The 55,774-nt window shown below is 64.2% G+C and carries 54 protein-coding genes, 3 tRNA genes and 4 pseudogenes (1 of these 61 only partly in view); 27 read left to right on the top strand and 34 right to left on the bottom strand.

The window, feature by feature from the left end:
- The 3 genes from ppnP to AC07YS_RS06825 form a co-directional block, all read right to left on the bottom strand.
- On the bottom strand, positions 1–192 hold the 5' portion of the coding sequence (gene ppnP, locus AC07YS_RS06835) for a pyrimidine/purine nucleoside phosphorylase (RefSeq protein WP_062469962.1). The gene continues 135 nt to the left of window position 1, outside the view; only the first 192 of its 327 coding nucleotides appear in the window; it begins with the start codon at positions 190–192; its stop codon lies beyond the left edge, outside the window.
- Between the two features lie 126 nt (positions 193–318).
- On the bottom strand, positions 319–966 hold the full coding sequence (locus tag AC07YS_RS06830; protein WP_159275757.1) for a hypothetical protein: 648 nt from the start codon (positions 964–966) through the stop codon (positions 319–321).
- A gap of 58 nt (positions 967–1,024) precedes the next feature.
- Positions 1,025–1,378, bottom strand: a complete 354-nt coding sequence (locus AC07YS_RS06825) for an ArsC family reductase (protein ID WP_495267532.1) — start codon at positions 1,376–1,378, stop codon at positions 1,025–1,027.
- Between the two features lie 36 nt (positions 1,379–1,414).
- Here AC07YS_RS06825 and folC point away from each other — a divergent pair, with 36 nt between their 5' ends.
- The 10 genes from folC to AC07YS_RS06775 all read left to right on the top strand — a co-directional run bounded on the left by folC (position 1,415) and on the right by AC07YS_RS06775 (position 9,644).
- Positions 1,415–2,722 carry a bifunctional tetrahydrofolate synthase/dihydrofolate synthase gene (gene folC / locus AC07YS_RS06820; protein WP_095950847.1) on the top strand — a complete coding sequence of 436 codons (1,308 nt, stop codon included), beginning with the start codon at positions 1,415–1,417 and terminating at the stop codon, positions 2,720–2,722.
- A 72-nt stretch (positions 2,723–2,794) separates the two neighbouring features.
- On the top strand, positions 2,795–3,658 hold the full coding sequence (locus AC07YS_RS06815) for an SPOR domain-containing protein (RefSeq protein ID WP_495267533.1): 864 nt from the start codon (positions 2,795–2,797) through the stop codon (positions 3,656–3,658).
- Positions 3,659–3,693: 35 nt separating this feature from the next.
- Positions 3,694–4,179, top strand: a complete 486-nt coding sequence (locus AC07YS_RS06810) for a CvpA family protein (RefSeq protein ID WP_070062414.1) — start codon at positions 3,694–3,696, stop codon at positions 4,177–4,179.
- Positions 4,180–4,191: 12 nt separating this feature from the next.
- Positions 4,192–5,694 carry an amidophosphoribosyltransferase gene (gene purF, locus AC07YS_RS06805; protein WP_070062415.1) on the top strand — a complete coding sequence of 501 codons (1,503 nt, stop codon included), beginning with the start codon at positions 4,192–4,194 and terminating at the stop codon, positions 5,692–5,694.
- 21 nt (positions 5,695–5,715) lie between these two features.
- Positions 5,716–6,939, top strand: a complete 1,224-nt coding sequence (locus AC07YS_RS06800; protein ID WP_070062416.1) for an O-succinylhomoserine sulfhydrylase — start codon at positions 5,716–5,718, stop codon at positions 6,937–6,939.
- 11 nt (positions 6,940–6,950) lie between these two features.
- Positions 6,951–8,339 (top strand): glutamate--tRNA ligase, encoded by a 1,389-nt coding sequence (gltX, locus tag AC07YS_RS06795; RefSeq protein ID WP_495267534.1) that lies wholly within the window; start codon positions 6,951–6,953, stop codon positions 8,337–8,339.
- A 36-nt stretch (positions 8,340–8,375) separates the two neighbouring features.
- Positions 8,376–8,451, top strand: a tRNA-Ala gene (locus tag AC07YS_RS06790).
- Between the two features lie 51 nt (positions 8,452–8,502).
- Positions 8,503–8,578: transfer RNA gene (locus AC07YS_RS06785), tRNA-Glu, on the top strand.
- Positions 8,579–8,647: 69 nt separating this feature from the next.
- Positions 8,648–8,724: transfer RNA gene (locus tag AC07YS_RS06780), tRNA-Asp, on the top strand.
- A 554-nt stretch (positions 8,725–9,278) separates the two neighbouring features.
- The gene (locus AC07YS_RS06775) at positions 9,279–9,644 is read left to right on the top strand and encodes a type I restriction endonuclease subunit M (RefSeq protein WP_235944339.1); all 366 of its coding nucleotides are present in this window, start codon (positions 9,279–9,281) and stop codon (positions 9,642–9,644) included.
- Positions 9,645–9,663: 19 nt separating this feature from the next.
- On the opposite strand, the gene AC07YS_RS06770 is transcribed toward AC07YS_RS06775, so the two are convergent.
- Positions 9,664–9,909 (bottom strand): helix-turn-helix domain-containing protein, encoded by a 246-nt coding sequence (locus AC07YS_RS06770; RefSeq protein WP_235944340.1) that lies wholly within the window; start codon positions 9,907–9,909, stop codon positions 9,664–9,666.
- Between the two features lie 144 nt (positions 9,910–10,053).
- Here AC07YS_RS06770 and AC07YS_RS06765 point away from each other — a divergent pair, with 144 nt between their 5' ends.
- The 3 genes from AC07YS_RS06765 (at position 10,054) to AC07YS_RS06755 (ending at position 13,614) form a co-directional block, all read left to right on the top strand.
- A complete protein-coding gene (locus AC07YS_RS06765) occupies positions 10,054–11,472 on the top strand; it encodes a hypothetical protein (RefSeq protein WP_492699119.1) in 1,419 nt (472 codons plus the stop codon).
- 144 nt (positions 11,473–11,616) lie between these two features.
- Positions 11,617–12,495: a hypothetical protein gene (locus AC07YS_RS06760; RefSeq protein ID WP_492699121.1), complete on the top strand. Its 879-nt coding sequence runs from the start codon at positions 11,617–11,619 to the stop codon at positions 12,493–12,495.
- Positions 12,496–12,618: 123 nt separating this feature from the next.
- The gene (locus tag AC07YS_RS06755; protein ID WP_492699123.1) at positions 12,619–13,614 is read left to right on the top strand and encodes a site-specific integrase; all 996 of its coding nucleotides are present in this window, start codon (positions 12,619–12,621) and stop codon (positions 13,612–13,614) included.
- A 722-nt stretch (positions 13,615–14,336) separates the two neighbouring features.
- On the opposite strand, the gene AC07YS_RS06750 is transcribed toward AC07YS_RS06755, so the two are convergent.
- The 6 genes and pseudogenes from AC07YS_RS06750 to AC07YS_RS06725 form a co-directional block, all read right to left on the bottom strand.
- On the bottom strand, positions 14,337–14,609 hold the full coding sequence (locus AC07YS_RS06750; RefSeq protein ID WP_492699125.1) for a hypothetical protein: 273 nt from the start codon (positions 14,607–14,609) through the stop codon (positions 14,337–14,339).
- Positions 14,610–14,885: 276 nt separating this feature from the next.
- Positions 14,886–15,968 (bottom strand): alpha/beta hydrolase family protein, encoded by a 1,083-nt coding sequence (locus tag AC07YS_RS06745; RefSeq protein ID WP_492699127.1) that lies wholly within the window; start codon positions 15,966–15,968, stop codon positions 14,886–14,888.
- Positions 15,965–17,647 (bottom strand): bifunctional 3-(3-hydroxy-phenyl)propionate/3-hydroxycinnamic acid hydroxylase MhpA, encoded by a 1,683-nt coding sequence (gene mhpA, locus AC07YS_RS06740; protein ID WP_492736774.1) that lies wholly within the window; start codon positions 17,645–17,647, stop codon positions 15,965–15,967. Before mhpA (AC07YS_RS06740) ends, AC07YS_RS06745 begins: the two co-directional genes overlap by 4 nt.
- A gap of 79 nt (positions 17,648–17,726) precedes the next feature.
- A pseudogene (locus tag AC07YS_RS06735) lies at positions 17,727–18,790 on the bottom strand (maleylacetate reductase).
- Positions 18,791–18,804: 14 nt separating this feature from the next.
- Positions 18,805–19,104 carry a Dabb family protein gene (locus AC07YS_RS06730; protein ID WP_492736770.1) on the bottom strand — a complete coding sequence of 100 codons (300 nt, stop codon included), beginning with the start codon at positions 19,102–19,104 and terminating at the stop codon, positions 18,805–18,807.
- Positions 19,101–19,985, bottom strand: coding sequence for an intradiol ring-cleavage dioxygenase (locus tag AC07YS_RS06725; protein WP_492736768.1), 885 nt, complete (start codon positions 19,983–19,985; stop codon positions 19,101–19,103). The genes AC07YS_RS06730 and AC07YS_RS06725 overlap by 4 nt, the downstream gene beginning before the upstream one ends.
- A gap of 122 nt (positions 19,986–20,107) precedes the next feature.
- Between AC07YS_RS06725 and AC07YS_RS06720 the strand changes: the two genes are divergently transcribed.
- Positions 20,108–21,040, top strand: a complete 933-nt coding sequence (locus AC07YS_RS06720) for a LysR family transcriptional regulator (protein ID WP_492699137.1) — start codon at positions 20,108–20,110, stop codon at positions 21,038–21,040.
- 577 nt (positions 21,041–21,617) lie between these two features.
- Positions 21,618–24,581 carry an NACHT domain-containing protein gene (locus AC07YS_RS06715; protein WP_492699139.1) on the top strand — a complete coding sequence of 988 codons (2,964 nt, stop codon included), beginning with the start codon at positions 21,618–21,620 and terminating at the stop codon, positions 24,579–24,581.
- A 368-nt stretch (positions 24,582–24,949) separates the two neighbouring features.
- On the opposite strand, the gene AC07YS_RS06710 is transcribed toward AC07YS_RS06715, so the two are convergent.
- Genes AC07YS_RS06710 through AC07YS_RS06690 form a run of 5 tightly spaced genes read right to left on the bottom strand, consistent with a single transcriptional unit; the run spans position 24,950 to position 29,031 of the window.
- Positions 24,950–25,324, bottom strand: a complete 375-nt coding sequence (locus AC07YS_RS06710) for a nuclear transport factor 2 family protein (RefSeq protein WP_159275335.1) — start codon at positions 25,322–25,324, stop codon at positions 24,950–24,952.
- A gap of 3 nt (positions 25,325–25,327) precedes the next feature.
- The gene (locus AC07YS_RS06705; protein WP_159275336.1) at positions 25,328–26,176 is read right to left on the bottom strand and encodes a fumarylacetoacetate hydrolase family protein; all 849 of its coding nucleotides are present in this window, start codon (positions 26,174–26,176) and stop codon (positions 25,328–25,330) included.
- A 31-nt stretch (positions 26,177–26,207) separates the two neighbouring features.
- Positions 26,208–26,960: an IclR family transcriptional regulator gene (locus AC07YS_RS06700; RefSeq protein ID WP_235944342.1), complete on the bottom strand. Its 753-nt coding sequence runs from the start codon at positions 26,958–26,960 to the stop codon at positions 26,208–26,210.
- A 21-nt stretch (positions 26,961–26,981) separates the two neighbouring features.
- Positions 26,982–28,481 (bottom strand): bifunctional 3-(3-hydroxy-phenyl)propionate/3-hydroxycinnamic acid hydroxylase MhpA, encoded by a 1,500-nt coding sequence (gene mhpA, locus AC07YS_RS06695; protein ID WP_492699143.1) that lies wholly within the window; start codon positions 28,479–28,481, stop codon positions 26,982–26,984.
- Positions 28,474–29,031 (bottom strand): VOC family protein, encoded by a 558-nt coding sequence (locus AC07YS_RS06690; protein ID WP_159275338.1) that lies wholly within the window; start codon positions 29,029–29,031, stop codon positions 28,474–28,476. The genes mhpA (AC07YS_RS06695) and AC07YS_RS06690 overlap by 8 nt, the downstream gene beginning before the upstream one ends.
- 148 nt (positions 29,032–29,179) lie before the next feature.
- Here AC07YS_RS06690 and AC07YS_RS06685 point away from each other — a divergent pair, with 148 nt between their 5' ends.
- The gene (locus AC07YS_RS06685; protein ID WP_159275339.1) at positions 29,180–30,169 is read left to right on the top strand and encodes a Bug family tripartite tricarboxylate transporter substrate binding protein; all 990 of its coding nucleotides are present in this window, start codon (positions 29,180–29,182) and stop codon (positions 30,167–30,169) included.
- Positions 30,170–30,598: 429 nt separating this feature from the next.
- Here the strand turns inward: AC07YS_RS06685 and AC07YS_RS06680 are convergent, their stop codons facing one another.
- Entirely contained in the window at positions 30,599–32,338 is a 1,740-nt protein-coding gene (locus AC07YS_RS06680; protein ID WP_492699145.1) for an MORN repeat-containing protein, read from the bottom strand.
- Positions 32,339–32,556: 218 nt separating this feature from the next.
- On the opposite strand from AC07YS_RS06680, the gene AC07YS_RS06675 reads away from it, so the two are divergent.
- On the top strand, positions 32,557–32,829 hold the full coding sequence (locus tag AC07YS_RS06675; RefSeq protein ID WP_492699147.1) for a hypothetical protein: 273 nt from the start codon (positions 32,557–32,559) through the stop codon (positions 32,827–32,829).
- Between the two features lie 67 nt (positions 32,830–32,896).
- Here AC07YS_RS06675 and AC07YS_RS06670 read toward each other — a convergent pair whose 3' ends face one another.
- Together AC07YS_RS06670 and AC07YS_RS06665 are read right to left on the bottom strand one after the other, a co-directional pair.
- A complete protein-coding gene (locus tag AC07YS_RS06670) occupies positions 32,897–33,202 on the bottom strand; it encodes a hypothetical protein (RefSeq protein WP_159270756.1) in 306 nt (101 codons plus the stop codon).
- 529 nt (positions 33,203–33,731) lie between these two features.
- Positions 33,732–34,655: a LysR family transcriptional regulator gene (locus AC07YS_RS06665; RefSeq protein ID WP_159270757.1), complete on the bottom strand. Its 924-nt coding sequence runs from the start codon at positions 34,653–34,655 to the stop codon at positions 33,732–33,734.
- Between the two features lie 115 nt (positions 34,656–34,770).
- Here AC07YS_RS06665 and AC07YS_RS06660 point away from each other — a divergent pair, with 115 nt between their 5' ends.
- Together AC07YS_RS06660 and AC07YS_RS06655 are read left to right on the top strand one after the other, a co-directional pair.
- Positions 34,771–35,556: a 3-oxoacyl-ACP reductase family protein gene (locus AC07YS_RS06660; RefSeq protein ID WP_492699149.1), complete on the top strand. Its 786-nt coding sequence runs from the start codon at positions 34,771–34,773 to the stop codon at positions 35,554–35,556.
- 32 nt (positions 35,557–35,588) lie between these two features.
- Positions 35,589–36,188 (top strand): NADPH-dependent F420 reductase, encoded by a 600-nt coding sequence (locus AC07YS_RS06655; protein WP_492699151.1) that lies wholly within the window; start codon positions 35,589–35,591, stop codon positions 36,186–36,188.
- A gap of 64 nt (positions 36,189–36,252) precedes the next feature.
- Here AC07YS_RS06655 and AC07YS_RS06650 read toward each other — a convergent pair.
- The 3 genes and pseudogenes from AC07YS_RS06650 to AC07YS_RS06640 all read right to left on the bottom strand — a co-directional run.
- Positions 36,253–36,447, bottom strand: a pseudogene (locus tag AC07YS_RS06650) (class I SAM-dependent methyltransferase); the annotation flags it as partial.
- Positions 36,448–37,520: 1,073 nt separating this feature from the next.
- Positions 37,521–37,802 (bottom strand): HU family DNA-binding protein, encoded by a 282-nt coding sequence (locus AC07YS_RS06645; protein ID WP_492699153.1) that lies wholly within the window; start codon positions 37,800–37,802, stop codon positions 37,521–37,523.
- A gap of 684 nt (positions 37,803–38,486) precedes the next feature.
- Positions 38,487–38,975 carry a hemerythrin domain-containing protein gene (locus AC07YS_RS06640; RefSeq protein ID WP_139701815.1) on the bottom strand — a complete coding sequence of 163 codons (489 nt, stop codon included), beginning with the start codon at positions 38,973–38,975 and terminating at the stop codon, positions 38,487–38,489.
- A 233-nt stretch (positions 38,976–39,208) separates the two neighbouring features.
- On the opposite strand from AC07YS_RS06640, the gene AC07YS_RS06635 reads away from it, so the two are divergent.
- Positions 39,209–39,427 (top strand): hypothetical protein, encoded by a 219-nt coding sequence (locus AC07YS_RS06635; protein ID WP_062472384.1) that lies wholly within the window; start codon positions 39,209–39,211, stop codon positions 39,425–39,427.
- A gap of 142 nt (positions 39,428–39,569) precedes the next feature.
- On the opposite strand, the gene AC07YS_RS06630 is transcribed toward AC07YS_RS06635, so the two are convergent.
- Genes AC07YS_RS06630 through AC07YS_RS06600 form a run of 7 tightly spaced genes read right to left on the bottom strand, consistent with a single transcriptional unit; the run spans position 39,570 to position 44,844 of the window.
- Entirely contained in the window at positions 39,570–40,007 is a 438-nt protein-coding gene (locus tag AC07YS_RS06630) for an ester cyclase (protein WP_235926634.1), read from the bottom strand.
- Between the two features lie 41 nt (positions 40,008–40,048).
- Entirely contained in the window at positions 40,049–40,603 is a 555-nt protein-coding gene (locus tag AC07YS_RS06625) for a VOC family protein (RefSeq protein WP_062472379.1), read from the bottom strand.
- Between the two features lie 23 nt (positions 40,604–40,626).
- Complete coding sequence (locus AC07YS_RS06620; protein WP_095744403.1) at positions 40,627–41,394, bottom strand: SDR family NAD(P)-dependent oxidoreductase; 768 nt, start codon at positions 41,392–41,394, stop codon at positions 40,627–40,629.
- The gene (locus tag AC07YS_RS06615; RefSeq protein WP_095744404.1) at positions 41,387–42,358 is read right to left on the bottom strand and encodes a Bug family tripartite tricarboxylate transporter substrate binding protein; all 972 of its coding nucleotides are present in this window, start codon (positions 42,356–42,358) and stop codon (positions 41,387–41,389) included. Before AC07YS_RS06615 ends, AC07YS_RS06620 begins: the two co-directional genes overlap by 8 nt.
- A gap of 37 nt (positions 42,359–42,395) precedes the next feature.
- The gene (locus AC07YS_RS06610; protein WP_070059277.1) at positions 42,396–43,178 is read right to left on the bottom strand and encodes an SDR family NAD(P)-dependent oxidoreductase; all 783 of its coding nucleotides are present in this window, start codon (positions 43,176–43,178) and stop codon (positions 42,396–42,398) included.
- Positions 43,175–44,227 (bottom strand): LacI family DNA-binding transcriptional regulator, encoded by a 1,053-nt coding sequence (locus AC07YS_RS06605; protein ID WP_159277296.1) that lies wholly within the window; start codon positions 44,225–44,227, stop codon positions 43,175–43,177. Before AC07YS_RS06605 ends, AC07YS_RS06610 begins: the two co-directional genes overlap by 4 nt.
- Complete coding sequence (locus AC07YS_RS06600; protein WP_062472365.1) at positions 44,224–44,844, bottom strand: carboxymuconolactone decarboxylase family protein; 621 nt, start codon at positions 44,842–44,844, stop codon at positions 44,224–44,226. Before AC07YS_RS06600 ends, AC07YS_RS06605 begins: the two co-directional genes overlap by 4 nt.
- 791 nt (positions 44,845–45,635) lie before the next feature.
- Here AC07YS_RS06600 and AC07YS_RS06595 point away from each other — a divergent pair.
- From AC07YS_RS06595 to AC07YS_RS06585, 3 genes are all read left to right on the top strand, one after another.
- Positions 45,636–45,971, top strand: a complete 336-nt coding sequence (locus AC07YS_RS06595; protein ID WP_095744406.1) for a hypothetical protein — start codon at positions 45,636–45,638, stop codon at positions 45,969–45,971.
- Between the two features lie 50 nt (positions 45,972–46,021).
- Positions 46,022–46,459: an Hsp20/alpha crystallin family protein gene (locus tag AC07YS_RS06590; RefSeq protein ID WP_062472360.1), complete on the top strand. Its 438-nt coding sequence runs from the start codon at positions 46,022–46,024 to the stop codon at positions 46,457–46,459.
- 63 nt (positions 46,460–46,522) lie between these two features.
- The gene (locus AC07YS_RS06585; RefSeq protein ID WP_235944128.1) at positions 46,523–46,885 is read left to right on the top strand and encodes an Hsp20/alpha crystallin family protein; all 363 of its coding nucleotides are present in this window, start codon (positions 46,523–46,525) and stop codon (positions 46,883–46,885) included.
- Between the two features lie 198 nt (positions 46,886–47,083).
- Here the strand turns inward: AC07YS_RS06585 and AC07YS_RS06580 are convergent.
- The 5 genes and pseudogenes from AC07YS_RS06580 to AC07YS_RS06560 all read right to left on the bottom strand — a co-directional run.
- A pseudogene (locus tag AC07YS_RS06580) lies at positions 47,084–47,230 on the bottom strand (IS3 family transposase); the annotation flags it as partial.
- Between the two features lie 81 nt (positions 47,231–47,311).
- Positions 47,312–47,584 (bottom strand): hypothetical protein, encoded by a 273-nt coding sequence (locus AC07YS_RS06575; RefSeq protein ID WP_095744407.1) that lies wholly within the window; start codon positions 47,582–47,584, stop codon positions 47,312–47,314.
- Positions 47,585–47,594: 10 nt separating this feature from the next.
- A complete protein-coding gene (locus AC07YS_RS06570) occupies positions 47,595–47,903 on the bottom strand; it encodes a hypothetical protein (protein ID WP_492699159.1) in 309 nt (102 codons plus the stop codon).
- Between the two features lie 227 nt (positions 47,904–48,130).
- The gene (locus AC07YS_RS06565) at positions 48,131–48,934 is read right to left on the bottom strand and encodes an alpha/beta fold hydrolase (RefSeq protein ID WP_070059271.1); all 804 of its coding nucleotides are present in this window, start codon (positions 48,932–48,934) and stop codon (positions 48,131–48,133) included.
- Positions 48,935–48,952: 18 nt separating this feature from the next.
- Complete coding sequence (locus AC07YS_RS06560; RefSeq protein ID WP_487863365.1) at positions 48,953–49,978, bottom strand: Bug family tripartite tricarboxylate transporter substrate binding protein; 1,026 nt, start codon at positions 49,976–49,978, stop codon at positions 48,953–48,955.
- Between the two features lie 62 nt (positions 49,979–50,040).
- On the opposite strand from AC07YS_RS06560, the gene AC07YS_RS06555 reads away from it, so the two are divergent.
- Positions 50,041–50,976 carry a LysR family transcriptional regulator gene (locus AC07YS_RS06555; protein ID WP_492736763.1) on the top strand — a complete coding sequence of 312 codons (936 nt, stop codon included), beginning with the start codon at positions 50,041–50,043 and terminating at the stop codon, positions 50,974–50,976.
- A 325-nt stretch (positions 50,977–51,301) separates the two neighbouring features.
- Here the strand turns inward: AC07YS_RS06555 and AC07YS_RS06550 are convergent, their stop codons facing one another.
- Positions 51,302–51,766 (bottom strand): LysR substrate-binding domain-containing protein, encoded by a 465-nt coding sequence (locus AC07YS_RS06550; protein ID WP_492736761.1) that lies wholly within the window; start codon positions 51,764–51,766, stop codon positions 51,302–51,304.
- A gap of 1,177 nt (positions 51,767–52,943) precedes the next feature.
- Between AC07YS_RS06550 and AC07YS_RS06545 the strand changes: the two are divergent.
- The 3 genes and pseudogenes from AC07YS_RS06545 to AC07YS_RS06535 all read left to right on the top strand — a co-directional run.
- A pseudogene (locus AC07YS_RS06545) lies at positions 52,944–53,855 on the top strand (efflux RND transporter permease subunit); the annotation flags it as partial.
- Between the two features lie 40 nt (positions 53,856–53,895).
- Entirely contained in the window at positions 53,896–54,702 is an 807-nt protein-coding gene (locus tag AC07YS_RS06540) for an oxidoreductase (protein ID WP_070059262.1), read from the top strand.
- 59 nt (positions 54,703–54,761) lie between these two features.
- Positions 54,762–55,676, top strand: coding sequence for a LysR family transcriptional regulator (locus tag AC07YS_RS06535; RefSeq protein ID WP_070059261.1), 915 nt, complete (start codon positions 54,762–54,764; stop codon positions 55,674–55,676).
- Positions 55,677–55,774 lie beyond the last annotated feature (98 nt).

Genomic DNA, 55,774 nt, shown 5'->3' with positions numbered 1-55,774 from the left:
GCTGCCGCCGGTGCCTTCCATGATTTCAGGCGCGCCGGTGTTGAAGGTGAGGGTGGAGGGCAGGACCACGCCGACCGATTTCTTGGTGCCGTCCGCCAGGGTGAGGTTGTGGCTCACGCACTTGCCGTCGAAATACACATTGGCCTTGGTGGCCACTGCGGCGCTGTTGATGGTGTCGGTAGTCGTCGTCATTGGATGGATGGCGCCGGCGCCTGCGCGTTCGGCGGATCGAGGGACGCGCCGCGGCAGCAGCACCCCCGGGGTTGGAGAAGCCCTCGATTTTAGGGGCTCGGGCGAGCCGGCCCGCCGTGGGGGAACTCAGTAGCGCCAGCCGTGGCGATGGCCGCCCCATCCGCGATAGCCACGGTAGTAGCCGCCACCGCCCCAGCCGCGCGAATAGCCCAGGTTCAGCGAGATGCCGACCGGCGGGTAGACGTAGGGCTGCGCATACGGGTAGGTGTAGGCGGGCTGCACGTAGACGGGCGGGGCATACACCGGGGCCGGCTGCACGTAGACCGGCGCGGGCGCGTTGGACACCACCACGCCGGGTTCGGGCACGACGCTGTCCCAGGGGGAGTTGGCACCTTGTTGGTACTGCCCCTGTTGCGGGTACGGCTGGTACTGTTCCTGGTACTGCGGGCCGTTGTTGGCCTCGACCGGGTAGGGCTGCAATTGCGACTGGGGCTGGACCGGCGCGGTGGTCACGCCCGACGTGGTCACCCCGTAGCCGCTGGCCTGGATCGGGATGGTGGCGCCCGGCCGGCTGGTGGTGCGGGTCGTGTACTGGCGGCCCTGGTATTCGTAGGTGACGTTGTAGCTGACGTCGCTGCCGGTCGTTTCGCGGATCGGCGTGGCGGAAATCACGCGGGCCTGGACCACTTGCTGGGCCTGCACGACGCTGGCGCCCGTGGCCAGCAGGCCGGCCGCCGACAGCCCCGTGAGGATGCGAAAAACGTGTCTGTTCATGGTGTTCTCTCCTGCAGATCCCGGTTGGAGGCCCGCCGGCGGGACGGGGTTCCGGGGTTTACACGGCGTTCACAGCCCAGCTTGACGCGTCGAAACCGGTCGTTACGCCGGCTTTCGGGCCCCAGTCGACCACCGGTCGCTTGATCAGGCTGGGGTTGGCCAGCAGCACGGGGCGGGCCGAGGCGGCGTCGACCACCGCGTCGCGCATGGCCTCGTCCAGCTTGCGCCAGGTGGTGCCCTTGCGGTTGACCAGCGCCTCCCAGCCGGGGGCCTGGAGCCAGCGGTCGAGCTCGGCCTCGGGCACGCCCTGTTTCTTGAAATCGTGGAAGGCGTAGGCCACGCCATGGTCGTCGAGCCAGGCGCGGGCGCGCTTGACGGTGTCGCAGTTCGGAATGCCGTATAGGGTTGTCATGGCCGCCATGATGCCGCGAGCGGCGGGTCGGCGACAATGCCGGCCTCCATGGAAACCCTGAACGACTGGCTCGCGCGCGCCGAGCACCTTCATCCCGACAAGATCGAACTCGGGCTCGATCGCGCCAAAGAAATGGCGCAGCGTCTGGGTCTGCGTTTCGACTGCCCCGTCATCACGGTGGCGGGCACCAATGGCAAGGGCTCGACCTGCGCCATGCTCGAATCGATCCTGACGCACGCGGGCTACCGCACGGCCGTGTTCACCTCGCCGCACCTGGTGCGCTTCGAGGAGCGGCTGCGGCTCAAGGGCGAAGCGGTCGATGCTTCCAAACTGATAGCAAGCTTCGAGGTGGTGGAAAAGGCCCGTGGCGACATGGCCCTGACCTACTTCGAGTTCACCACGCTCGGCATCCTGCATTGCATGATCCAGGAGAAGCCCGACGTGGCGATCCTCGAGGTCGGCCTGGGCGGCCGGCTCGACGCGGTGAACATCATCGACGCCGACTGCGCGGTCATCACCAGCATCGACCTGGACCACATGGAGTACCTCGGCCCCGACCGCGAAAGCATCGGCTTCGAGAAGGCCGGCATCCTGCGCGCCGGCAAGCCCGCCATCGTGAGCGATCCGGTGCCGCCGCAAAGCGTCATCGACCACGCCAACGCCATCGGCGCCGACCTGTGGCGCTTCGGGCACGACTTCAACGTCTCGGGCGACAAGCAGCAGTGGGGCTGGTCGGGCCGCGGCCGGCGCTACAGCGGGCTGGCCTACCCGGCGCTGCGCGGCGCCAACCAGTTGCTCAATGCGGCGGGCGTGCTCGCGGCGCTCGAGGCACTGCGCCCGCAGCTGCCGATCACGGCGCAGGCGGTGCGCAACGGGCTCGCGATGGTCGAGCTGCCGGGCCGCTTTCAGATCGTGCCGGGCGAGCCCACGCTAGTGCTCGACGTGGCGCACAACGCGCACGCCGTCGCGGCGCTGGCCGAGAACCTCGACGCGATGGGTTTTTCGCCCACCACGCACGGCGTGTTCGGCGTCATGGCCGACAAGGACCTCGCCCCCATCCTGGCGCGCATCGGGCCGCTGATCGACCGCTGGTACTTCACCGACCTGCCTACGCCGCGCGCCGCCAAGGCCGCCGATCTGCTGGCCGCGTGGCAGGCCCAGAACACGCGCAAAGACGCCTCGGGCAGCGTGCACGCGAGCCCGATGGACGCCCTGCGCGCGGCCATCGAGCAGGCAGGTGCCACTGATAGAATCGTGGTCTTCGGATCGTTCTTCACCGTGGGTGGCGTCCTCGAAAACGGCACCCCCCGGCTGCAAGCCAAACACCTGCTGCCAGGCGGCTGATCGTCGGGCTGTCCACACCCATCCGGCACCATCGGGCACCACCTCGCTGCACTCCTCCAGGGATCGAACTTCATGGCGTTTTTCAAGTTCCGCGCGCGCGGCCCACAAGGCAACGAAGGACGCAGCGCCCCCGCGGCGGTGCCGGCGGAAAGTGTCGAATCCATGCGCCGGCGTGCGCGCCATCGGCTGCTCGGCGCAGCGGTGCTGGTGCTGGTCGGCGTGATCGGCTTTCCGCTGCTGTTCGACACCCAGCCGCGCCCCGTGCCGGTCGACATCCCGATCGAGATTCCTGATCGCAACAAGGCCAAGCCGTTGCCCGTGCCCGCCACGCCGGCGCCCGCGACGAGCAGCGCGCCTTCGTCGTCGTCCGACGGCAGCTCCCGCGTGGCGGCAGCCTCGTCGGCCGGCGGCATGATCACCGAGACCGCCGACGGCACCGTGATCGAGCCCGGCACGACCGTGCCCGCCACCCCGGCGGCGCCCAAGCCCGCCGTGGAGCCGAAGAAGCCCGAACCCAAGCCGGAACCCAAACCCGAGCCGAAGCCCGAACCCAAGCCGGAGCCGAAAAAGCCTGAACCGAAGCCCGAGCCCAAGCCGAAGCCGGAACCCGCCAAGCCCGCCGCGAACGCCGACGACGGCGCCCGCGCCCGCGCGCTGCTCGAAGGCAAGCCGCCCGCCGCCGCGCCCAAGCCGGCCGCCGACGACAACGGCCGCTTCGTCGTGCAGGTCGGCGCTTTCGCCGATGCCGACAAGGCGCGCGAAGTGCGCCAGAAGCTCGAGCGCGCCGGCCTCAAGACCTACGTACACGTCGCCAAGACGACCGACGGCGAGCGCACGCGTGTGCGTGTCGGGCCGTTCGCCTCGCGTGCCGAGGCCGAGAAGGCCGCGGACCGGGTCAAGGGCTTGTCTTTGGCCGCAGCCATCCTCACGTTGTAAGCACCGCCGTCGCCCGCTGCCTGTAGTTCATTGCCGTGGCCCTGCTCGACTGGATCGCCATCGCGCTCATCGTGCTGTCGATGCTGTTCGGGCTGGTGCGCGGCCTCGTGTTCGAAGTGATTTCGCTGATCGGCTGGGTGGCCGCCTTCATCGTGGCCCAGTGGGTGGCCTCCGACGTGGCGGCCTGGCTGCCGTTCGGCGACCCGCAGGCCACCTGGCGCTACCCGCTGGCCTTCGTGCTGGTGTTCGTGGCGGTGGCGTTCGGCGTGGGGCTGGCGGCAGCCCTCACGCGCAAGCTGATCGCCGCGGTCGGCCTGCGGCCGGTGGACCGGATTTTGGGAGCAGCGTTCGGCGCGGCACGGGGGGCGGTGGCCCTGCTCGTGCTGGCGGTCGTTGTTCATTTGCTGGCGTTGAGCGACAGTGCCTGGTGGCACGAATCGCGCAGCGCCATTGTTCTCGATGCGGCATTGCAGGGCCTCAAACCCTCGCTGCCTGAAAAGTTGGCAAGCTACCTGCCCTGAGAGGAATCGTTCATGTGTGGAATCGTCGGCGTTGTCAGCAACGCACCCGTCAACCAGCTGCTCTATGACGCGCTGCTGCTGCTGCAGCACCGTGGCCAGGACGCGGCCGGCATCGTGACCTTGCTGGAACGCAAGTTCTTCATGCACAAGGCCAAGGGCATGGTGCGCGACGTGTTCCGCACCCGCAACATGCGCGCGCTGCCGGGCAACGTGGGCCTGGGCCAGGTGCGCTACCCGACCGCGGGCAACGCCTACAGCGAAGAAGAGGCGCAGCCCTTCTACGTGAACGCGCCCTTCGGCATCGTGCTGGTGCACAACGGCAACCTGACCAATGCGCACGCCCTGCGTGCGGAGCTGTTCTCCACCGACCACCGTCATACCAACACCGAGAGCGACTCCGAAGTGCTGCTCAACGTGCTGGCCCACGAAGTCGAGCGTTCCTCGCGCGGCGTGCCGCTGCATCCGGCCGAGGTGTTCGCCGCCGTCAAGAACGTCTACAAGCGCCTGCGCGGCTCGTACGCCGTGGTCTCGCTGATCGCCGGCCACGGCCTGCTGGCCTTCCGCGACCCCTACGGCATCCGCCCGCTGTGCATGGGCCGCAGCGCCGACGGTACCGTCATGGTGGCCAGCGAATCGGTCGCGCTCGAAGGCTCGGGCCACGTGTTCGAACGCAACATCGAACCGGGCGAGGCCGTGTTCATCGACCTCGAAGGCAACGTGCACTCGATGCAGTGCGCCGAAGGTGCGTCGCTCAACCCGTGCATCTTCGAGTTCGTGTACCTCGCGCGTCCCGACTCGGTGCTCGACGGCATCTCGGTCTATCAGGCGCGCCTGAACCTGGGCGAGACGCTGGCCAAGCGCGTGGTCTCGACCGTGCCGCCGAACCAGATCGACGTGATCATCCCGATTCCCGAGTCGAGCCGCCCGAGCGCCACGCAGCTCGCGCACCTCCTGGGTATTCCGTACCGCGAAGGCTTCGTGAAGAACCGCTACGTGGGCCGCACCTTCATCATGCCGGGGCAGGGCGTTCGCAAGAAGTCGGTGCGCCAGAAGCTCAACGTGATCGGCAGCGAATTCAAGGGCCGCAACGTGCTGCTGGTCGACGACTCCATCGTGCGCGGCACCACCAGCCGCGAGATCGTGCAGATGGCGCGCGACGCCGGCGCGCGCAAGGTCTACCTGGCCAGCGCCGCGCCGCCGGTGCGCTACCCCAACGTCTACGGCATCGACATGCCGACCAAGGACGAACTCGTGGCGCACGACCGCACCGTCGAGGAAATCCGCGAGCTCATCGGCTGCGATGCGCTGATCTACCAGGATGTCGACGCCATGAAGCGCGCCATCGGCTCGCTCAATCCGAAGCTCGCCGGTTTCGACGCCTCGTGCTTCGACGGCGTGTACGTGACCGGCGACATCGACACCGCCGCCATCTCGCGCATGAACGGCAACCGTCCGCGCATCGAGGAAAACGAAGAAGACGCTTCGCGCCTCGCCCTGCCGAACCCCAGCGAGTAAGAGAAAGAAGAGAGGGCCGACGTGAGCCAAGACGAACGCACCTTGCCACCCGGCCTGCACCGCGACACCCTCGCGCTGCGCACCGGCCTGGCGCCTAGCCAGCACGGCGAGCACTCGGAGGCCCTGTTCCTCACGAGCGGCTTCGTGCAGCCCGACGCCGAAACCTCGGCCCGCCGCTTCGCCGGCACCGAGGCCGGCTTCACCTACTCGCGCACCTCGAACCCGACGGTCGCCAGCTTCGAGCAGCGCCTGGCCGCGCTCGAAGGCACCGAGGCCGCCATCGGCGCCTCGACCGGCATGGGCGCGATCCTCATGATGTGCATGGGCCTGCTCAAGGCCGGTGACCACGTGATCTGCTCGCGCTCGGTGTTCGGCTCCACGCTGAATCTGTTCGGCAAGGAGTTCGCCAAGTTCGGCGTCGAGACCACCTTCGTCTCGCAGACCGACGTGGCCGAATGGCGCGCGGCGCTCAAGCCCAACACCAAGCTGCTCTTCGCAGAAACGCCGACCAACCCGCTGACGGAAGTCTGCGACATCCAGGCATTGGCCGACCTGGCCCACGGCGTGGGCGCGCTGCTCGCGGTCGACAACTGCTTCTGCACGCCGATCCTGCAGCGGCCGGCTGAGCTGGGCGCTGACCTCATCATCCATTCGGGCACCAAGTACCTCGACGGTCAGGGCCGTGTGATGGCTGGCGCGATCTGTGGTCCGTCGAAGCTCATCGTCGATGTCTTCGGCCCCGTGGTGCGCACCGCCGGCATGGCGCTGTCGCCATTCAATGCGTGGGTCGTGCTCAAGGGCATGGAAACGCTCGGCATTCGCATGAAGGCGCAATGCGCGAATGCGCTGGCCGTGGCGCAGTGGCTCGAGCAGCAGCCCGGCATTGCGCGCGTGTACTACCCCGGTCTTGCCTCGCATGGACAGCACGAACTCGCGATGCGCCAGCAGTCGGGGCAGGGCGGGGCGGTGGTGTCGTTCGACGTGGTCGGCGACACGCCCGACGCCGCGCGCGCCAACGCCTTCCACGTGATCAACAGCACGCGCGTCGTGAGCATCGCCACCAACCTGGGCGACACCAAGACCATCATCACGCACCCCGGCACGACCTCGCACGGCCGCCTGACCGAAGTGCAGCGCCAGGCCGCCGGCATCAGCCAGGGGTTGATCCGCCTCGCGGTCGGCCTCGAATACATCGACGACATCACGGCCGACCTTTCGCGCGGCCTGAGCACCCTGACTTCCTGATTTTTCATTTCATGACCGGCAAAGTTCGCACCCGCATCGCACCGTCTCCCACCGGCTTTCTGCACCTGGGCACGGCGCGCACCGCACTCTATTCGTGGGCCTACGCGCGCCACCACGGCGGCGAGTTCGTGCTGCGCATCGAGGACACCGACGTGGCCCGTTCCACGCAGGACTCGACCGACCAGATCCTCGCGTCGATGCACTGGCTCGGCCTCGACTACGACGAAGGCCCGATCTACCAGATGCAGCGCCTCGAGCGCTACCGCGAAGTCATCGCGCAGATGCTCGCGGCCGGCACGGCCTACCACTGCTACTGCACGCCGGCCGAACTCGACGAGATGCGCGAAGCGCAGCGCGCGCGCGGCGAGAAGACGCTGTACGACCGCCGCTGGCGTCCGGCGCCGGGCAAGGTGCTCCCGCCCGTGCCCGAAGGTGTGCCGCCCGTGGTGCGCTTCTGCAATCCGCCCGAGGGCGACGTGACGTGGAACGACCTCGTCAAAGGCGAGATCACCATCAACAACCGCGAGATCGATGACCTGATCATCCTGCGGCCTGATGGTGTGCCCACCTACAACTTCGCGGTGGTGGTCGACGACTGGGACATGAACATCACGCACGTGTTCCGCGGCGATGAGCACATCAACAACACGCCGTGGCAGATCAACATCTTCCGCGCGCTCGGCGCACCGCTGCCGCAGTTCGGCCATGTGCCCGTGATTCTTGGCGACGACGGACAGAAGCTCTCGAAGCGCCGCGGTGCCGTGAGCGTCACCGCGTACGAGGACAACGGCTACCTGCCCGAAGCCATGCTCAACTACCTCGCGCGCCTGGGCTGGAGCCACGGCGACGACGAGCTCTTCACGCGCGAGCAGATGGTGAGCTGGTTCGACGGATCGCACCTGTCGAAGAGCCCCGCGCAGTGGGACGCGGCCAAGCTCGCATGGGTGAATGCGCAGTACATCAAGGCCAAGAGCGGCGAGGAGCTCGCGCCGCTTGTTGCAGCGCAGTTGCAAAAGCGCGGCATCGTCGCCGACGCACGTTTGCCTGCGATCTGCGCGCTCTTCAAGGACCGTTGCGATACGACTGTGGCGCTCGCAGGTTGGGCTGCGGCGTTCTATTCGGACATCGAAGTGAGCGATGCGGACCGCGCGCAGCACATCACCGATGCAGTGAAGCCCGCGATCGCAACACTCGTTGAAAAATTGATGACGGTCGCCTGGGAGAGGGCCGAAATCGCAGTTATGATCAAGGAAGTCCTCGCGACACACGCGCTGAAAATGCCCGTGTTAGCGATGCCAGTACGAGTGCTTGTGATGGGAACATCGCAGACACCGTCCCTCGATTCAGTGCTCGAAATTTTTTCCCGCGAAAAAGTTATCGAGCGATTGAAAAAGGCCTGAAAAATCGGGCTATAATTCGAGGCTCGACACCCACACGGGGGTATAGCTCAGCTGGGAGAGCGCTTGCATGGCATGCAAGAGGTCATCGGTTCGATCCCGTTTACCTCCACCATCAAAGTGTCGAGTAGGTTAGAGATGCTGATCGCAGCACGTCCAAGGTTTTGACCCTATCGTCTAGAGGCCTAGGACACCACCCTTTCACGGTGGCTACCGGGGTTCGAATCCCCGTAGGGTCGCCAGTTTCACTTCGGTGAAGTCGGCACGAGTCGTCAACACTCGGTTCCGCAAGGAACGAACGTTGTCTACCAGGAGTGGTAGTTCAGTTGGTTAGAATACCGGCCTGTCACGCCGGGGGTCGCGGGTTCGAGTCCCGTCCACTCCGCCAAACACAAGCCCCAGTAGCAGTTTTGCTACTGGGGCTTTTTGTTTTGCTCCGGGGCTTGGCGTGGGCTGTTGGGCCGCATGCCATGGTTTTGCCCATGTTTTGGTTTGCCCCCAAGCGCTGGGCGCTACTGGTCGGCAGTGGCCTTTGCTGGGCAAGCGGCTTGGTTGCCGCGCTGGCTAGCGGCCCGCCCGAGCCCGCTGAAGGCCGCGTAAGCTACCTTTGGCACCCCCTGCACGGCGTGCCAAAAAGCCTTCAAAACAGGGGCTTTTTCGACTCCCGAGAAAAGTCGAGAACTGAATACAAAAGTGTTGTTTTTGTGCTAAAATATACCCACGGGTAGAAAACCTGCCGGCGAAAGCTAGGCAAGACCTTGCCCGTATGCAGGCGCACCGCCGCCTGTAGCCCCTGATGGCCGCCGAGCCAGCGCTTTTTTGACGCTGGTTTTGGCGGCCGTTTTCGTTTCCATCCCCCGCGCCTTTTTCGACTGCTGCGCCTTGCCCCTTGGGGCTTGGTGCGGCTGCTGCATGGGCGTTTCTTTTCCATGGAGATTTCAAGTGAAAGACTTTCTAAGCGCCTTCCTCACACCAGATGCCTCACTGCGCTTCGCACTGGGCCGGGTTGTTGCGACTCCGGGCGCTTTGGCGCTCATACACGCCACCAACAGCAATCCCTTCGTGCTGCTCGCCAAGCATGTGACTGGTGACTGGGGAGAAATCGACCCAGGGGACGTGCAAACCAACGAGGACGCTGTCGAGCAGGGGTTGCGTGTGCTGTCGGTCTACCGATTGCCGCTTCAAACCGGTGCCTGCGCCGCGTCTGCTTCCGAGTCTGAGTCAATAGATGAGTTCGACAACCGCATCTGGCTCATCACCGAGGGCGACCGGAGCGTGACGACGCTGCTGCTGCCGGAGGAGTATTGACGACGTAGGGTGCGCCCAGCTAGCTCGACGTCTTTCGCTTCGCGAGCTTCAGCACTCGCTTCGGGAGGGGATCCGTCAACTGGCCCACCGTGACGTCGAGGCCGCCGGCGAGTCGCCAAATATTGAAAAGCGACAAATTGCGCTCGCCTCGCTCCACCGAGCCCACGTAGTTCGGGTGCAAGCCGGCTAGCTCGGCAAGTTGCTCGATCGTGATCAGACGTTCGTGACGCATAGAGCGCAAGTGCTCCCCGAAGGCTTGCTGCAAGCGCTCGAGCTCCTTGCTGGATACGGGGTCCAGCGGCTGAGGCTTGTTGACAACGACTCGAGGCATGCGCCTGAGTTTTCTGTCTCCAACACTAAGAGTACACAAACTATCCGTTTTGTTCCGAAGCGGTATCTGGCAAACTAAATGAAAACCAAACGTAAAGTGTGTTTTTTTACTTGTGCAGTTCGACCAATTGGAGGATTCATGTTCAACGGTTTGATTTCAGAGGGGATTGATGCGATCCGAACGGCGTTCCGGGACGGAGGCGAACGATCGTCGCGAGCAATGCTGATGATCGCGGCTGCCGTAGTTCTAACCGCCTGCGGCCCTGAAGCGCCGCCTTGCAATGACGCTGAGGTCACCGAAACCGTTCTTGGAATGGTCAGCGATGCCAACGACGCACACTTGCAAGGCTATCCAGCCAAGAGCGCTGACCTTGCCACCTTCGCGCTGGAGACGCCCACTGTCACTTCGTATGACGATAAGCTCAAGTTGCGCAGCTGCAAGACCACGATCGTGATGACCATCAAGCCCGACAAGCTGGCGCAGATGAACGAACTCATCCTCAACCCGATGCCAAACCTGATCGGTGCACTCGTCGCCATGTCAGGCCAGACCTCGCAGCTGTACCCCGCCGAAGTGCGCGGCGAGGTCGCCTACATCCGGTCGCGCAACAACAACGGCCCAGTCCCACAGACTCCCATGCGAAAGTCGCTGGTCTACCAGATCGTGAAGCAGGAAGGGCGAAACGAGTTCGTCACCACCACCAACGTGAGCGTGGATGGCACCGTCCAGTACCTGCGGGTTGCTGCCGTCGCCCAGCAGCGCACCGAGGCGCAAGCCGAAGCGAAGAAAGCGCAGCTGGCACGGCAAGCGGAGATCGATCAGCTCTCGGCGAGCGGCAACTGGCGCAAGTCTGTCTACATCATGGATTACGGCACCGGCCACAACGACCCGTCCTACTGTTTCAAAAACAACCTCTACTGCATTCACGGTCGGGACGAAAAGGGCGACGACGTCGCCTACTACGAACTCGACCAGAAGATCGTCGATCAACGTGGTCGCGATTCAATGTCAGAGGCTTTGCGGGCGCGCAAGCCGGTTTGTCTGGTGGGCGTGCAGAAAACGCAGAATCCAAATGTCTTTCGGGCGCGAGGTTACTCCACCGTCCGCAACGACAAGGGCGAGGCCGTGGACTGCTTGCCGGGCGCGGAGAAGGAGAACTGGGCTGCATTGGTGGCGCAGACAAAGAAAGAAGAATCGGCTGCCGCATCCGGTTCCGGTGCCCCAGCTACTGCGGCGCAACCTTTGGCTTCTGCCCCCAGCACAGGTCCTGAGAGCTTGATGTCTCTGGTCACCAAGTACGAGCCTTGTGGCGAGGAGGCCGTGTGCCTGCATACCGTCAAAGGCAACGTCGTCTGGATGCAGGCTGGGCAGATGCGCCGCATGGACTACGCGTTGCTCGACAAGGCGATCAGTAGCAAGACGCCGGTGTGCCTGCGCGACGTGACACGCACTGACGCCAAGAACTTCGCGGCCGATGGCCTGGACAGCGCGTGCTGAGGGCAGTGCCGTAGCGACCCCGCGTCGCTGATACAGCCCTTTGCGAAGGCGCCGTGCTGGCCGAGAGGCTGGTGCGGCGCTTTTGCTTTTCCGTCTTCATTTCACTGCCACCGCCCTGTGCGAGTGGCATCGAAGGTAAATTCCATGAATATTCTTCACACTCCCGCCGACAGCGGGCCGAGCGGTGCTGTCCGCTTGATCGGCATCGGTGCTTCGGGCCGGCGCTTGGTTCAACGCTTTCACAGTCACATCGATACACCACTGCACACGCCGTTGGCAGATCTGCTGGACCAAAAGCCGAGTTACATCGAGATCGATGCAGGCGAAGCGGTTCATGTGGTCGAGCAAGTCGACCTCGAGAACGCGTGCATCCTCTGCTTGGCCTTTGGCTTTGACATGACATCCGCTGAAATCGAAGCAGCCATGCTCTTGGTCTGGCGCATGTGGGGTCGAGATGCGCATGCCATCGGCATCGTGCTCGGTGCGAACAATCATCCGTTGCCGCACGATGGCTCGATGCTCGGCATCCTCTGCGATTCGATCGACGCGCGCATCGACATTGCCGAGCCAACAGATGCCGCCCAGCTCGCGCCATTGCAATGGTTATATGTCGGACTGCAACGCTCGGTGTTGGAGGGGCTTTCGATTCTGGGCCCGGCCTGGGACCACTCGGATGTCGTTGAAACCTTGGACTTCGGCCAGGTGCAGTTCGAGCTTTTTACGCAACCGCTGGACGAACCCGCACAGCTGGACGCAGCGATGGTGGCTGTCTTGGAGGACCTGAGCGAGCGGGGGATCTGGCTTGAGCAGGCGCTGGGCGCGGTCTTGGTGCTGTGGGCGCCCTCCGAATACCAACTCACGGTGCGCACGGTACGCGGCCTGGGGAGAACCTTGGGCGAGGCGCTGGGGGAGGGGGCGTTGCACCTCACCATCCGGCTACGCAGTCGACCTGCAGTGGGTGAGCAGACCGCGTATCTGACGCTGGTGCTGAGCTTGCCGCGAACAACGACGGCCCGTAGGTAGACCGCTGCGAAAGGTGTCCACGGCATTCGCCATGGCATAGCACTTCGATCCAGCGCCCGCGTTTGCGGGCGTTGCTCATTCACAAGAGCCCATCCCCTCAGCATTCACATAGCGAGCAAGATCATGAAAAGAGTTCGCAGCGATTCATCAAGGCGCGCACCCGTCACGCACAAGCCATCTCGGGCAATCAGGCCAGCAAGAGCCCAAGTCGAGTTCGAACACTATGTCGCTCACGCCGTAGCCGACAGCACGCGTCGCGCCTACGAGGGCGATCTGCGGCATTTCCGGGACTGGGGCGGCAGGGTGCCGGCCACGCCAGCGATGGTGGCGCGGTACCTAGCAGCCTACGCAGGCAAGGTCAAGGCCAGCACGCTCAACCGTCGTCTGGCTGCGATCTCGAACGCGCACACGGCGCTGGGCAAGCCTTCGCCAACGCGGTCGGAGCTGGTGCAAGCGACGATGCGCGGGATTCGGCGGGTGCATGGCACGGCGCAGAAGCAGGCCCAACCCATCAGCATTGAGATGCTGCGCTTGCTTGCCAAGCCGCTGAAGCACCTAGACCCGGTGCGAGATCTGCGGGACAGGGCCTTGCTGGTGGTGGGATTTGCAGGAGGTTTTCGAAGATCGGAGCTTGCTAAGCTGAAGCTTGAGAGTCTGGCATTCGGCGCTCAAGGTGTGACGGTGACACTGGCGCGCTCAAAAACCGATCAGCAGGGCAAGGGTAGGGTAGTGGCGTTGCCGCCTGGGCCGGGGCGGTTGTGCCCGGTCAAGCTGCTGAAGGCTTGGATTCGGCTACTGCGCGGGGCGACCGTGGAAGGGGAGCCGTCGCTGCCCTTGTTTCGCGGGGTGAATCGGCACGGGCAGCTAGCAGGTGCGTTGAGTGGAGCAGCGGTCGGAGGTGTGTTGCGGCGGCGCATGCATGACTGCGGCCTTGACCCGAGCGGCTTCTCTGCACACAGCCTCCGTTCGGGATTGGTCACCACGGCCGCCAAAGCTGGTGTTCCGACGTGGGCAATTCAGCGGCAGACGGGGCACCGCTCGGAGAGCACGGTGCATCGCTACATTAGGGGGCTTTCGGCGTTCGAGCGAAATGCCTTCGATGCATTGACAAGGGCGTAGTGCAGGCACGTTTCAAGGTCCAACAACGACTGCTTCAGACTGCGAGCTGTCTTTCAGTCATGACGTCTGACCGTCGCCTTCGGGCCCAAATCGTGCCACAGTACTGCAGGTCTGGAATTGGCCGGGCGCGGTCCTCAGCGAACACACATCCTCAATCTGAGGCAAACCGGGTGATCTGGCTCAACGGTAAGCCCACTTGTCGATTGAACGCGGTTATCTCAACGCCCAGAGCCCCGTCTCTTCGCGCACCGACAATTTCGCACCAGTCATGATTTCCCGCGCGCAGCCGTGCTCTATCACCCTCTCTCAAGGTGAAGAATGGAGCGGAGGGAGGCGCTGGCCTCACGAGTTCCTCGGCGCCGCCGAGCCGTTCAATTCCCCATAGTGCAAAACGGTACTCCTCTTTTAGGGAGACACGCACCTCATCCTGCATCGATTCAATTTTCTCAATCCAGCAGAGTCCGGGGGCCGCGAGTGACAGAGGCGCCACACCACAGCCCAAGAGTAGAAGGATAAATTCAAGGAGGGAATGCCTACTTCTGATTTTCATCACGATCTTTTGATAGGTGTACGCGGTGACAAACGAATGATTTCTATGTCCGTCGCAGTATGCAAACGAGGAATGCATCCGCGAGTGGAAGCCTTAGTGTCAAGCGTTACCTGGTGATGACAACTAGTAGTTGAAATGCGATGGCTGCTCTTGGCCGCTTGATGTCGGTTGCTCATTGAGCGCCTTCAAGGGCCTCGATGTATGGCAGCACCTGTGGATGAGCCTGAACCCACTGCTCGCCCAAGTACGTCGCTACGGAACTCGATCCGATGACGCTCTCGATTGCCCCGAATTTCGAAGCGGCCTGCAGCAGACCGTGGGCCGCATGCATTGCCTCCTCGCTCGCGGCCGCCTCCGGCCCCCCAGCTTCGATGCCCCACTCCTTTTGAATTGCCGCAATGAGTTTGCCTGCGGCGGCCTCAAGTGGTGTTCGCGAGCGTGTCATGGACGCCAATCTAACCTGCTTGTGAAGGTCCGGTTGTGGCCGATAGTACCCATTCGTGCGAGGCCAAGGGATGTCGGCAAACGCTGCATAACCGCCTTACGTCGACGGCTGGTTCAGGCTGGCGGTAGTCGCTTGTCTGACAGGCGTTACTAGCAAGATCGGACGCCAGTGGCCTTGCATGAGCTTGCTTCCAATCCCGAAGTTGCCCCGTTACCGAATGAGCTCGGGTCAAGACGTCGTTCTGTACCGCTGCGCTGAACCAGCGGTGCCACGAAGTCAACTTGGCGCGAGCCGCCGGGCAAACCAGTCCGCCACGAAGGCGGTCCGCTGCGCCGCATGGTTGTAGATCGTGTGCTCGCCGTCGTCCCACACGCGCAAGGTGACGTCGGAATTCGTCGCGGCGTCCAGGAAGGGCTGCTGGTCTTCCATTCGAACCAGTGGATCGGCACCGCCGTGCAGCACGAGCAAGGGGCAGTCGATGCGGTCCCGCCCGGGGCGAAAGCGCATGCGCTCGAAGTTCTGCTGGATGGCCTGTTCGTCGTCGGTGCCCAGCATGGCCGCGGCCTGCTCCGCGAAGGTCCGGAAGGGCAGCAGCGTCGGTGCGGCCAGGCTGCTGTTGATGCAGCAGGCGCGAATGCGCGCATCGGCCGCGGCCGTGCGCGCGGCCCACAGGCCCCCGACGCTGTTGCCCCAGATGCCGGGCGTACCGAGCGAGGCGTCGTTTGCGATGAAGGTGACGAACTGGCTGTAGGCCGCCTCCATGTCCACATCGACATGGATGCCCTGGTTCATGCGCGTCTCGCCCTGGCCCGGCCCTTCGGCCAGCAGGGTGGCCAGGCCGCGTCGCGCGAGCGCGCGGGCGATGGGCAGGTAGGCCACGCCCCAGCCACTCTGGCCGCCGAACACCAGCACCGTGCCGCGCGCGGGCGCTGCGTGCGGTCGCACCAGCCAGCCGACGAGATGGCTCGGGCCGAAGGGCACCTCGACCCGCGTCATGCGGCCTTCGGACCCTGCGCACAACTGGCGCGTCGCCATGGCCAGCTGGTGGTAGAGGGCGCGCTTGCGCGGGGTGTCGTGGTTGAAGGCCATCTGGGCGAACAACAGGTCGGCCAACGCCGCTGCCTGCGCCTCGGCCGCCGTCACGCGATGGCCGGCAGCCTCGGCCTGGCGGGCGCGCTCCAGCTGCGCCTGCGCCAGTGCCTCGGCCACCTGGTCCCATGCCTCGCCGGCGCTGGTGCGCTGGAACAGGGCCTGGGCGTCGGCGAAGTCCATGCCGCAGTCCAGCAGCCGGGTCATCGGCATGGCCCGCTGGAAAGCCAACGTGGCGGAAGAAGAGGGAGAAGAGGGCGCGCTGCTCATGTGGCCTGCTCCGCGGCGAGCGGGGCGGCCCGTGCGCCGGTGTCGTCGCTGTCGAGCCAGTGCAGCTTGCGGCGCAGGTCGTCCACCAGGGCCGCGAGCGCATCCATGCGGGGCACGGAGCCGAAGACGATGAAGTCCGGTCGGCCGATGTAGGCCTGGAGGCCGTGCTCGGCCATGAACCCGGACATCTCGCCGTCCAGCTCGACCACCGCACCGGGCACTCGCTCGTCCTGGGTCAGCACCACGACGTGGCAGCCGAGTTGATCCAGGAACGCTTTCTGGCCGGCGCCCAGGAACGGCGTCGGGTCCTCGTGCGCCACCAGCAGGAAACCATGGCCCACGACATCATCCAGCAGGCCTTCGGCCTCGCCACGGCGCACGAGCGCCTGCGGCCCCGGTACGCCCGTGGACGCCAGCAGGCTGCCGTCGGCTTCGCGGTGCAGCACGCCGTTTTCCACCTTCGGGAAGGGCGGCATCGGCGGCATGGTGTGGGTGCGGAAGGCTTCGTCGCGCGCGGCGGCTTTCGCCACGTCGTCTTCGTTGGTGACCTGGCCGAGGAACAGCGACATCTCCATGATCTGCTGGGCGTGCGGGCGGCGCTCGGCTTCGTAGCTGTCCAGCAGCGCGGGCGACGCGCGGCCGCTGAGCACCAGGTCGAGCTTCCAGGCCAGGTTGATGCCGTCGCGCATGCCCGAGCAGGCGCCCTGTCCCATGTAGGGCATCATGGCGTGAACCGCGTCGCCGCCCAGCAGCACGTTGCCTTCGCGCCAGCGTTCGGCCATGCGCGTCTGGAACGTGTAGACCACGTGGCGCAGAAACTTGAAGTCGCTCGGCCCGACGCCGTACTTCTCGCCCAGCCAGCGCCAGCCGTGGGCCGGGTCTTCCCACGCCTCGATGCTTTCGCCGTCCAGCAGGCGCACTTCGAAGCGCGTGCGGTTGTCGCCGATGGGCATGTACATGTGGCCGCGTGCCGGGTCACAGAAGATGGTCAGCCGCTTGAAGCGCTCGGCGGCGTCCGACAGGTTCTCGGAATCGAGGTTCAGCCAGCGGTGCTTGTGGCCGTAGTCGTTGCGCTCGATGCCCAGCGCGCGGCGCACGAAGCTGTTGGCACCGTCGGCACCGATCACGTAGCGGGCATTGAACGTGCGCGCAGGCTCGGCCCATTGCTCCTCGCGGGCCTCGGGCGCGCCGTCCTTTCCGCTGTTCGTGCGCTGGATGGCCACCGTCACCCCGTCGGCGCCCTGCTTGAGGAACACGGCCTCCCAGCCGCGCAGCAGCTCGACATTGGGCAGCGTGGCCACGCGGTCGTGAATGGCGTCCTCGATGTCGGGTTGGTAGATCGAGTTGTGCGCCGCGTAGCCGCACTGCTTGCCCTTCCACCCGAGCTCCAGCAGCAGTTCGCCGGTGGCATTGACGTAGTGGTAGGTGTGCAGCGGAAGGGAATCGCGCATGGCCTGGTCGACATTGCCGCAGGCCTGGACGATGCGCGCAGCCTCGCCGTCGATGTGCGTCAGGCGCGGCAGGCCGTACATGGTGGGCCAGCGTTCGACGACCACGACCCGGTGGCCGGCCTGGCCCAGCAGCGAGGCCGCCACCAGGCCGGTGGGGCCGTAACCGATCACGGCCACGTCGTAGGACGCGTGGGCGTCGGGTTGCGGATTCGCTTGAGGGGGATTCATTGTTTGTCTCCTGGGAATTTTCGGGGGGACGCAACCGGGCTGCGCCATGAACGAACGAGCGAAAGAAAAAACGGAAAATTCAGTCCGGCCTGACGCCATCGAAAGCCGCCTGCAGCACGGCGCGCACGGCCGCCCGATCGATGGGCCGCGGGTTCCAGTACGGGCGCTCGGTGGCGATGTCGGCGGCGCGGTCGAGATCACCCTCGGCCATGCCCAGCTCGCGCAGCGAGGTCGGCGCGCCGTTGCGATGGGCCAGCTCCCACACGCCGGCGGCGGCACTGCCGTGCGTGCCCAGCGCCTGCGCCATGTGGCGCATCGCTTCTTCGGCATGCGAGGCGTTGAACGCCAGCACATACGGCAGCACGACCGTGTGGGTCGGCGCATGCGGCAGGTTGAAGCTGCCGCCCAGCGTGTGGCACAGCTTGTGGTGCAGCGCCATGCCGCCGTGGGCCAGCACCGTGCCGCACAGCCAGGCGCCGTACAGGGCCGAGCCGCGCGCCTCGAGGTCCGCTGGGTCGGCGTGGATGGCCGGCAGCCCGGCGGCCAGCGCGCGGATGCCTTCCTGCGCCATCAGGCGGGTGACCGGATTGCCGTTGGCGGCATACAGGCCTTCGGCCGCGTGCGCGATGGCGTGATGCCGCTGGTGACGGACAGGCCCACCGGCAGCGTCAGCGTCAGTTGCGGGTCGTAGATGACGGTGCGGGGCAGCACCCGCGCATCGGTGCCGGTGCGTTTCTCGCCGTCCTGCGTGATGCCGTAGATGGGCGTCATCTCACTGCCGGCGTAGGTGGTCGGGATCGCCAGGATCGGCAGGCCGCTGTCGAGTGCGATCGCCTTGCCCAGGCCTATGGTGGAGCCGCCGCCGATGGCGATGGCGCAGTCGGCGTTGCGCTCGCGGGCCACCTCGCGCGCCTCGCGCGCCACCTTGAGCGGAACGTGCATGGTGGCCCGGTCGAACACGCCGGCGGCACGGGCGCCGAGGCGCGCGGCGATCGCTTCGGCCGCGTGCCGCTGGTCGGGCGTGCACAGCACCAGCGCGCGCCGGACGCCGAGTGCGTCGAGTTCGGATTCGAGTTGCAGCAGGGCGCCTGCGCCGAAGACGACGCGGCCCGGCAGCGACTGGTAGACAAAGGATGAAGGCATGCGAGGCTCCTGTCTCAGCGCTGGTAGTCGACCTGGTGGCGCGACGTGCGCAGCGCACCGAGTTCCTGGCGCACCCGCAGGTGCTCGGGGTGGGCCGCGTACGCGTCCAGTGCCTGCTGCGACTCGAAGTCGGCCACCAGCACGGCGTCGCAGGCATGGTCCACGTCGCTGCGGTCGATGCCCACCTCGATGTGGTGCAGGCCGGGAATGCGTCCGACGAGGCTTTCGAAGGCCAGCTTGACGCGTTTGCGTGCATGCATCCTTTCTTCCGGCGACTCGCCGGCGACGCGCCACATGACGATGTGCCGGATCACGCCCGCACCTCGGCCTTGGGGTTGAGCACGAAGTCGTACTGCAGCGTGTGGAACGGCACGTCGGAGTGCGTCCCGTCCGGCGCCGGGCCGGCCTCGTGGCGCACCCAATCGGCCACCAGCGTCGAGCGCACGCCGAAGACCGCATCCGAATCGAGGTAGCTGTCGCCCTCGCGGAAGATGTGGGTGATCAGCCGCTCGCAGCCGGGCGCGTCGATCATGAAATGCAGGTGCGCCGGGCGCCAGGGATGCCGGCCCAGCCCCGACAGCATGCGACCCACCGGGCCGTCGTGCGGAATGGGGTAGGGCACCGCCAGGATCGAGCGGAAGTGAAAGCGCCCATCGACCCCGCTGCGCAGTCGACCCCGCGCCCGGTGCTCGTGGGTGCCCGAAGCATCGGGAAGCTGCACGTCGTAGAGGCCGTCCTCGTCCGATTGCCACACATCGATCCACGCGCCGGCGATGGGGCGACCTTCCAGGTCGCGCACCTGGCCGCTGACGTGGCAGGGCTCGCCGTGCGCGCCATTGGCGATGTCGGCGCCGTGCTCGTACACCGGCGCGTCTTCGACAAAGAAGGGGCCGAAGACCGTGGCCTCGGTGCAGGCCGGCGGCTTGGCGTTGTTCTGCGCCGTGACGAGCGTGGAGAGACCCAGGGTGTCCGACAGCAGGATGAACTCCTGGCGCTTGTCGTCCGTGATGTGTCCGACGTCGGTGAGGAAGCGGATCGCTTCCATCCACTCGGCCTCCGTCAGCCGGACCTCGCGTGCAAAGGAATGCAGGTGCTGCACGAGGCTCGTCATGACCGTCAGCAGCCGCGGATTCTCGCAGCGGCACATCGCGGCGATCACGGCCTGGGTGATGGTGTCTTCATTGATGTTGCGCACGGTGCTTTGCTCCTGGTGAACCAACCCTGGCCCTCGATGGGCGAATGATGTACCGTCAAAGAATGGAAAAAAAGAGCTAAATACGAAATGTCATTTCCTAAAAATGGAAGAATCACTTGAGCATGGACCGCTGGGCGCAGATTGAACTTTTCGTGCAGGTCGCGGAGCTGGGCAGCCTCACCAAGGCGGCCGAGCGGCTCGGCCTGTCGAACGCGGCGGCAAGCCGCTACCTGACGGGGCTCGAGGAGCGGCTGGGCGCGCGGCTGGTGGAGCGCACCACGCGCCGCATGTGGCTGACCGACGCGGGGCGCAGCTACCACCAGCGCTGCAGCGGGATGCTGGCCGAGATGGCGGAGGCCGAGGCCGAGGTCAATTCGGCCAGCACCAACCCCAGCGGGGTGCTGCGCATCACGAGCTCCGTGTCGTTCGCGATGATCCACCTGGCGCCGGCGCTGCCGGAGTTCCACCGGCGCTATCCCAAGCTCACCGTGCAGATCACCGCGGCCAACCGTTATCCCGGCTTCATCGAGGCGGGCATCGATGCGGCCATCCGCACCCGGGAGCACGAGGGCGACTCGGGCATCACCGTGCGCCGCCTCGCGCAGATGCGGCGCGTGCTGGCCGCATCGCCGGCCTACCTTTCCGCGCGCGGCCAGCCGGCCTCGCCCCGGGAGCTGCCCGCTCACAGGATGCTCGTGTACTCGCTGGCGAACGACCCGTACGTGCTGCACTTCAAGCGCGGCAAGGAGGCGCAGGCGATCGGCATCGCGCCGACCCTGGACGCCAACGAAGGCCAGGTCATCCGGGCCGCGGCCCTGGCGGGCCTGGGCATCCTGATCCAGCCGCAGTACATCATTCACGACGACATCGTGGCGGGCCGGCTGATCCCCGTGCTCCGGGACTGGGAGCTGCCGCAGCTGACGATCAACATCGCCTACCAGAGTCGCCGGCACCAGCCTGCGAAGCTGAAGGTCTTCACCGAGTTCCTGGTCGAGCGATTCGAGAAGCTCGACCTCGAGAGAAAGTGGGCCTCGTGGGCGAAGGCGTCAGGATGAATCGCTTCGGGTGCCCTGAGCGCTCTTGAACTGTTGAAAATGAATGTCATCGTTCTGACACCAAGGGAGAAAGCGCGACGTTGCAATGTCGTTCGCCTCGCACGGTGACGTCCGCTTTTGCTGCCTCGCGGTCCTTCGGGTATGCCCGCTTCAGACTGCGAGCAGTCAGCCACGAATGACCGCATGGAGGATGGCTGTTGTCATGCGGTAGACCTTTAGATCGAGCGGTCAGCCGCTTGGACTGCAGCGGAGGCAGGTCGTTAACTGGAGCCGTTGACTCCGCAGTGTGCGGTGCCGTAGACGGGGACAGTATCCCTGCCTCTTACTTGGCATGAGAGGGCAACTCTTTGATAGCCCTTTCGTAGGTTTTCGGCGGCGAAGCTTGTGGCGCGCAGGATTTGTCGGCATCTTTATGCTGCACAAATTTCTATGCCATTGCTCGGGGATCCAGCAATGGCATTGCCTGTGGGCCGGGGAGGTGTCCGATCTTGCCGATTGCAGTTCGCCGTAACATCTGCTCATCCATGGGCGCCGTTCTGCGCCCAGCCAGGGAAGGCACAACGTTATGAGGAGCGTGATGTCCAATCAAGATCGAAAAAGCTCATTGTCCAAGCCCGGCCCCGGGCAGTCCAATGGAGTCCCAAGCGCTGGGCGGACCATTCGCCTCGCTGACATTCAGAGCAAGGGGGCTGGCGGACGCAACGCCACCCCAGCGATTAAACCCGTCAAAGTCGTTCTCGCCCTGCCGTCTAGACCAGCTCCGGAGCCAAGCGAAGTCTCAAGTCGATCCAAGCCAACCCTTGCTCCATCAGCTGGACCACATCAGGATCCACTCGGCCCCGTGAGCGCGCCGTCGGTTGAACCAGCGTTGCCCCCAGCAGCACCCGCCCGGGCCCGCACAGCTGAGGCGAAGCCCGCCCCATCCTCAAAGAAGCCCGTCGAACGCAAGTCAACCAAGACAGAGATCGGCACGCCCTCCAAAGCCGAAAATGCAGGGGGCAATTCTGCAGAGCTCACCGCCACCACCCTGCCATTGGCGGTCGGGGAACTCTTTGCCCTGAACAACTATGACGTCCAGTATTCAAAAAAGATTCATGGCGCCGAAGTTGACATTGTTGCAACCCCCAAAGGTGGCGGATTTGGGTCCACCATTTATTTAGAAGTAACTGTTCAGTACGTCGAAAATACAAAGTACGGCAAAGACTTAACCAAATTTTCCCTCGTTCGAGAGATGGACAAGAGTTGTGTCTGCATCAGTGTTTCGACAGCTGGTTTCACACCAGACGTTCGGGAGCGCGCAGGAAAGACCGGCATCACTCTTCGTACCTACTCAGAAATTTTTGCTCAATTCGAAAAATTCTCTGCATACGTTGACGGGGTCTTGGGTAATAGGGAAATTTCGGCACTTGCGGCTTCATATGAGGAACCATACTTCCGAGATGATCGAGGCGAACATCTTGCTCCAGAATGGCTCAGCGAATGGATGCTTGGCTCCGGTACTTCCTCCAATTGGCTCGTGGTACTTGGGGAATATGGAACCGGAAAAACCGCGCTGACCCTAAAACTGCAGCACGATTGGCTGCTGAGCTACCAACGTGCTCCAAACCACCCAATAACAGTTCGAATTGAACTGCGCAACTTTGTTCGTCAATTTGATAGTCGCTCTCTTCTTCATCACTTTCTCGACTCAAACCAGCTGGGCCACATTCCAGTAGATTTTTTGCTGCATTTAATTCGCAAGCGTCGAGTGATTCTTCTGCTGGATGGCTACGACGAGATGGCGCAGTTCCTGAATGCCAGAGAGCGTCGCGCTTGTCTGGCGGCACTTGCGGAACTGGCTGGAGAAGGGGCAAAAGGAATTCTTACTAGTCGCCCCAACTACTTTACTGAGGCAGAAGAACTTCACGTTTTCGATGCACTTTACGTATCACTGGAGCAAAGCGGCTACTTCGTCGGGCAAATGGACAAACTGTTCTTTGCGCAAGAACAGTCCGTTGATTCCCTGCTAGAACGATACCTTATAAACAAGAACGAGCGTTACCTTCGCGACTTGACTACCGAGCAAACGAATTCGCTGGTCCGAAGGAAGCTCGCAGGAAATCCTGCCGGACAGAAAGTGGTTTTGGATCTGCTGGAGAAGGTCTTCCGCGATGAAACCGAAGGGCGGCGCCAATCACTCGGCGGCAAGCCTGTAATTATTTCCTATCTCCTTGAGCTTGTTGAATATCTGTCGGGAGGCACGGGTGACGAAAAGGCGGCGTCTCTAAGTGAATGGCAGATCTATAAACTGATTGTTGATCGACTCATGCTGCGCGACCTACAAAGGTCACCGACTACGCCACCCGAAAAGAGACGGGAAGCACTGCAGCGATTGGCAATACAGTTATCGTCAAAATCTACACCGGGAGCGACTGAAGCACACTTTTACGCAGTGATTGACGATCTCTTTCGAACAGAACTTCGGCGCCTTAGCCCCGAGGAGCAGCGAACTAGAAAAGATGAACTCTTCCAGGACCTTCGCAGTTCAACGACACTGACCAGATCTGAACGAAGTTCATCGTCCGTCTGGCAGTTCTCCCACAACTCGCTTCGCGAGTATCTTGTTGCCGAAGTAATCGTCGGATCGATGTACGCCGGTAGTCCGATCGACCTGACCTTGCCGATTACACGCGCCATGCGAGGATTCGTGGCAGCACTGCCAGGAGAGTTGGCGACAAAGTACCTGCAGGCGATGGAAAGCTCATGGACAAAGCGTTCGCAGCAAAACCTGGGAACCTACTTTTCAGCGGCATTCGATCTTCTACGTACCCGGCCGGAAGGTCTTCGACTGAGCTTGGCCAGACTGATGCGCGCGCCTGAAGGGAGGCTGGAGTTCAGCGATGTGTCGCTTAAAGACATCGAGTTCACTAGCGTCGAAATTGGACAGCGCGCCCAATTTATTTGCAATGGAGCCACCTTGACGGAAGTGATTTTTCGTGGTCTGGATATGAGGGAAAGCAATTTTGAAGGAGCAACATTTGATCGCTGCTCTTTCATTGATTGCATACTGACTTCTTCTAACTTGAAATCGACCCTTCTATTCGAGAGCAACTTCAATCAGGTCGAGGTCGAGGAGTGCGACTTCACTTTGATGGATAACGACTCCAACATTGTGGCCGCCAACTCTGAGGGGGAGCCGATTATTCTTTCTGGTCGAGGGGCCGTGGGATTTTTTAGGTATCACGGCGCCAAAACCGACGATGTAAGTCCGTACCACGAGCTGCGACATCACCCTCGTTTTTCTATTGTTCAGAAAATTTGCGAGCGAATCTCTGAGCAACGAAATAGCCAATTGCGCGGCCTCACGCAACGAGGTGCCGCCCAAGCAGACCCACCGTTTGCTCGCGAGTTCATGAATTGCCTTGTCAGGGCAGACTTAGTTGAGATTGACGGAAACAGTCTGGTTTCCGCCACGTCGAAAGGTCGCAAGGACTTGCCTCGTCTTGTCGCTCATGATGAACTGCCTGAATCAGTTGCAGAGTTTCTGAGAGAGCACCGCTAGCGCTGTACCCGCATACCCATCTCTTGCAGCGCGCTGAGGCCTAACCCTCGCTTGAGCCGACTCGCGTCGGCAGGCCACCGCTAGCGGCTCAAGTTCAACGCAACGGCCGCTTTCGGACGCCTACTTGATTGAAGGACAGCAACCGCTGCGAAGCCGACATTGGTTGCTTTCTAGCGCGAGGCCGCCTTGCCGCGAGTCCTGCCGGTCGCCGTCCAAGGTCTACTAACGCTGACAGGCCCAAGCAGTCATGGGCCGAGCGTTGACCTCGGCATTGCGAGGCGCGGCGACCATCAGCAGGCCGGGCAAGAGGTTATTCGTGACGGCCCCCCGAAATCATGAAGCGGTGATGCGGGGCGTGACTTCCGCGCTCAATGTGCTGGCAGGGTCGTACCTTGGAACGCGGCGAGTTGCCATGCGTCTTCGCGCCGCAGCCACACCGCCAGGTAGCAAGTCGTGATGTCGCGCAGTTCACCGTCTCGGTGCACCTGTGCGTGCATTTCGCCGGAGACCAGGGCGCAATCCGGCATGTGCGTTACCGCCAGCCGGTCGAAGCAAAGGCGCTGGTAGACGACGTGTCCCGAGGTCAGCCTGGCAATCAGGCTCTCACGCGAATCGGCGCTGCCGGTGGAATGCACGTAGCGCAGATCGGGCGCCAGCAATCTGCGCAAAGCGTGCTCGTCGCCGGCGAGCATCGCTGCACGTCGTTCTTCCTCCAGTAGGAGGATCCGCACGGCCTGGTCCAAGGCTCACTCGTCGCAGATGCCGTTGCGCAGCACACCGATCGCGTCCACCTCGATCTCGCAGACATCACCGGGCTTCATGAAGACCTGCGGCGTGCGCTTGTTGCCGACGCCACCCGGCGTGCCGGTCACGATGACGTCACCGGGCGCAAGCGGGACGAACGTGGAGATGTAGGCGATCTGGCGCGGAATGCTGTGCACCATCATATCGGTGGTGGCCCGCTGCATCTCCTGGCCATTCAGCCGCGTGACCAGCGTCATCTTCTGGTCGGCGGCGATCTCGTCGGCCGTCACCATCCAGGGGCCGAAGCTGCCAGTGCGCCAGAAGTTCTTGCCCGGCGTCCACTGCGAGGTGTGAAGCTGCCAGTCGCGCACGCTGCCGTCGTTGTAGCAGCTGTAGCCGGCGATGTGCGACCAGGCATCGGCTTCGGAGATATGGCGGCCGCCCTTGCCGATGACGATCGCGATCTCGCCTTCGTAGTCCAGGCGTTCGGAGGCGCGCGGGCGCACGATGTCTTCGCCGTGGGCCAGCTGCGAGTCGGCCACGCGCAGGAAGATCACGGGCTTTTCCGTCACCTCCTTGCCGGTCTCGCGAATGTGCTCGGCGTAGTTCAGGCCGATGCAGAAGATCTTGTCTGGGTTGGGAATCACCGGCAGCAGCCTGACGTCGGCCAGGGACAGTGTGGCCGTTGCGGCGGCCACCTTGGCGGCTGCCTGCGAGACGAGGTCCGCGGCGATGAACGCCTTCAGATCCGGCGCACGATCGGCAAAGATCGCGCGCAGATCGACCACGCGGTTGCCCACTACGGCACCGTAGCCGTCCTGGCCGTTGTGGTGATAGCTGATGAGTTTCATGGGAATTTCCTTGGGGAGGGTTGGGGTGGATCTAGGCCAACCGACCTCCGATGCGCGTCGTGGCCTCGGTGATCAGTCGGACCAACTTTTCAAGGTCGACGATCGCCAGGCGCGAGGTATCGAATACGAGGGAAATGGCAGCCCAGGCGCCGCCATCCGACTTCGGGATGGGTGCGGCCACGGCCGCCAGCTGCGGCTCCAGCTCGCCGTTGGATACGTAGTAGCCCGCCTTGCGGATGGCCGCGTAGTAGCGGCGAAACTCCGGCCACTCCGCGGGCAGCCCGCAACGCACAAGCTCCTCGTGCCGCGACTCGAAGACCTTCTTGAGCTGGGCGGGACCGAAGGTGGACAGCAGCACCTTCGGCGCACCACCGAGGAACAGCGGCCGCGGGCGGCCCCGCCCGTAGGCCAGCTCGGCCGGCATGCCGCCCATCTCGCGGTGCGTGTCGAGCACCTGCATGCCGAACACGCCCGTCACCACGCAGTCGAAGCCCGTGGCCGCGACCAGCTCGCGAAGGATCGGCAAGCCGACCTTCAGCACCGGATCGGCGCGGCGGATGTAGTGGTCCAGCAGGATGATGCGCGGCCCCAGGGCGTAATGCGAATCCTCCACGCGCTGCAGCAGGCCCGCCTGCAGCAGCAGGCGCACGTAGCGGTAGCTCGTGGGCAGCGAAACGTCCAGCGTCGTGGCGATGTCTTCCGCCGTGCGTGTCAGATGGGTGTCGTCGAAGAGGTCGAGCACGCCCAGCATGCGTTCCAGGCTCGACGTGGAAGATTCGGACACGGCAGTTCCCCAATGAATAGTTCATGGCGCGACGGGGAGGTATTGCGAAATGCGATCCAGATCAGCCCCTGATCGCGCCACGCCGACGATATATCGGTCGGGCCGCAGTATCACGGCATTGGCGTCATGCGCCTGCAGCCAGGCGTCCAGGCGTGGATCGGGGCGGTCGATCACCACGGCATCGCTGTGCAGCCAGCGCTGCACCGTCGCCGGCGCGGCCGCCGAGAGCGTGTTCCTGTGTCCGATGACCGCACTTCGGCGGCCGAGCAGTTCATCGAGCAGGCGTCCGTCCGCGAGTCGCGGCTGCGGAAAAGGCCGGCCGGCGGGGCCGTCCGCCGCGGCGTCGAAAGCGCCTGCGCCGAGCAGCTGCGGCGGCAGCTCGAAGATCTCCGGCTGACCGGCCTTGAACTTCGCATCGCGCTCGGCGGCCTGCTGCAAGTCGGTGGTCTGGATGATGCTGCCCAGGCGCACGGCGAGTTCGATCAGCGCGCGCACGTGCGGCTTGCGCTCGGACTCGTAAGTGTCCAGCAAGGTGTGCGGCGCGCGGCCGGCAAGCACCGCATCGAGCTTCCAGGCCAGGTTCGAGGCATCGCGGATGCCTGCGCACATGCCCTGTCCGAGAAAGGGCGGCGTCTGGTGGCACGCGTCGCCGGCGAGGAACAGGCGACGCTCGCGCCATCCGTCAGCGATCACCGAGTGGAAGGTGTAGATCGCTGCACGCTCCAGCGTCGCCTGGTCGCGGCGCACCCAAGGCGCCACCATCCCCCAGAGATGGTCTGGCTGGACGAGCGCCTCGCGGTCGTCGTCGGGCAGCACCATGATCTCCCAGCGCCGGCGCGCGCCCACCACGTGGCAGTAGGTCATGGGCCGGCGCGGATCACAGTGCTGCACCGTGTGATCGGGCAGGTCCACCGGCTGCGTCAGCACCACGTCGAAAACCAGCCAGGGCTGGCGCAAGCCCAGGTCGACCATGGGACTTCCGATGTGCTGGCGGATGGGGGAGCGGGCACCATCGCAGCCGACGACAAAGCGGGCCTGCGCCGAATGCATCTGGCCGCTGTCCATCGCGCGATAGCTCAGCGTGGCGACATCGGCGTCCTGCCGGATATCGATGAACTCATGCCGCCGCTTGACTTCGACCTGCGCGAAACGCGCGATGCCATCTCGCAGCACCGCCTCGAGCTGCGGCTGGTGGAAGTAGTAGTTGTTGGCGCATCCGTGAGGGCCGAGCGCGGCCGTGCCGCCGCGGATGAGCATCGTCTCGCCCGCGCCGTTGACGAAGTGCATGCCCTGCGTGCCGGGGCGGGAGATCGCCAGCACCTGCTCGCGAAGACCGGCCGCCTGAAAGGTGCGAAGCACCTCGCCGTCGAAGTGGATGGCACGCGGCAGTGAAAAGATGCCGGCCTCTTTTTCCAGCACAAGCACGGACCGGCCTGCTGCGCCCAGCAGGTTGGCGAGCATGGCGCCGGTCGGCCCCAAACCCACGATGGCCACGTCGTAGACGTGCGAGCACTCAGGCATTCTGGTCTTCCTGCATGCGGCACGCGATGTCGGCCTGCCATTGCGCGCGGCTCATGAATTTGGGAAAGCGCTTGGCGATGGCCTCGGCCTGCATAAGGATGGCCTCGTCTGTCTGCGCCAGGTCAATGCTCTCGCGCAGCGGCTGGTCGCAGTACCACGGCGTGTCCATGAACAGCTCGAGCCGATTGCCTTCCGGATCGCGGCAATACACCGACACCGCGTTGCCATGGGTCACCGGGTGCATTTCGGTGGCGCCTTCTGCCAGCAGCCGGTCATGAAAGCCGCGCAACGTGGCCAGATCGGGTACCCGGAAGGAAATCTGGTTCACAACGTTGAAGGTCATGTCCGCGGGCCGTCCCGTGGCGAGCACCAGCTGGTGGTGCTCGGTGGGATCGCGGCTCAAGAACACCAGCTGCACCGTGCCTAGGTCGCCCGCATCCGTCTGCGTGAAGCGAAGCGCCTGCTTGTAGAAGCCCGCCATGCGCGGCAGGTCGGTGACGTACAGGCCGATGTGGCTGAACTGCAGATTCGATGTTGGGGAAGGTTGCATCAATTTGTCTCCATTTGAGAACGGGCGGCATCAGCAGGGCGTCGATTGGATGAATGTTTAGAATATTATCGTATTTTGATAATGTAAGTGATTTTTGTATGATCCGATCTCGTGCAATTGGCACGGATTCGCAGATGGAGACAAATTCATGACCTTCCTCAAGAGGCTCGCCGTCCATTCGTTGGCCGCCCTGGCGCTCGCCGCGGGCTTCGCCTGTGCCGCCACTGCTGCCCCTCAGGCCGAGTACCCCACCAAGCCGGTGCGCATCATTGCCCCCTTCCCGGCAGGCAGCGGCCCCGACGCCAACGCCCGGGAACTCGCGGCCGAGCTCACCAAGATCCTGGGGCAGTCGTTCTTCGTCGAGAACCGGCCGGGCGCCTCGAACATCATCGGCACCGAGGCGGCGGCCAGGGCGCCTGCGGACGGCTACTCGCTGTACATCGGCACCACCAGCTCGCTGTCGGTGGTGCCGCACCTGTACAACAAGCTGCCGTTCAATGCGGAGCGCGACTTCGCGCCGATCAGCCTGCTGGGCGTGCTCAACACCGGGCTGATCGCCCACCCGGGCGTGCAGGCCAGCGACGCGCGCGGGCTCATTGCCCAATTCAAGGCCAGACCCGACTTCGCGTCGGTTGCCACGCAAGGCATCGGGAGCTATTCGCACCTGTCGGCCGTGTGGTTCAACAACGTCGCGGGCGTGAAGGCCAACCTCATTCCGTACAACAGCAACAGCCCGTACACCGACCTGCTGGCGGGCCAGATCCAGTTGATGTTCGATGGCTTGCCGGCCGCTGCGAGCAACGTGCAGGCGGGCAAGCTCAAGCTGCTGGCCATCACCGGCAAGGAGCGCCACCCCAGCTTTCCGAACGTGCCGACCTTCGCGGAACAGGGCTTGCCCGACTACGCGCCCATCGCCTGGCAAGGCGTGCTTGCGCCCGCGGGCACGCCGCCGGCCGTCCTGGAGAAACTCAGCGCGGCCATGCGCAAGGTTTGCCAGTCGCCTGAGCTGGCGAAGAAGTGGCGCGACTACGGCGGCGAACTGCGCTGCAACACGCCGGCCGAGTTCACGGCGTTCATCAACGCGGACCGCGCCATGTGGGGCAAGGTGATTCGCGAGGCAGGCGTGAAGCTTGACTGATCGCGTCACGCATCAAATCGACCCTCACCCTCAACTTTGCACCTGCGGATAACGCACTCTCAAGCCCTTCGCGATGCTGAGCGCTCCAAGGCATCGCGCCGTCAACCTATCATTGTTTGGAGTTGCCCTCGATGGGCTGCCTTCGGAAGATCGCAATCGGTTCGTGATCAAAGGAGAGCCAGCATGACAGGGATCGAAAGTGGGCCTTGCTTCAGATGGGGCGACCACTGTGTCGTGGTGACGGCTGCACGCCGCGGGGATGACAGGTGGGCAGCCGTCGCTATCTCCGGTGAGCAAGGTGGATGCGCCCCCCAAAAAAAAAAAGCGACGCTTACGGCACTAGAGCGGGCTGCTAGCGTGCTGACAGGTGGCCCAAAAGCAGATCACCGTTGGCGCACCTCTTTGAGGCGAGATTAAAAACCTGCCTGGTCAGCGCGCCGTTCGGATACCCCCGCCGCCTGAAGAACTGCGGGGCACGCCACAGGTCTGCTGGCATTCACACGAATCAATCGGCAAGCAACGACCAGTCACAGGGTCATAGCCGACCGCGGACTGCCGCGCATTGTTTGCTGCTGATGCGACTGGAGGTTTGCTCACCGCTCCTGCTGATGAATGAGCCTGCGGCACGCAGCGACGCCCGCCAGACTGCACTTGGTTGCAGGCGCTTTCGGCCGCTGCGTACTGTCGTTGGCGCTCTTGTCGCTCCGCCTCGATCTGTGCCGGTGTGGTGCCGTCCGTCGGACAGCCGCCGGCAATCATGTCCAGCACCGTCTTTGTCATGAACATCACCGTTTCCGTCCTAGCGGTCACCGATGCATTGGGCGGCACCCTGGTCGTCATGACAGTTTGCTTCATGGCTTCGCAGGTCTGGCTGGAAAGGCGCGTTCCTGCGGGGCGGCCGGCTGCGTTTGCCGTACCCGCTGGCGACGAACCTCCGCCCGCTGCCGTGCTGCCACCGGACTCACCTGTTATCTGCCGCGCCGTCGTGGCCGTCAGCGGATGGTCGGGGAAGCGGCTCATCAGTACGCGCTGCACTTCCCGGGCGCGGGTGCGGTCGCCCTGAACGTTCAGTTCGTCGGCTCGCGCGAAGAGTTGGCCGGCATTCATCGCCTGCAAGCTGGCACGGAATTGCTGCTCGGCCTGTGCGGCAACCTCCTGCTTACGTCGTTCCTGCTCTTGTGCCTGCAACAGCTTGTCTTGCTCCGCCTTCGCCTCGGCAGCCTTGCGTTCGGCCGGAAGATCAATCTCAGCGATAACGGTCTTGCCTGATCCGTCGTATTGTCTGCCCACCGATAGCTTGCCTTTTTCGTAGTTGCCCGCTTCCGCCAATGTGCCGTCTGCACGCAACAACCGCCCCGCGTCATGCAGACTGCTGACGATACGTCCTTCAAAGCGCCGGCCGTCGGCATAAGTCTTGATTCCGGTGAAAGTTTGTTTGCCGTTGTCGTAAGACCAAGCTCCATCGAGCAGGTACAACTCGTCGCCGCTGATACTGAGGATTTGCCCCCGAAAAAAGTGTCCATCGATAAATCTTCCGACCGTGCGGGCAGGCCCGTCGATGGACTTTCTCCCGGTCATCGGGTTGGGCGTCGTCTTCCTTGGTGCGTCTCCGTCGCCCTTCAGGCCGTTATCGCCGAATGTTCCGCGCTCGATCGAGCCATACTCCGAGATCAACGTGCCAACGCCTTGGCTTTTGCCGTCGCGTACCTGTCCGTAATAGACCCACTGGACGTTGGTTTTCCACCGGCCGGTCAACACCTCGCCTGCTCCGACCGCGCGAACCACGTCGCCGATTTTTCGGATCGTTTCTCTGGCTTCTGGGGAGCGCTCCTCCAAGTCGCGCGCGTTCGCGTAGGCCTCGCCTCCCAAAACGGCGGTGAACACTGCGTCCGGCGTGACCTCCTTGCGGATGCCAAAAAGCGTTTTCGTTCCCTCGCCGATAAGCGGCTGCAAGCGCTCCAGATAACCTTTGGCATCGGCGCAGCGGCGATGGCTGTTCAGGACATAGCCGCAGCCAATATGCGCTTTGCAGAGCGCCGCAATGGGCGCAACGGTCTCTTCCTTCAACTCCTCGCACTTCAACTCAGGCAGGGGCTGTGCGTGGGCGCTTAGGGGGATGGCCAGAACGCTTGCCCAGAAGGCAAGGCCCAGCGCGGTTGTCTTCATCATTGGGGCGTCTCCTCGATCCGGACGGCCAAAAGTCTAGTCGTGCAATTTGTAGACCAAATACCGCATTTGTGGGAGCCCACGGAACCCGGTGACCACAGTGCTCGGGTCAAGAAAAAGCCCGCACGAAGGCGGGCAAGGGCGCCTCGGGAGGCGGTTCAGATGGGGAGCTAGACGAAGTCCAAGGAGCTAATTGTTGACAAGAGTAATGCAAATTACTAATGTTCGACGATGTGCGAAGCCGCCGGCTGTTTCCTCCGACCGCATCGGGTGCAGAGATGACCCGCACGGATGTGGCGCTGCGTCTCTCCGAGTTGACTGACCTGGACCTGGCCAAACTGCCGGACGATGCCGTTTCGCAAGTCTTGCAGATGATCGGTGAACTGAACCCGAGCAGTAGCTGCTACGAGTCCAACGTCGAAACGATTCTGAGCCTAGGGGCGGTGATTTGGACATTTCCGCCGCACATGGATAGGGTGGCAAGCGGCGTTTAGCGATCGCTCTGGACTTCGTTCACGAGGTCAGTGTTGAATGACAAGCAGCGCCGATGCGAAGCGACCTCTATCGCCGAGGCCGAGAAGCGCCCCTGCACTGATTTGACCGTGGCCGGCGCATATGTATTCTGTGCGCCGCACCGCCGAGTTTTGGCCTCTGGAGCCTAAAGACAGCATGCGCCAGTCTCGCGATGTGGCGCGGGTCATCGTTGAAGGCGATGGAGTAGACAACGCGGCACACCATGGTGAGCCAGTCACCGTCGAGCTTGCCGTTGCACTGGTCGTGCAGCTCTTTCTTAAATTCGTGCCACCACGCCTCCTGATCGGTCAGGGTGCGGCCGGCGATCACGATGAGGTTGGCAGGCTTCCACATGGGCGGATGCTACTTCTCGCTTTCTGCTCATGTGCAATTTCACATCGACCAGCCCTCGGTCTACAGTGCCGAGCCGAGTCGCAACAACGCTCCCTGCCTATGATCACCGTGAGGAAAAAGTACAGTCCCCAACGCGAAATCCTCAGACGACAGGGATGATCGAAGGCTGGGGTCTAAGCCTCTATGCGATGGCCCAATGCGGCAAAGCGATTGAGGAGCGCAGGCGTGAGGAACAAATCTACATGAAGGTCTAGACGGCCATGCCACGCAAGCTACAGAGGTCGATGCAGGCCAGACGACGATGACGGTCCGTTGGGTGCTCTGGGGCTGTTGTTGCCGTAAGCTGCGCAAGTATCCGTCGGCGGCGTGGGGCAGCCCCGTCTGTGCGCCAAAAGCTAGCCCTCTTAAATGCCCCGTTATTGGCGGTTGAGTGCTGGCTGGTTCTGGCGAGCAGCTGCGAGTCGATCAGTGCGGGCACCGAATCTGCGATCGTGAGCCAAGGATGCCGCCTCCCCAGCTCACGACGTTTTCAGACTGCCGAGAAGCGCTCCGCCAACCTTTCCCGCTCGAAGGCCTCGACCACGAAGTCGACGAAGGCCCGAGTCTTGGCCGGTAGCAGCCGCCCGCCAGCGAAGTAGAGCGAGATGGGCCCGCCGTCGGCATACCAGCGTGGCAGCACGCGCAGCAGCGCGCCGCTTTCGAGATGTGGCAGCGCATGCGGCATCGCAACCAATGCGACGCCCAGGCCGAGCAGCGCTGCCCGACACAACGCGTCTGGGTCACTGAGCACGATACGCGGTTGCAGCTCGACAGGAGCCTGTGCGCCGGCACTGTCCCGCATCATGCGGTCGCGCAGCCGGCCGCTGTGTACCGAGCGCATCACGATGCCGTCGAGCGTCGCTAGGTCGGCCGGCTCGCGTGGTGCCTTGCGCCCCGCCATGTAGGTTGGCGATGCCACCGCGACAATGTGCGCACGTGCCAATTCACGCGCCACGACGCCGGGCGTGAGTTCGGTACCGCCGCCAATGGCCGCGTCGTAGCCCTCCGCGATCAGGTCCACGTGCCGGTTGTCGAAATGCCAGTCGGGGCGCACGGCCGGGTGGCGCTGCATGAATGCCGGCAGCAGCGGCACCACATAGTCCACGCCGAAGCCTGGCGCCATGCTCACCTTGAGGACGCCGGCCGGCTGCCCGGCCTCGGTCGAGACGCCCGCAATGGCGGTCTGAATGTCCTCCAGTCCGCCCGACACCGACTGCAAGAAGCGCTCGCCCGCCTCGGTGAGGGTGAGGCGTCGTGTGCTGCGCTGAAACAGCCGCACGCCGAGGTTGGCCTCAAGCCTCGCCACGTTGCGGCTCACGGCTGCGGGCGTCAGACCCAGCCGGCGCGCCGCCTCGGAGAAGCTGCCCGACTCGGCGCTGCGAACGAAGGATTCGAGATTGGCGAGTGTTTCCATGGCCTCTTATTTTCAAGCATTGCTTGAAAAAGATTCCAACCATTACCGGCTACCGCGAAATGAGTCCCGGGCCGACCATTGCGCCATGTCCAACCCCTTCCACCAAGGAAACACCATGACCTCCTCGTCTTCTTCTTCCGTCTCTTCTCTTTCCACCGCCACGCTGCCGCTGTCCGGCAAGGTGGCTCTCGTGACCGGCGCCTCGCGCGGCATGGGCGCCGGCATCGCCCGCCGGCTGGCCGCCGACGGTGCAGCGGTCGCCATCACCTATGTCGCCTCACCCGAACCGGCGCAAGCCGTGGTCGCCGCCATCGAAGCCGCGGGCGGCAAGGCGCTCGCCATCGCCGCCGATGCCAGCCGGCCCGACGAAGTGCGTGCTGCGGTGGCGCAGGCCGTCGCTACCTTCGGGCGCCTGGACATCCTCGTGAACAACGCCGCCATCGCTATCGGCAAGCCCGTGCAGGACATCGGCCTTGACGACTTCGACCGCATGGTGGACGTCAACCTCAAGGGCCTGTTCGTTGCCACGCAGGAAGCGCTCAAGCACATGAGCGAGGGCGGCCGGGTGGTGAACATCGGCAGCATCAACAGCCAGTACGTGCCTTACGCCGGCGGGGCTCTCTACGTGATGACCAAGGCCGCCGTGGCCGGTCTGACCAAGGCGCTGGCTCGCGACCTCGGCCCGCGTGGCATCACGGTCAACAACGTGATGCCCGGCCCGACCGATACCGACATGAATCCCGCGACCAGCGACTTCGCGCAGCAGGCGCGCACCTACATCGCGCTGGGCCGCTACGCACACGTGGACGAGATCGCCAACGCGGTGGCCTGGCTCGCCAGCCCCGCAGCGAGCTTCGTGACCGGCGCGAGCATCGCGGTTGACGGCGGCTATTCGGCCTGACCCCCTCGTTCATCCACACAAGGAGCTTCACCATGAAGATCGGATTCATCGGCGCCGGCAGCATCGGCCTCGCGCTCGCCAAGCAGTTCTCCAACGCCGGCCACGACATCGTGCTGTCGAACAGCCGAGGCCCCGAATCGCTCGCCGACCCGGTACGCAGCACCGGCGGCAAGACCCGCGCCGGCACGCGCGCCGAAGCGGCGCAGGCCGACATGCTCGTTCTCTCGGTGCCCTGGCAGCACTTGGGAAGCGCCACTGCTGGTCTGCCCCCACTGGACGGCCGCATCGTGATCGACACCATGAACCCGGTCGAGATGCCAGGCTTTCGCCTCGCCGAACTCGGCGGCCGCACGTCGAGCCAGGTGGTGGCCGACCACGTGCCGGGTGCGCGCGTGGTGAAGATCGCAAACACGCTACCGCCGCCCCTGCTCGCGGCCGATCCGCGCACGAACGGCGGGCGCCGTGTGCTCTTCATGTCGGGCGACGACGCGCAGGCCAAAGCCGAAGTGGTGAGGCTCTTCGAATCGCTGGGCTTTGCGGTGGTGGATTTGGGCGGGCTCGCTACGGGCGGCGCGATGCAGCAGTTCCCGGGCGGACCTCTACCAGCGCTGAACCTTGTCAGGCAAGCGTAGCCGGACGGGAATGATGCCCAGGATCTCCGGGCGCCAAGCGTGCGGCTCAGGCTATGTCGACCGATCAGGCGGGTCCGACTTCAGCCACGCGCAACCGGTAGAGGCCGACGTCGACGAGCCCCGCGCGGAAACCGGCCTCGCAGTAGGAGAGGTAGTAGGTCCACAAGCGCTTGAACGCGGCGTCGAAGCCGAGTGGCTCGGTCTGCGGCCAGGCGGCGAGGAACCGGCGACGCCACTCTGCCAGGGTTCGCGCGTAGTCCTTGCCGAAGCAGCGGGAAGCGGCTCGTCAAGGCGCTCTGCACTTCACGGGCACGGGGGGGGCTTCCTTGGGCCATCAGTTCGTCGGCGCCTGCGAACAACTGTTGGGCGTTCCTAGGCTGAAGTCTGGCCTGGGACTGCTGCTTTGCGCGTGCAGCGTCCGCGCGCTTTCGCCCGTTCTCGGGCTCCGCCGCGAGCGTTGCCTGCTCGGCGGCCTCGCGAGCCGCAGCCTGGCAGTCGGGGGAAGATTGACATCGGTACGAATGCCAGAAAAGCACATGGGGTTTTTGGGACTCGGCAGGTCGGCAAAGCGGGAAAGAAGTCGACCTGGCATCCAGCTCAACATGGCCCTAAGGCGGTCTCTGGTCCGATTGTGAGAGTAGCCTGTTCGTGCTACGGTGAAAACGCTTGTTGCTCGCGCCAATCATCGATCCTGGTACCACGCTTGTACTGAGTACCGCGGGGTTCCACATGGATGGCGAAGCATTCCTATACAGTGGGAGGTCGGGCCTTTGGGTTTACACCATTTGCCGGACCCGCGTTGACGGCGCGTTCTATGCAACTGCGGACATAAGTTTTAGGGGGGAGCAGCAATGCAAGCTTGCATTGAATCTTCCCGATTCGACGGATAGCGCGGGCGTCGAATCGCTCAAGCAGAGATGCCTCGCTTGGATTCAGCAGGCCGAAAGCGCAACGTCCAAGGCTGAGGACGTTTTCTTTGGGCGGTGAAAACCGCTGTCACATGTGCCATCAGTACAAATTGATGTCATTCGTCCGACGCGCGGACGCGGCTCGCTGCCCGGCGCGACGGGCTACGTTTTAGGAGCGTGACCATGTGGAAATGCAGAAACTGCAGTCTCGAGGTCATGCCTCGATCCGCGGAGCCCAAGATCGATGGCGATGGCGTCTTCTTTTTGTGCTCCGGATGCAAGCAACGAAACGACTTGGTCAATGTGGCTGACGATCGTGATGAGTACGAATTGGATCAACCGAGCGTCGATTGAACTGGCCCGCTGCACCGTGTCGAGTTCGATCTGATTTCGGTGCGTGCCCGACCCGGCGTAGAGAGCTCTCTCAGCTCACGGCATTGACTGCGTCCTTCAAGGCCTTGCCTGGAGAAAACTTGGGCGCCTTGCTGGCCTTGATGAGGATTGGTTCGCCAGTCGACGGGTTTCGGCCAGTGCGTTCTGAGCGATTCGACACCGAGAACGTGCCAAAGCCAGTCAACTGAACGGCGTCACCGCGTGCCAGCGCGCGTGAGAGATTTTCGATGACGGAATCGAGTGCTCGAGCAACATCTGCCTTGCTGAGGTCGGTATCTGCAGCGATGGCCGCGACGAGGTCGGTCTTGTTCAAAGTAGGAACTCTTTCAATGGGATGTGAACGGGTGATCGGCGGTGCGAATGCGCGCCGGATTCAGTCTACGGTCCGCGAGGACCAAGTCACGTGATCGAAGTGATTCAAACTTGAAACATCGTGATCAATCTCGCGTGTGCTTGATTCAATAGACGAAGGGCTCGTTGCCATCCGGCAAGGCGTTGCTGAAGCGGCTGCCGAACTCGTGCGATGCGCATTTGGTGGATGCAGAGCGCCCGATACGAAAAAGACAGGTCGAACAGGGTCAACGTACTGAGCAAGACACCGATCGTTCCCTTCGGTCTCGGTCCTTCGAGGCGCCCGGAGCATCAGTGCGGTGGACTATGGCGCGTCCTATCCGGCTCCTTGGAGCTGGCCAGTTGAGAGTCTTGAAGGGCCAGGGCTCGATCGATGGAGCGCCGCGAAAACACTTGCGATTGCCCGCAGTTCATGCAGCGATACATCTGAACCCGGGGTAACAGGCGAAGCCATGCCTGCCCCGGGACATTTTCCAGATGCTTGATGTTGCACGAGCATGCAAAGTACGGAAGCTTCATCGCGATACCGGGTGGGCGCAACATTCCTGCGGAATTGCGAAGTTGCGGCTTGGTGAGGGCCAGCATTGACGGCTGCGTCTTTGCGAAGGGGCGGCGGAACGCTTCCAGGAAGGGGCCTAGGGGCAGTCTAGGCCGTGAGGGCCATGTCCGCCATCAATTCTTCTTTGCGAGTGGTGAGTTGCTCGCGCATGGCAACCAGGTCGAGTCCCCGCGCGGCACGCGCTTTGGGGAACATCTCGTTGCGCTCTTCCTTGACGTGGTGGTCGATGTACTCGCCCAGGACCTTCACCTTCGCATCGAACATCTCATCGACTTCGGTCGAATCCTGGATCTGCGCAATTAAGTCTTTGGCGCTCGCATGTTCAACCTCGGCTTCGTCGAGCAGTTCAGTTTCCTTGATGGCTTCGCGCACTGCTGGATAGAGGATCTCTTCTTCGAGTTGCGTGTGAACGGTCAACTCCATGCAGATCTGCAGTGCAAGATCTCGCTTCTTCTCCGAGGCGCTGGCAGCTTTTGAGCTGGCAAGCTCCTCGTAGGCGGCGAACATCTTCTTGACGTTCTTGTGATCGGTGTCGAGTAGCGAGCATGCATCGGGTTCATGGCGCTTGGCTGTCATCGGGGTCTCCTGGTCGGTGGGTCCCCAACATCTCAGGGGTGGGTGCTTGTGGGCGTAGGACGGCGTCGCTGCGGGAAGCCGTCAATGTGCTGAGGCTCTCCGGTGCGTGAACTGTGGGCTCAGCCCCAGGAGCGGGAGAAGTCCGTTCTGCTCATGGAAGAGAGAAGGGCCTTGCGGGGATTGAGGGAGGTCCTTTGACCTAAACTGAGCCGCTTCGAGAAAGGGAGCGCTTCATGCCGATGGATTTCCTCAAGAAGGTCGAACACGAAACGTTGCCGCTGACCGTGACCGACCCCATGGACATCCGCAACGTCGCGGTGCTGGTTGCCGCGGGGCTTGTCGAGGCGATCCTTCCAGAAGAGGCTGAAGCCCATGACCTGCCAGCGGTTGTTCTGCGAATCACGCCTCATGGCCGGGGCGAGCTTGAGCGGATGCGCGACAGGCCGCTGTGAGAGCCTGCGCAGCGCAGGAGAAACATCACTCGGTGTTGAGTGCAAGCCGCCAAGACGATAGCGCACAGCCAGTGAGCAGGAGGTTGGGTAGCTTCCCGCCTCCTCTCGACGCGCGCAGCCGAGGCGAAGCGCGAGAGGGTCGTCAGATCAACCCGAGCGCGCGCAGCTTCGCATCGGGTGCGGAGTAGGGCCGCTCGCACACGATCTTGTCGGAGCCTGGTGCGAACTCGAAACTTGCCGCCAGGCGGATCCGGAATTTCCGGCCTGTGGCATCGAACACCTTGTCGTTGGCATGCAGCGGCCCGAGGTGCGTTCCGCTGAGCCAGAACTCGACCAGTACCGTGTCCTGGTCGGCGGCGATGGCGATGATCTCGTTGGCCAGGTCGGGAAAGGGCGTGCGCGAGCTGCGGAAATAGCCGCGCACTTCTTCCTCGCCGTCGAACACCACGCCGCTGCCGTGCATCTCGTAGCGGGGATGCTCGAAGGTGTCGATCACCGCATCCCACTCCTGCGTGCACTCGAGCGCCATGTGATCGCGTACCGTCTTGATGCGTGCCGCTTGAAGGGTTGTGGTCTGCACGGAATCTCCTGCTGGTTGGTGAACGGGGTGGTCGGGAGCCGTCATGGCACCGGGGCGATGGCGTTCGCGCCCATGCGGCGGATCGGGTCCTTGCCGTCCCATCCTTCGGCCGCGTGCCGGATGTCGCGGAAGTACTCGCCCTTGCCGCCGGCCATCTCGGAGATCTCGAACATGCCGCTGGGCAGGTCGGGATGCACGAAGTAGGCGAAGCGCCCGCGCATGCCCATGCGGCCACTGTGGCCCTCGACGTAACCCGTCGAGCGCAGGTGTCGCACGGCGTCGTCGAAGCCATCGTCGCTCCAGTAGGCCAGGTGCTGGGCGCCCTCGCCGCCGCGGCGCAGCGAATCGAGGTAGAGCGAGGGGGCGTCGTCGCGCTGCTGGATCAGCTCGATCTGCAGGTTGCCGGAGTTGGCCAGCGCGATGGACAGCCGAGGCAGGCGCGACGGCTTGCCGTAGTAGTTGAACTCGGTCGTGCCGACCTCTTCCTTGTAGAACCATGGGCCCACGCCCAGCGTGCGCGACCAGTGGGCCATCGCCTTCTCGATGTCGTGAACGACATAGCCGACCTGGCGGGCGCCGCCGAACAGCATGCTCATTGAATGGACTCCTTGGGGCGTGGTCAGCGCATGTACGCGCCGCCGTTGACGTCGAGCGTTGCGCCGGTCACGAAGGACGACAGGTCGCTTGCCAGGTACAGGCACGCGCCCGCGATGTCTTCGGGCTGGCCGACACGGCTCAGTGGAAAGGTCTTGCCCAGCGCGTGCTTGTTGTCGTCGGAGTTCGCGCCGCGCGAGAAGTCCGTCATGATCAAGCCCGGCGTGATGGCGTTGGCGCGAATGCCTTGGGGGCCCAGTTCCTTGGCCATGGCGCGCATGAGGCCCAGCACGCCGGCCTTGGCGGCGCAGTAGTGGCTGCCGCCGAACACGCCACCGCCTTGCTGCGCGGACATCGACGAGATGCAGATGATCGAGCCGCTGCGTTGTTCGATCATGGTGGGGATCACGCACTGCGACATTTGGAGGGTGCCGCGAAGGGTAATGCCCACGACCTGCTCGAAGTCCTCGGCGCTCACGTCCAGCACACCGCGTTTTTGTGTGATGGCAGCGTTGTTCACCAGCACGTCGATGCGGCCCGCCCATTGCAGCACGCGCGCCACGGCCGCCTTGCAGGCGCCGGCATCGCGCACATCGCAGCCGATGCCGATGTGCTCGGCGCCGAGGGATTCGGCAGCGACCTGTGCCTGCCCTTCGTCGAGGTCGAGCAGCGCCACCCGGGCACCGTGGCGGGCGAACAGCCGTGCGGTCGCCAGGCCGATACCGCGCGCACGGGACGCACCGGTGATCAAGGCCACGCGGCCCTGCAGCAGGGGAAGGGCCGCGTCACTCATTGCTGATGTTCGCGGCCTTGGCGATCTGCCGCCAGCCCTCGATGTCTGCGGCGGTCATGGCGCGCAGTTCGTCGCCACCGACGAACGCGGCGGTGATGCCCAGGTCCAGAAGACGCGCCTTCACGTCCGGCATCTCGACGACCTGCTTCAGCGCGGCGGAGAGCTTGGCGACGATCGGCTTGGGGGTGCCCGCGGGTGCGTACAGCGCCCAGCGCAGCGCGCCCATGCGCTTGCCCGCGAAATCGATGCCTTCGTCGTCGTAGCTCGAGACGTCGGGCAGACTGGGCGAGCGCGAGGTGCAGGCGGTGATCGCCTTGACCTTGCCGGACTTGACCATCGGCGAGCCCGATGCCATGTCCACGTAGGCCAGCTTGACGTGGCCGCCCAGCATGTCGGTCTGGATCTGCACCACCGATTTGTAGGGGATGTGGCTCATCTGTGCCTGCGTGCGCAGATTGAAGAGCTCCCCGCAAAAGTGACCGGTCGAGGCGATGCCCCAGCTCGCGTATTGCACGCTGCCGGGCGACTTCCTGGCCAGCGCAATGAGCTCCTTGGCGTTGTTTGCCGGGAAGTCGTTGGTCGCGATAAGCAGGATAGAGGCGGTGCCGACCTGCCCGATGGGTGCGAAGTCCTTGACCGAGTCGTACGAGAGCTTGGGATTGCTCGCGGGCAGCAGCACGTGCGTGGTCGCGCCGCCCAGTCCGATCGTGTAGCCGTCGGCCGGCGCCTTGGCGACGAAGTCGGTGGCAATGGCACCGCTGGCGCCCGGCTTGTTGTCCATCACGAACACGCCCTTGACCAGGGGCGCCATCTTGTCGGCCAGGAGCCGGCCGAGCGCGTCGCCGCCACTGCCTGCGGCCGAGATCAGGACGAAGCGGATCGGCCGCGACGGATAGTCCGAGGGCGCCTGGGCATGGGCGGCGAATGCGAGGCCCGCGAGCGCGGCAATCCACAGTTTGCGCATGGTGTTGTCTCCTTGTCGTTGATGCTCGAATACCCGTCTACAGGGACAGTCCGCCGTCGACCACAAGCTCCAGGCCCGTCACGTAGCTCGATTCGTCGGAGGCGAGGAACAGCGCCGCGTTGGCCACGTCCCAGGCCGAGCCCTGGCGGCCCATGGGGCAGCGCGCGTTGCGTGCCTGTCGGCCGGCCTGCGCCTCTTGTTCGCTCTTGAAAAGGGCCGCGGCATGCGGCGTGTCGATCAGGCCCGGCACGATCACGTTGCAGCGCACCTGGTGCTGCGCGTACTGGCGCGCCACGACGCGCGTCATGTGGTTCAGTGCCGCCTTGGAGGTGCTGTACGACAGGAACTGCATCGGGCTCCACTTGCGGCTCGCGATGGAGGAGACGTTGATGATGGCGCCGCCGCCTTGTCGGATCATGTGAGGCACCACGGCGCGCGCCGTGAGCATGGGGCCCTTGAGGTTGATGGCGTGCACGCGGTCCCAGGACTCCTCCGTCACTTCGATCAGCTCGCCGAATTCCTCGATGCCGACGTTGTGGTGCAGCACGTCGATGCGGCCGAAGCGTGCCAGGCAGTGGTTCACCATCCGCTCGATCTGCTCGCTGCTGCGCACATCGGCCTCGAAGGCCTCGGCGATGCCGCCGATGTCATGAATGCGACGCACCGACGTCGCCGCAGCTTCGGGCGACCGGTCGACGCAGATCACCGTCGCGCCTTCGCGGGCGAAGGTGACGGCGCAGGCGGCGCCGTTGCTGATGTCGGTGCCGATGGAGCCGGCGCCGACCACGATGGCCACCTTGTCCTTGAGACGCTGCGTCATGAGGCCGCTCTCGTTTTCTTGCGGACGGCAGCGGGTGCCTTGGCGACCGGACCGCAGGATTCGCGCAGCACCATCTGGGTGGTGAGCAGGATGCGCTCCTGCTCAAGGGGGGCTGTGCTGTCCAGCCGCCGCAGCAGCAGCTCGGCCACGGCGGTGCCGACCGCTTCCAGGTCCCAGGTCAGCGAGGTGATGGCGGGACTGAAAAGCTGCGACAGGTCGGTGTCGCCGATGCTGACGACACTGACGTCATCGGGCGCCAAACGGCCCGAGTGACGCAGTGCCTGCAGCACGCCCGACAGGATGCGGGTGCCCAGGCACAGGAAGGCCGTGGGCGCCGTGGGGGAGCCCAGCAGCGAGAGGGCCTCGCTGAAGGCGAAGTCCATCGCCGACTTCTCGGCGCGGATCAGCTTGGGGTCGGGCTGCAGACCACGCTCCAGATAGGCGTCCCTGTAGCCCATGATGCGCTCGCGACCCGGACGCAACACGCTGCCGGGCGTCAGCAGTGCGATGCGCGTATGACCGAGGTTCAGCAGGTAGCGCGTGGCCTGAAGCGCGCCGTGGTAGTGGTCAACGTGCACGCCCGCGTTGTTGCCCTGGAAGTCGCGATCGAGCGCGATCACCGGGCCGTGCGCCGCCAGCTGGTCGAGGTAGGCCGGGGTCTCGGCCTGGCAGGGACCGAGGATGAGCCCGTCCACGCGCCGGCGCCGGAACAGGTCGATCAGGGTTTTCTCGCGCTGGTCGTCGTTGTGGGTGCTGGCCACCAGCAGCGCATAGCCCGCCGTCAGCAGGCGCGATTCGACCGCCGTGATGATCCGCGCGTACAAGGGGTTGGCCAGATCCGACACCAGTAACCCGACCACGCCTGTCGAGCGGGTGCGCATGCTCTGCGCCACCGAATCCGGCGTGTAGCCGAGCTCGCGCGCCGCCTTGGTGACCGCTGCGATGGCCTGCTCGCTAACGCGCCCGCTGCGGTTCAGGGCCCGCGAGGCCGTTCCAATCGCAACGCCGGCGGCCTTGGCCACTTCGCGGATGGTGATCTTGGCCTTCATGCCGGCACTTTCGCCTGTGCAAGCGGGGCAGGGAAACGCTCGGCACCGGGCTCGAGCGGCACGGCCGCGCTGTTCAGGAACAGCGCGGCCATGTGATAGAAGCTCGACGCGAAGATCAGCTCGATCACCTGCTCCTGCGGCCAGCCCGCGCCAAGGGACTGCCAGGTCTGATCGGACACCGTGCAGTGGTGGTGCAGCTCATCCACCATGCGCACGATCAGGCGTTCCCTGTCGCTCCACAGGCCTGGCGACAGCGCATGCCAGTCGGCACTGCCGGTGAGCTCGCGCACCTGCGCGGCATCCAGGCCGCACCTGTCCGCGTAGATGCTGATGTGCATGCCCCATTCGTACTCGGACCGCGTGAGCGCGCCGGTGCGGATGATCGCGATCTCGCGGTCCCGTTCGGGCAGCGCGCACTGGAACAGCACCACATGTGCCATGGCCTGGAAGGCCGGGCCGAGCTTGCTGTGATTCGCGAGCGCCAGTCGAAGGTTCAGGGGTGACAGGCCCTTGAAGGCGGTGCTCTGCACGGCTGCTGCCACCTCGGGTTCGTAGGGGGGCGGCCGCAGTGGCAAGCGTGTGGAGGGTGCGAGAAAGGGCGATGCAGAACCGGTCATGACTGCAGTTTGCGGTGGGTGTGGAAACGTTTCTACAGTGATAACCCTGAATTCCCAAAACGAAGGAAATTACGAAGAAGAAAGAAGTGTCGAACGAATGAAAACGGTTCCACATCTTTCCACCACCTTAGGATCGACTTCAGCCGGATGGCCTTCGTCCCGGAAGCAGACGTGGTCCGGCGATGGGAATCCCTGCGACGCCGCGTGACGTCAAGGGCCGGCTCAAGCTGTTTGCAGATGGCCGTTGCGCGCTCGGCCAGCATCGGATGAGCTGCGCTGGACGCGACGCATGTCAGTCTCCGGCCAGCAACCGCTTTCGTTTTCCGGGTTGGGCCGAAGCTCTTGATGTCCGCACACCTGGCGCAGCCTGCTGCAGGCAGAGGGTGCCCGTCGAAAAACGGCTGACGCAGCGACCGCGGCCCCTGGAAAGTGCTTGACCCTCTCGCAACGGCACGGTCTAGGATGCCTTCAACTTGAGAGGGATGTTGCCCGAATACGCCCTGCAGAATCGACGCGCCCAGGCGCGTTAGCGCGTCGGTCCGGCCATTGCGCTGGCGTTCAAGAATCAGAAGTTGTCTGACATGCCTGCGTCGGCGCGGCGCGGTAGATTTTTGTCTCCGTGGCACCACCGCGGACTTGCTGTAAACCTCAGCCCGGTCGCGTGCGGCCGGGCTTTTTTTCGTGTCGGCCTGCGTCTCGCGCGGGTGTCGAAAACCGCCTCTTGAAAATCGATTCGGAGGCTCCTATGTTCGCTTGCGTCGGAAATTGGTCAACCGAAAAGGAGGTATTCAATGGCCATGAACTTGCTCAAGCAAATTGCCGGCTCTCGCTTGCCTGTCTCGTTCTATCGCACCGCGGACATCGATCAGGTGCGGGTGCTTCGGGCCGCCGGGCTCGTCGTTGCCCTGATCCCCGCGCCCTCGAACTCGCTCGCTCTGTCTGGCTCCCCTTCGGCCGCCCAGGTGCTGGCCATCACGCAGAAGGGGCGCGAGGAGTTGGCGAAATTCTCGTACCCGCAGTCGCGCACCGCGCGCTGGCGACAGCGACCCTCCAGGATCTTTGCACGGCACCGCGCGGACAGCGATGGCGCTGCGCGGCCGACGGGCACGCACGGCCTGCCCCAGTGAGGGGCGGCTCGATTCTGTTCAGGTTCAATTGATTTGACAGGAGGTTTCCCATGTACCGATCTTTCTTCCCGCGCGACATGCTGGCCGAGATGGATCGCCTGCAACGGGACATGCAGCAGGCGTTCGATCTGTCACCCACCATTCGCGGTTACGGCAGCAACGGATTTCCCGCGTTGAACGTGGGCGCCACGCCGCAGGCGCTGGAGATCTTCGCGTTCGCCCCCGGCGTCGACCCGGCCACGCTGGAGATCAACCTCGAGCGCGGCCTAATGACCATCGCGGGTGAGCGCAAGAGCCTGCTTCCCGATGCACAGGCCAAGGCGGCCGTGCACATCAACGAGCGCTTCGAGGGGCCGTTTCGCCGCGTCCTCACGCTGCCGGACGATGCCGATCCAGAGGCCGTCGAGGCCCGGCTGCGCGACGGCGTACTGCGCATCACGGTCCGCCGCCGGGCCTCGGCACAGCCGCGGCGCATCGCTGTCCTGTGAAACAAGGAGATGAACATCATGAGCAATGACGTACAGACCGCATCGCCCAGCGCGCCGGAACCCATGGATCGTGGGCAGGCGCCACGCTATCAGGGCGCGGCCCTCACACCGCCTGTCGACGTGGTGGAAGACGCCGGGGGCATCACGCTCTACGCCGATCTGCCCGGCGTGTCGCGCGACAAGCTGAATCTTCATGTCGAAGCGGAAACTTTGACCATCGAGGCGGAGTTGGGCCTGAGCGTGCCGGATGACCTGAAGATCAGCCACACCGAAGTCGGCCTGGGCCGGTTTCGCCGCGTCTTCACGCTCAGCAAGGAGCTGGACACCGAGAAGGTGTCCGCCGAGCTGGCGCAGGGCGTGTTGAAACTGCGTATCCCCAAGGCCGAGCATGCCAAGCCGCGGCGAATCAATGTCGAGGTCGGATGAGTCGTAAGGCGAGGGCGCCCGCGGGCGCCCTCAAGAGAGCGTCAACCCGCGTGGGCGGCAAATGTGCAGCGCTTGCGCTCGCCGGCCGCCCGCGAAGGAGCGTCAGTCCAGACGGACGCCGTTCAGCTCCATCGTGATTGCTGACCGCCCCCGACCCGACAGCGGGCATGGTGGCGCGAGCCTGCTCGCTGACCCGGTTACCTTTCTGGCCGTGCGCTTAGTCTTCAGTGAACTGAAGAAGCTCTCCATGGCCGAGCTGCCCCAGACCTCGCCCGCACGGCTCATACTGCAGGAAATACTTGGTTCCTTGAGCAGCTCCTGGAAGTGCTCGCTGGTAACAGCGGACGGTCGGCGCCGACCGCCAATCAAAGGAATCCAGTTGTTCAATTAAGCAGCGCTGCGCGCCGGCCGTAGCTCACCCGCGCATCACCCCGGACTCGGCCGTGCATCGCCGGGCGCGGCAGCGCTCCGCGCGGACCCCGTGATCGCCCACACGTCGACCTTGGATTTTGCGAGGCGTCTCAGCCGGTCGCGGACTTCCTTGGTACGGCGGCCCTGGGTGCCGACGGCGAGCCGGGCCTTGAACTCGTCGTCGGCGAACAAGTCCGCGTGGCCGAAGATCTGGTCGCCGGCGCGGTCGACCTGGATCGCGATATTGAAGCCCCGGTAGGGGATGCGGCTGGACGTCTTCGAACGCATGGCGGCCTCCCTACATCAGGCGGGTGCGGATTGCGTGGGGCAGCTTCGCGCGCCACCGCGACGCGGCACCGCGCCACGGGCCCTGTGCGGCCACGGGGTAGTGGATGCGTTCGAGTTCGGCGCGGCCTTTTTCGGTGATGGCGAGCACCTGGGCGGCGTCGGGGCTGCCCGAGAGGGTGGGGGGATCCGACGGCGCGGGCGTCAGCGCGATCACGAGGCCGGCGGCCCGCAGCAGCTTGATCTGGTCGATCTCCGCCCGGGTCCGGAAGGTCGCCGGCAAGGGGGAACCGGCAAGTTGTTTGAGCATGTCCATGGCCATGGCTTTGTCCTCCATTTCTCTACGACCAACTTGGAACGGGAGAAAAATAGGACGTCTCAGCAGCGTCTTCAAGGGGCGGTTGCGGAGCGCAAGGCAACAGAATGTATCGGAGCTTTCGAGCACAGGCGAGAGAAGAGCTCCGAGCTGCTCGCCAGCGTGGGCCGGGTCGTGAGCGCGCTTTTGCATGGAGGCAAGCTCCGAGATTCAGAAGTCGCTGCACAGCAGACCTAGGAGTCGGCGCGTCGTCTCAAGAAGTCGAACACCGTCTGATTGAACTCCAGCGGCTTCTCGAAGTACGCAGAATGCGCGGCCTCCTCGACGACAACGACCTCGCTTCCTGGCAGGCGCTGGCCGAGTTCGCGCATGACCGCCGGCGGAACAATCGGGTCTTCGGCGCCAACGAGAAACATCGTCGGGCAAGCCAGCTGGTCGATCTCAGCGACGGCAAGCAGGTTCTCGGGCTGGTTCAGACGCAGTACGGCCTCGCGCCAGGCTTCGGGCTCAATACTGTGAGCGCTCGGGTTGAAGTGGTTGATCTGCGCGTAAAGCGCTGCAAGCGCGGGCTGCGCCTTCAAGAACCAGGCGCCCAGCGAGCGCTGCTCGATGCTTACCGCGGAAACTGTCTTAAAGCGCCGCTCGATGCTGTCGACCAGCGTCGGGTGGTCGATGGCCAGCGACGTGTCGCAAGCGACGAACGCGGCGACGCGCTCGGGATGGCGCAGCGCGAGCCGCAGCCCGATCATCCCGCCAAGCGATTGGCCGACGACCGTCGCACGCTCGATGCCTTCGCGCGCCAGTACCGCCAAGGCATCGCCGACAAAGAGCTCCAGCGAGAACTCCTCCGGCGGCGCCACCGAACGACCGAAGCAGCGGATGTCCATCGTGAGACAGGTGTACTGCGGCGTGAAGGCCGGCAATTGCTGCCACCAGGTGGCGGCGTTCGATCCGGCTCCGTGCAGGAACAGGATCGCCGGGCCGGCGCCGTGGCGCTCGTAGTAGATGTCGCGTTTGTTCGATGTGACAAAAGGCATGAGGGATGGGCTTGAGTTTCAGTTGGCCTTGAGTTGCAGGCTGCGTGTGAGTGCACCCCAGCGCTCGGTATCGCTCTTGACGACGCGCGTGAACTCGTCGGGCGTCATCGTCATCGGCGTGATGCCTTCGGCGTCGAGCTTCTTTTGCAGCTCCGGCCTCGTCATCGCTTCGCGCACCGCTTCGTTGACCTTGCGCACGACTTCGGGCCGCGTCTTCCTCGGTGCCGACAGGCCGACCCAGGAGATCACCGTCAGCTGCTTGTAGCCCAGCTCCTCGAAAGTCGGAACTTGAGGGAGCTCGGGGCTGCGCTTCGGGCTGGACACCGCCAGCACCCTGAGCTTGCCGCTCTGGATGTACTGCATCGACCCGCTCGGCGGAATCACGGTGACAGCGACCTGGCCTCCCAGCACATCCATCAGCGCCGGCGCGCCGCCCTTGTAGGGGATGTGCACGAACGAGGTTTGTGTCGCCTTCTGCAGCAGTTCCATCAACAGATGGCCGGTGCTGCCGGCGCCCGAGCTCGCGTAGTTGATCGCGCCCGGCTCGCGTCTGGCGCGGGCGATCAGATCGGCGAAGGACTCGATGCCGGACTGGCTGTTGACCACCAGCCATTGCGCGCCGCCGCCGATCATTGCGACGTGGGTGAAGTCATTGACGATGTTGAAGGGCACGTTGTCGTACATGCCTTGGGCGATCGTGTTCACCATGCCCGTCATCGTGAGCGTGTAGCCGTCGGATGGGGCCGCGGCGCCCGCCTGGGCGCCGATGATGTTGCCGGCACCAGGCTTGTTGTCGATCACCACCGGTTGCTTGAGCAACGACGCCAGCTCCTGCGAAAGCGGTCGCATGGTGCGGTCGTAGGCGCCGCCGGGCGGGGTCGGCACGATCACCCGGATCGGCTTGGATGGCCAGACCTCGTCCTGCGCATGGGCCGAAAAGGCGCCGAGCAGGCAACAGACAACCGCGAGCAGCGGCCATTTTTTTTTCACGTTTTGTCTCCTGTCGCGTGGCTTGCTGCCCGCCGTTTGTGGAGTTGCCATCATTCCTGAGCAAGCCATCGGCGACAAATTAAAAATGACGCTCTTCCATTAGACTTTCCGATATCTTGAGCCATGACGCGTCCGTCCTCTTCAACCGCCTGCTCGCGCGCGGCAAGTTTCGGCATGTGCAGATCCTCTTGAAAGTGGCAGAGCTGGGCAGCCTCCAGCGGGCGGCGGACTCGATCGGCATGACGCAGTCGTCGGTGACCCAGGGCCTCGCGTACCTGGAACGGCTGCTGGAAGTTCAGCTCTTCGAGCGGCATGCGCGCGGCGCGCGACCCACGCAGGCGTGCGAAGACCTCTTGCCCGTTGCGCGTCGCATGCTGATCGGCGTCGCCGACGGCGCCGAGGTCGTCACCGCGCGACGGCAACGCATCGGCGGCGCCATCCGCCTCGTCGCCTCGGTCGGCGCGATGAACGGGCTCCTGCTCAACGTGCTGCCTCGCTTCGCGCAACGGCATCCGGATGTCACCGTTCACCTCTCGGAAGCCGAAGGGGACGATCAACTGCTGGCCATCGCACGTGGCGAGGCAGATCTCGTGGCATGCCGACGGCCTCCCGTGATCCCGGAAGGCTGGCAGTTCATGCCGGTGCGCGAAGATCGTTTCGCGGTCTTGGCGCGCGCAGACCATCCGCTGGCGCGCAAGCGTTCCCTGGGCTGGCCGCAACTCGCCGACGAGACCTGGCTACTCGTCCCCACGGGTTCGGCCGCCCGTGAGCGATTCGACGAATTGACCGCGAATCTGCCTCACCCGATCCGCACCTATCCGGTCGTCACTCGTTCAACGGCCATGTTGTGGTGGCTCTCGCAGCAAGAAAACCTACTGTCGTTCCTGCCGCTTAGCTTCGTGCGGCCTCTCCTCGATGCCGGTTTGCTGCGCGAGTTGAAGCTACGGCCGCTTTACATGCTCGAGCCACTCGGCTTGATGTTCCCGATCGCAGGACCGTTCGGGGCGTGGCGGCAACTGGTCGACTTTATTAACCCTGAAGTACCGCATTGACAGAGTTTGCGGTGGGCTCGCGGCGCTGCTGTCGATCTGCACCATGGCGCGTGGGCCCAGCCTCGGGTGCCTTGCAGGCAGCGTCCCCTCAGTGCGCGATATCGTGACGTCCTTGGTGTAGCCCGGCAATGAACAGAGGGGATTTGCTTGCAAGCCATGCTGCCTTCGACTGAACCCATGAGTAACTGCTCCGTCTCGCGTCGCTGCCGCGCGCCCCGATGTCCAAGGTTGGCGGCCGTGTCGATCGCGGAAGGGATGATGCCTTCGAGAAGGCCCGGGGGAGCATCAGCACCTTCGACGTTTGCGCCATCCACAACGATGCCGTTCACCCGCTGAGCATCCGCGTCGCGCCCTTGACCAGGGCGTTGTGCAACTCCTGCGTCACGCGCGACGCAGTCACTACCACCAGCGGCACCATGATCCGCTCCCGCAGCGGCCTGGGCTGTACGCCCGCGTAGCGATGCAACGCAAAGGGCGCAGGCAGGCAGGTGCAGCCACGGCCGGCGCCGATCTGGGCGAAGACATGCAACGGATCGGGTGCTGGCGCCTCGGCCTTCGGCCGAAAGCCATGCGCCGTGTACTCGCGCGTGAACTCGTCGTACATGCGTGTGTTCACGCTGCGACTGAAGCGGAAGAATGGCGGCAGGGACTGCAGGTCCCGCACTGCAATGCGCCGCTGGCGCGCGAGATCCGACGTCGCAGGAACGAAGGCCATGAGGGGGACCTCATCGACCAGGTTGCTACGCAGGCGGTACATCGAAGCCGGCCAGAGCACGATGGCGGCGTCCACGCTGATCGACCCCGCCCTGGAGGCACAACCCGATTTCCAGGCCGATCTCGCCGCCTTCCGGCTGACCTACTTCACGGCCTACAACGGCCTCGCCACCGTGGACAGCAAGGGCGAGGAGATCATGCTCAAGGACACGCGCTACGGCATCACCGCTGCCTTCGTCGACACCTATTGGGAGTTCGCGCAGGACAGCGTCGTCGTCATCAACGCCTGCAACAGCGCCAACAGCGCCGACAACGACCGGGTGATCGACTTTCTCGTCGCCTGCCACCGTAAGAACGCGGGCCTCTACCTGGGCTGGACGGAGATCTGCTCGCCGCCGGCCGCCTTTGACATACCGAAGTACTGTGTTGACCGGATGCTGGGCGCCAACCTCTTCAAGCCGCACACGCCGAAGCAACGCGCCTTCACGGGCGAAGAAGTGATCGCCCATATGCAGCGCAAGAATCTCAACCACGACACCGGCAACGGCACCAAGACCGGCGCCTACTTCATCGCCAAGCCCAATCCGCGCAGCGCGGTGAGTCACATCCTCTCGCCGGCGATTCACCATGTCGAGGTCGATGAACTGAACGACCAGCTCAACCTCATCGGCGCTTTCGGTCGCAGGCAGGGCAAGGTCTTCGTCGACGGATCGCAGCGCCAGGTGGTGCGCTGGGAGCATGAGCTCGTCGTCTGCGACCTGCCGCGCGTGGGCGCGGGCTCGCGCGGACCGGTGTGGGTGGAGCTGGGTGCGGATCGCAGCAACCGGCGCACCGTCAGCCAGTGGAACATCCGCATCGACACGCACTGGTTCAAGCAAAACTACCCGGGCCTCGCCGTCGACGGGCCGATACGCACGCGCTGGCGAGCCGACGTAGGGCCGGTGCGCGACACCTGTGGCGAGGAGGTGAAGCGGCCCGTGCGCTATGCGATCGGCACCTATGACTCCACCATGGAGCTGGCGGCAGGCGGCGCCTTCCACGTGCCGCCGGACTGCACGATCACCTGGAGCGGACAAGCCAGCTTCGCCTCGCAGGTGAAGCTGATGCGGGAGCCCGGCGCCGGCGACCGTGTGATCTTCACCTACCTGCGGATCGACCCCGAGTCGAAGCTTGGCGCCATGGGCCTGGCGATGGGCGCGAGCACCGGGCCGTTCGTGGAGCACGGTTGCCGCTCCACCGATACCTTCGCTTCGGCGCTGGGCCTAAGCTCCAATGCCGTGGCGCAACAACTGCAGTTCCTCTTGAGCGGCGTACCTGTGACGACCGTGCGCGAAGACATCCGCACCGTGCAGGTCGTCGCCCGTTCGGCGGGCGACACGCGTCTCGACCCGGCCCGCATCGCGGACTTCACGCTCGCCGGTGCCGGCGGCCAACGCATTCCGCTGTCGCAGGTCGGCCAGGTCGAGATGCGCATGGAAGAGCCGGTCATGCGGCGACGCGACCGCATGCCCACCATCACGGTGCAGGGCGACATCGCCGACGGAACGCAGCCGCCGGACGTGTCGAACGCGATCACCAAGCAGCTGCAGCCGATCATCGACAAGCTGCCCGCGGGCTACCGCGTCGTCCAGGCCGGCTCCATCGAGGAATCGGAGAAGGCGACCGCGGCGATGTTGCCGCTGTTCCCGATCATGCTGGCGGTCACGCTTCTGATCATCATTCTCCAGGTGCGCTCGATGTCGGCGATGGTCATGGTGTTCCTTACCAGCCCGTTGGGACTGATCGGTGTGGTGCCAACTCTGCTCATCTTCCAGCAGGCATTTGGCATCAATGCGCTGGTTGGGCTCATCGCGCTGTCGGGGATTCTGATGCGCAACACGCTGATTCTGCTGGGGCAGATCCACCACAACGAGCAGGAGGGGATGGACCCTTTCCACGCGGTGGTCGAGGCTACGGTGCAGCGAGCGCGGCCCGTGATCCTGACGGCGTTGGCGGCGATCCTCGCGTTCATTCCGCTGACGCATTCGGTGTTCTGGGGCGCATTGGCGTACACGCTGATCGGCGGCACTTTCGCGGGGACGATCCTGACGCTGGTGTTCCTGCCGGCGATGTATTCGATCTGGTTCAGGATCAAACCAGGCAACGCGACCCAGCCCGCGCACTGATGCGCTTCATCATCATTCATCAAGATCGAAGGAACCAGTCATGTCGAGTTCATCAGTCGTCGTAGTGACTGGCGCGTCCTCGGGCATCGGACGTGCCGCCGCGGAAATGTTCGTGGCGCGAGGCTGCCGGGTTTTCGGCACCGTTCGCGAGTTGCGCAAGGCACCCGCGCTGCCTGGTGTGGAGTTCATCGAAATGGACGTCCGCGACGAAGGCTCTGTCCAGAGGGGCATCGAATCCGTCATCGACCGGGCCATGCGCATCGACGTGCTGGTCAACAACGCGGGAATGATGATGATCGGCGCGGTCGAGGAAACCGCGACAGCCGAGGCTGCAGTGCTGTTCGATACCAACGTTTTCGGCATGCTCCGCACGACGCGCGCGGTGCTCCCGTACATGCGTGAAAAACGCCGCGGGCGAATCGTCAACGTGAGTTCCGTGCTCGGTGTGCTTCCGGCTCCGTACATGGGACTCTATGCGGCCACCAAGCACGCAGTGGAAGGGCTGTCGGAGTCGCTGGACCATGAAGTGCGCCAGTTCGGCATTCGTGCCACGCTGGTGCAGCCGGCCTTCACCCGGACCAACCTCGATGCCAATGCGCCCCGTGTCAAGGCGCGGATCGCGGGCTATGACCGCGAACGCGAACTGGTGACGCTCTCCGTGGCCGAGAGCGTGAGCAGTGCGCCCGAGCCGCACGGCGTGGCGAGCACCATCGTCGAGGCGGCGCTGGGCCCGTGGCGAATGCGTTGCACGCCGCCGGGGGAGGCGTCTCTGTTGACGAAATTGCGCCGCTTCATGCCGGCGGGACCGGTGGATGCGAGCCTGAGGAAAAAACTCGGGCTCGTCTGAGCACCTGTCCGAGATGCTTGTACCCAGCGTCGCCCTGACCAACAAGAAGGAGAACATTTGTGGACAGCCTGGATCTCCTGCGCACATTCAGCGAGGTCGCCACTTCGGGGAGCTTCTCCCGCACGGCCAAGCATCTTTCGCTGTCCAAGGGCACCGTCAGCAAATACATCGCGGCACTCGAGAGCCGGTTCGGTGTCAGATTGCTGAACCGGACCAGCCATGCCGTCAGCCTGACGGACGCTGGCGCCTTGCTGCTCGAAAGAAGCAGGCCCATGCTCGAACTGGCCGACGTCACGCAAGCCGAGCTCCAGGACCGCGCGCGGATCCCCAGCGGGCGCGTGCGCATCTCGGCGCCTTACGGCATGGAACTGACCGAATTGCCGGCATTGATCAACGCCTTTCTTGGCCACTATCCGGAGGTCAGCATCAGTCTCGTGCTCACAAACCGCATGGTCGATCTTGCGGAGGAAGGCGTCGACATCGCGCTTCGCTTCGGCGCGTCAGCCAATGAGAACCTGATCGTTCGAAAACTGGTATCGATGGAGCTCACTGTCTGCGCGGCTCCCGTTTACTGGCGTAAGCATGGTGTGCCAGCTCATCCGGGCGAACTTGCGCATCACATCGCGCTGTTCAGCAGCCATCTGAATCCGCTGCCCAAGTGGCGCTTCGAAGTCGACGGTCAGCCACTCGAGGTCCCGGTCCGTGGACCGTTGGATGCGACGGAAGCCAGTCCGCTCATCCAGGCGGCGCTGCTTGGCGCAGGCGTCGTCTACTTGCCCTCGGTGATGCTCGCGCCTTACGTCGAGAGCGGGCGATTGGTGCCCGTGCTGTCGGAGTTCGTGCGCAGCGACATGTGGCTGTCCGCTGTGTACCTGGAGCGCAGGCACAGCACGGCGGTGCATCGGGCACTGCTGGATTTTCTCGTGAGCCGGTTGAAGCCTACAGGTTCGCGGATGAGGATCGACGCGCAGTGAGCTGGCAACGTGCGAAGGATGCGCGCCTCCCTGCGGGTTGTCACTGAAGCGAGCAGGATCGCGCAACCAGCTTGCTGCGGCGTGACCAGGCGCCCTGA

It is taken from the genome of Variovorax sp. GW458-11-26-14-LB1, assembly GCF_059423965.1.
The sequence above is the reverse complement of the archived record's forward strand: the minus strand, read 5'-3'. Positions and strand labels throughout refer to the sequence as shown.

Coding starts and splice junctions, on each gene's coding strand:
- AC07YS_RS06590 (WP_062472360.1), top strand. CDS start 46,022: ATGTACCGATCTTTCTTCCCGCGCGACATGCTGGCCGAGATGGATCGC.
- AC07YS_RS06600 (WP_062472365.1), bottom strand. CDS start 44,844: ATGACCGGTTCTGCATCGCCCTTTCTCGCACCCTCCACACGCTTGCCA.
- AC07YS_RS06620 (WP_095744403.1), bottom strand. CDS start 41,394: ATGAGTGACGCGGCCCTTCCCCTGCTGCAGGGCCGCGTGGCCTTGATC.
- AC07YS_RS06665 (WP_159270757.1), bottom strand. CDS start 34,655: ATGGAAACACTCGCCAATCTCGAATCCTTCGTTCGCAGCGCCGAGTCG.
- AC07YS_RS06670 (WP_159270756.1), bottom strand. CDS start 33,202: ATGTGGAAGCCTGCCAACCTCATCGTGATCGCCGGCCGCACCCTGACC.
- AC07YS_RS06540 (WP_070059262.1), top strand. CDS start 53,896: ATGTCGAGTTCATCAGTCGTCGTAGTGACTGGCGCGTCCTCGGGCATC.
- AC07YS_RS06565 (WP_070059271.1), bottom strand. CDS start 48,934: ATGCCTTTTGTCACATCGAACAAACGCGACATCTACTACGAGCGCCAC.
- AC07YS_RS06690 (WP_159275338.1), bottom strand. CDS start 29,031: ATGCAACCTTCCCCAACATCGAATCTGCAGTTCAGCCACATCGGCCTG.
- AC07YS_RS06720 (WP_492699137.1), top strand. CDS start 20,108: ATGGACCGCTGGGCGCAGATTGAACTTTTCGTGCAGGTCGCGGAGCTG.
- AC07YS_RS06705 (WP_159275336.1), bottom strand. CDS start 26,176: ATGAAACTCATCAGCTATCACCACAACGGCCAGGACGGCTACGGTGCC.
- AC07YS_RS06685 (WP_159275339.1), top strand. CDS start 29,180: ATGACCTTCCTCAAGAGGCTCGCCGTCCATTCGTTGGCCGCCCTGGCG.
- AC07YS_RS06615 (WP_095744404.1), bottom strand. CDS start 42,358: ATGCGCAAACTGTGGATTGCCGCGCTCGCGGGCCTCGCATTCGCCGCC.
- AC07YS_RS06815 (WP_495267533.1), top strand. CDS start 2,795: ATGGCGTTTTTCAAGTTCCGCGCGCGCGGCCCACAAGGCAACGAAGGA.
- mhpA (WP_492699143.1), bottom strand. CDS start 28,481: ATGCCTGAGTGCTCGCACGTCTACGACGTGGCCATCGTGGGTTTGGGG.
- AC07YS_RS06625 (WP_062472379.1), bottom strand. CDS start 40,603: ATGAGCATGCTGTTCGGCGGCGCCCGCCAGGTCGGCTATGTCGTTCAC.
- gltX (WP_495267534.1), top strand. CDS start 6,951: ATGACCGGCAAAGTTCGCACCCGCATCGCACCGTCTCCCACCGGCTTT.
- AC07YS_RS06675 (WP_492699147.1), top strand. CDS start 32,557: ATGTTCGACGATGTGCGAAGCCGCCGGCTGTTTCCTCCGACCGCATCG.
- AC07YS_RS06640 (WP_139701815.1), bottom strand. CDS start 38,975: ATGACAGCCAAGCGCCATGAACCCGATGCATGCTCGCTACTCGACACC.
- AC07YS_RS06760 (WP_492699121.1), top strand. CDS start 11,617: ATGAATATTCTTCACACTCCCGCCGACAGCGGGCCGAGCGGTGCTGTC.
- AC07YS_RS06825 (WP_495267532.1), bottom strand. CDS start 1,378: ATGACAACCCTATACGGCATTCCGAACTGCGACACCGTCAAGCGCGCC.
- AC07YS_RS06595 (WP_095744406.1), top strand. CDS start 45,636: ATGGCCATGAACTTGCTCAAGCAAATTGCCGGCTCTCGCTTGCCTGTC.
- AC07YS_RS06605 (WP_159277296.1), bottom strand. CDS start 44,227: ATGAAGGCCAAGATCACCATCCGCGAAGTGGCCAAGGCCGCCGGCGTT.
- purF (WP_070062415.1), top strand. CDS start 4,192: ATGTGTGGAATCGTCGGCGTTGTCAGCAACGCACCCGTCAACCAGCTG.
- AC07YS_RS06655 (WP_492699151.1), top strand. CDS start 35,589: ATGAAGATCGGATTCATCGGCGCCGGCAGCATCGGCCTCGCGCTCGCC.
- AC07YS_RS06765 (WP_492699119.1), top strand. CDS start 10,054: ATGAAAACCAAACGTAAAGTGTGTTTTTTTACTTGTGCAGTTCGACCA.
- AC07YS_RS06635 (WP_062472384.1), top strand. CDS start 39,209: ATGCCGATGGATTTCCTCAAGAAGGTCGAACACGAAACGTTGCCGCTG.
- AC07YS_RS06830 (WP_159275757.1), bottom strand. CDS start 966: ATGAACAGACACGTTTTTCGCATCCTCACGGGGCTGTCGGCGGCCGGC.
- AC07YS_RS06755 (WP_492699123.1), top strand. CDS start 12,619: ATGAAAAGAGTTCGCAGCGATTCATCAAGGCGCGCACCCGTCACGCAC.
- AC07YS_RS06610 (WP_070059277.1), bottom strand. CDS start 43,178: ATGACGCAGCGTCTCAAGGACAAGGTGGCCATCGTGGTCGGCGCCGGC.
- AC07YS_RS06575 (WP_095744407.1), bottom strand. CDS start 47,584: ATGCGTTCGAAGACGTCCAGCCGCATCCCCTACCGGGGCTTCAATATC.
- mhpA (WP_492736774.1), bottom strand. CDS start 17,647: ATGAATCCCCCTCAAGCGAATCCGCAACCCGACGCCCACGCGTCCTAC.
- folC (WP_095950847.1), top strand. CDS start 1,415: ATGCCGGCCTCCATGGAAACCCTGAACGACTGGCTCGCGCGCGCCGAG.
- AC07YS_RS06585 (WP_235944128.1), top strand. CDS start 46,523: ATGGATCGTGGGCAGGCGCCACGCTATCAGGGCGCGGCCCTCACACCG.
- AC07YS_RS06750 (WP_492699125.1), bottom strand. CDS start 14,609: ATGACACGCTCGCGAACACCACTTGAGGCCGCCGCAGGCAAACTCATT.
- AC07YS_RS06570 (WP_492699159.1), bottom strand. CDS start 47,903: ATGGCCATGGACATGCTCAAACAACTTGCCGGTTCCCCCTTGCCGGCG.
- AC07YS_RS06745 (WP_492699127.1), bottom strand. CDS start 15,968: ATGAGCAGCGCGCCCTCTTCTCCCTCTTCTTCCGCCACGTTGGCTTTC.
- AC07YS_RS06680 (WP_492699145.1), bottom strand. CDS start 32,338: ATGATGAAGACAACCGCGCTGGGCCTTGCCTTCTGGGCAAGCGTTCTG.
- AC07YS_RS06715 (WP_492699139.1), top strand. CDS start 21,618: ATGTCCAATCAAGATCGAAAAAGCTCATTGTCCAAGCCCGGCCCCGGG.
- AC07YS_RS06560 (WP_487863365.1), bottom strand. CDS start 49,978: ATGATGGCAACTCCACAAACGGCGGGCAGCAAGCCACGCGACAGGAGA.
- AC07YS_RS06660 (WP_492699149.1), top strand. CDS start 34,771: ATGACCTCCTCGTCTTCTTCTTCCGTCTCTTCTCTTTCCACCGCCACG.